Genomic DNA, 57,671 nt, shown 5'->3' with positions numbered 1-57,671 from the left:
GGGTAGACACCGGTGAGCGCGCGGAGGCGGTCCAGCCGGAGCGCGGCGAGCCCGGAGTGGGTGAGGGTACCGAGATCGCCCCCGGAGCCCTTGACCCACATCAGCTCGACGTCCTGGCCCGTGACGGGATCGGTCGCGGTGCCCTTGGCGGAGGTGTTTCCCCCCGCGTAGTTGGTATTGCGGGGGTCGGCACCGAGGCGATGCGAGCGCCCCAGGAGCGCGCCCGCCTCGGGGTGGGGTTCTGCGGTCATGTCGTCCTCTTTGTGTGGACCGGTCTCAGCGAGTTTCGGTGACGGCGGGAGGTGTGTCCCGCAGGGGGCGCTTGGGGCCAGTAGTGGTGGGGGACGGCGCCCAAGGGGTTCGGGGCGAAGCCCCCGCGTGTGCGGAGCGGCTTTCCGGGGTGTTCGGGCGACCCGCACGTTCGGGCGAAGCCCCGTCGGGTTCGGGGCGGAGCCCCAGAGGTGTGGGGTAGTGCCCCGGGGTTCGGGGCGGAGCCCCAGGGGGTGCGGGGCGCAGCCCCGGGTTCCGGGAGCCCGGGGGCTTGCCCCCGGATTCGGGAAGGGGCGGGGTGGGGGCAGGCCCGCCGCAGGCGCTACGCACCCCACCCCGCCTGCTCTCCCCCCACCCGCTCCGCCACGATCCGCTCCGCCCACCCCGAGGCCCGGTACGCCGCCATCGGGTCCGGGTCGATGCCCAGCTCCTCCCGGACCTCGGCCAGCAGCGGCCGTACGTCGGTGTTGTACGCGTCCATCAGCACCGCGTTGGCGCCGAGCACGTCGCCCTCGCGCTGCGCCGTGGCGAGGGCGTCGCGGTCGACCAGGAGGGCCTTGGCCGTGGCCTCCTGGACGTTCATCACCGAGCGGATGATCGCGGGGATCTTGGGCTCGATGTTGTGGCACTGGTCGAGCATGAAGGCGACCCCTGAGGTCAGCCCGCCGCCCCGGACCACCTCGTACATGATCCGGAAGAGCTGGAAGGGGTCGGCGGCGCCGACCATCAGGTCGTCGTCCGCGTAGAAGCGGGAGTTGAAGTCGAAGGCGCCGAGCTTCTTCTCGCGCAGCAGAAGGGCGACGATGAACTCGATGTTGGTGCCGGGCGCGTGGTGGCCGGTGTCCACGCAGACCTGGGCCTTGGGGCCCAGCTTGAGGCAGTGGGCGTAGGCGGTGCCCCAGTCCGGGACGTCCGTGGTGTAGAAGGCGGGCTCGAAGAACTTGTACTCCAGCAGCATCCGCCGGCCCTCGCCGAGGCGGTCGTAGACCGCGCTCAGCGCCTCGGCGAGGCGGTCCTGGCGGGCCGCGATGTCGTCCTGGCCGGGGTAGTTGGTGCCGTCGGAGAACCAGAGCTTGAGGTCGCGGGAGCCCGTGGCGTCCATGATGTCGACGCACTCCAGGAGGTGGCCCAGCGCCTTGCGGCGGACCGCCGGGTCGGGGTGGGTGACCGAGCCCAGCTTGTAGTCGTCGTCCTGGAAGACGTTGGAGTTGATGGCGCCCAGTTTCAGGCCGCGTTCCTCCGCGTACTTGGCGAGCGCCCCGTAGTCCTCGACCGTGTCCCAGGGGATGTGCAGGGCGACGGTGGGCGCCACACCGGTGAAGGCGTGCACCTGGGCGGCGTCGTCCAGCTTCTCCTGGGGGGAGCGCGGGACGCCGGGCTGGGCGAAGACCTTGAAGCGGGTTCCGGAGTTGCCGTACGCCCATGACGGCGTCTCGACCGCCTGGCTCTTGAGGGCCGCCTTCACGGCTGGAACGTCAGACATGAATCTCCTTCATGAAACGATTCAAGAAACCTAGCCGCGCGGTCGGCCACGCGTCAAGAAGTGGTGGGTCCCCGACCCCACGGCGAACACCGCGCAGCCGTCCGCCATGCGCAGCAGGCGGGCGCCGCGAGCGGTCACGTCCGCCGCGCGGCGTGCCGGGACCCAGATCTGGGCCGTGGTGTTGACGGGGATGGACACCGTGAGGGTGAAGTCCTCGCCCTGCGACCAGCGGGTGGTGACCGGGCCGTAGAGGGAGTCGTAGCGGCCCTCGGCGGAGCGCACCTCGCCGCCGGGACGGGGCCGGACGAGGATCTCGCGGAAGCCGGGGGCGGCCGGGGCGATCCCGGTGATGTTCTGGTACATCCACTCGCCGACCGAGCCGTAGGCGTAGTGGTTGAACGAGTTCATCCCGACGTCCTGGAAGCTCCCGTCCGGCTTGATCGAGTCCCAGCGCTCCCACATCGTGGTCGCGCCCCGGTCGATCTGGTACCCCCAGGAGGGGAATGTGCGCTGGTGGAGCAGGCGGTACGCGACGTCGGTGTGACCGGTCTCGGTGAGGGTCGGAAGCAGCCGCGGGGTGCCGAGGAAACCGGTGGACAGGTGCCAGTCGCGGTCCTTGATGAGGGTGACGAGGCGATCGGCCGCGGGTGTGCGGAGGCGGGCGGGGAGGAGGTCCATGGAGAGCGCCAGGACGTACGCGGTCTGGGTGTCGCCCTTGATCCTGCCGTCGGCGGACACGTACGCGCGGTTGAAGGCCGCCTTGATACGGGTCAGGAGGTCCTCGTACGGGGCCGGGTCCTCGCCCAGGACGTGTGCGGTGCGGGCGACGAGGTCGGTGGCGTGGGCGAAGTAGGCGGTGGCGATGACGTCCTTGGGGGTGTCCGCCTCGACGCTGAGCCAGTCGCCGTAACCCTCGGCGGGCCGCAGCAGGTCGGTGCTGTGCCGCTCCAGGTAAGTGATCCAGCGCCGCATGGCCGGCCAGTTCTCGCGCAGCACACCGGTGTCGCCGTACGCCTGGTAGAGGTTCCAGGGCACGGTCACCCCGGCGTCGCCCCAGCCCGCCACGCCGTTGCCGACGTCGCCGAGGTGGGGCGCCACATCGGGGAAGGAGCCCTCGTCGGTCTGGCCGTCGCGCAGGTCCTGGAGCCACTTGGTGAGGAAGCGGGCGGACTCCATGGTGTACGCGGCGGTGCTGGAGAACACGTTGATGTCGCCGGTCCAGCCGAGCCGTTCGTCCCGCGCCGGGGTGTCGGTGGGGATGGACAGGAAGTTGCCGCGCAGACCCCAGGTGATGTTGGAGTGCAACTGGTTGAGCATCGCCGAGTCGGTGTGGAACGACAGGGTGAACGGGGCGGCGGTGTGCATCACCCGGCCGGTGATCGCGTCGAGGGAGGGCTTTCCGGGGTAGCCCGTGACCTCGACGTAGCGGAAGCCGTGGAAGGTGAAGCGCGGCTCGTAGGTCTCCCGGCCGCCACCCTTGAGGGTGTAGGTGTCGACGGGGTGGGCGGTGCGCAGATTGGCCGTGTAGGCGGTGCCGTCCGGGCCCAGTACCTCGGCGTGGCGGATCCGGACCTTGTGGCCGGCCGGGCCGGAGACCGTGAGGCGGACGCTGCCGACCATGTTCTGGCCCAGGTCGAAGAGGTGGACACCGGGGGCGGGTTCGGTGACCTTGACGGGCTTGATCTCGCGTTCCACCCGGGTCGGGGCGTCGGTCTGGGCCACCACCTCGGCCGTGATGTCCGAGGCCGTGACGGCGGGCTGCCAGCCGGTGTCGTCGAAGCCCGGTGAGGTCCAGCCCGGGGTCTCCTTACGGGCGTCGTACTCCTCGCCCATCAGCAGGTCGGCGGTGAGCAGCGGGCCGGTGGCCGCGCGCCACTGCTGGTCGGTGGTGATGCGCTCGGTGCTGCCGTCGGTGTACGTGACCTCCAACTGGGCGAGCAGGGCGGGGTGGTCGCCGTACTGGGTCTGGCCGAACCAGGCGATGTTCCCGGCGTACCAGCCGGGGGCGAGGGTCACCCCGAGGGCGTTCGCCCCTCGACGGAGGGCGTCGGTGACGTCGTAGGTCTGGTACGCCACGCGCTTGCGGTAGTCGGTCCAGCCGGGCGCCAGTTGGTCGCGGCCCACACGGACACCGTTGAGGTGCGCTTCGTAGAGGCCCAGGGCCGTGGAGTAGAGCCGGGCGCGCGCCACGGGCTTGGTGAGCCGGAAGGTGCGGCGCAGCTGGGCGGGGGACTGGAGGGGGAGCACCGTGCCCCAGGGGCCGCCACCCCAGGGGGCCAGCTTCTTGGCGGTGGCCCAGCCGTTGTCGTCGTGGTCCGGGTCCGCCCACGTGGCGGGTGGTTCGGTGTCGGTCGTGCGCCAGGTGGCGTCCGTGTGGTGGTGGGTGGTGCCGTCCTCGGTGGTGAGCTCCAGGGTGGCGAGCAGCCCCGCCGGGCCCTTCTCGGCGTTGGTGGCCGCGATCGCCAGGGTGGCGGCGCCCTCGTCGAGGAATTCGGTGACGTCGACGGTGACCGGATGGCTCCATGCCTTGAGGACGCCCAGTGCCTCGCGGGTGGCGACCTCGGTGCCGTTCACATGGGCGGTGAAGCCGTCGTCGGCCGCCACCACCAGCCGGGCGCGGCGGACGGTGCCCGGGGCGTGCACGGAGGTGCGGAACCACCGGGTGGCCACCGGGGCCTCGGTGGCCGGATCCCCCTCGGGGAACCAGATCCAGGAGGCGCCCTCCAGGGACGGGGGCGTGGTCAGCGCGGCGGGCGCGGCGATCCAACGGGCCTGCCACTGACCGGAGTTCAGCAGCCCGGTCTCCCACCAGGCGGGGGCGGACCACGCGGAGGGGCGGCCGTGGCCGTCCCAGACCCGCACCGACCAGTGGTAGCGGGTGCGCGGGCGCAGGGCCGGGCCGTCGTAGGGGACCAGGACCGACTGGCGCGATGTCGTCCTGCCGCTGTCCCAGACGTCCGGCTCGCCGAGCCGGTCGGGGGAGGTGGCGACCCGGATGTGGTACGCGCTCTGGAGCTGGTCGCGGGCGTCCGAGTCGAGGATCCAGCTCAGCCGGGGGCGGGCGGTGTCGAGGCCGAGCGGGTGGGGCGCGTACTCCACCGTGGTGCTCCGGACCCGCAGCCCCGGGCCGGGGCGGTCCTCGGCGGCGGCGGACGGGGTGAGGGCGGGCAGACCCGTGAGGGCCGTACCGGTGGCAGCGGTGGTGGCGAGCAGGTCGCGTCTGCTGATCACGGGCTTCCTCCAGGGACGGCTGGATGGGAACGATCGATGAAAACGATTCAACCCAAGGCGCCTGGACCGTAGGGCCGAGACTCAGGGTGCGTCAAGGGGGTGGAAACGATGTGGGTATATCCCGTGCACACCCCCTTGACGGCCGCATAGGGCGCGGCTAGCTTCCCGGAATCCGGCATTGAAACATTTCATTTGTTGCCCCTGCGTACGCGTCAGGAGACTCCGTGAGCCAGCCTGCTTCGACCGGTGTGCCGGTCCTCGCCCTCGAGGGGGTGAACAAATCCTTCGGCGCCGTACGGGCCCTTCGGGACGTCTCGCTCGAGCTCTTCGCCGGTGAGGCCCATGCCCTGGCCGGTGAGAACGGGGCGGGCAAGTCGACGCTCATCAAGACCCTCGCCGGGGTGCACCGGCCCGACTCCGGCCGGGTGCTGCTGGACGGCGGGCCGGTGGTCTTCCACGGCCCCGCCGACGCCCGTGACGTCGGCATCGCCGTCATCTACCAGGAGCCGACGCTCTTCCCCGATCTGTCCATCGCCGAGAACATCTTCATGGGCCGTCAGCCCCTCCGGGCCCTCGGCCGGATCGACCACAAGGCCGTACGGACCTCCACCGCCGCCCTGATGACACGGCTCGGCGTCGAACTCGACCCGGACCGGCCCGCCAGGGGCCTGTCCATCGCCGACCAGCAGATCGTCGAGATCGCCAAGGCGCTCTCCTTCGACGCCCGGGTGCTGATCATGGATGAGCCGACGGCGGCGCTCACCGGGAGCGAGACCGCCCGGCTCTTCTCGGTCGTCGAGTCGCTGCGCGCCGAGGGCGCCGCCGTGCTGTTCATCTCGCACCGCCTGGAGGAGATCTTCGAGCTCTGCCAGCGGGTCACCACCCTGCGGGACGGCCGGTGGGTGGCCTCCGAGCCGCTGGCCGGACTCACCCAGGACGCCCTGGTCCGCCGCATGGTGGGCCGGGACCTGGCCGAGCTCTACCCCAAGCAGGACAGCCGGGTCGGCGAGACCGCGCTGTCGGTGCGCCGGCTGACCCGTGAGGGCGTCTTCCGGGACGTCTCCTTCGAGGTGCGGCGCGGTGAGATCGTCGCGCTCGCCGGGCTGGTCGGCGCCGGGCGCACCGAGGTCGCCCAGGCCGTCTTCGGCGTGGACCGGGCGGACGCGGGCGAGGTGCGGGTCGACGGGGCGGTGCTGCGGCCCGGTTCGCCGACCGCCGCCATGGACGCCGGGCTCGCGCTCGTCCCCGAGGACCGGCGCCAGCGGGGCCTGGTGATGGAGATGTCCATCGAGCGGAACATCGGGCTGACCGGCCTGGACCGGCTGGGCCGCGCGGGGCTGGTGCAACGGGCGCTGGAGCGCGGCCGCGCGGCCGACTGGGCGGTCCGGCTCCGGCTGAAGTACGGCAGCCTCACCGACCACGTCGGGGTGCTCTCCGGCGGCAATCAGCAGAAGGTCGTGCTCGCCAAGTGGCTGGCCACCGAGCCCACGGTGCTCATCGTCGACGAGCCCACGCGCGGGATCGACGTGGGCACCAAGGCCGAGGTGCACCGGCTGCTGTCGTCGCTGGCCGCCGACGGCCTCGCGGTGCTGATGATCTCCTCCGATCTGCCCGAGGTGCTGGGCATGGCCGACCGGGTCCTGGTGATGCACGAGGGCCGGCTGGTGGCCGAGATCCCGCGCGCCGAGGCCACCGAGGAGTCCGTGATGGCCGCCGCGACCGGGCTCACGGGTGGCGCCGAAGGCGCCGGTGTCACGAGCGCCACCGCAGAAGGGACCCGCACGTGAGCGTGACCATCGAGAAACCCGACAAATCCGCCGCCGCGCCGGAGTCGGCACGCTCGGCGCGCTCGCTCGTCGACGCCGTCTTCCGCGCGCGGGAGATCAGCATCGCCGGGGCCCTGGTGCTGCTGGTGCTGTTCACCTGGATCGCCGAACCGCGCTTCCTCGACGACCAGGGAATCAAGGACCTGCTGCTCAACGCCGCCATCCTGGTGCTGCTCGCGGTCGGGCAGTCGGTCGTGGTCATCACCCGTAACATCGATCTGTCGGTCGGCTCCGTGGTGGGTCTGTCCGCCTTCGCCTGCGGGAAGTTCGTCTCCGGCACCGACCACGGGGTGCTGACGGTCTTGGCTCTGGGCCTCCTCGTCGGCGCGGGCTGCGGCATCGTCAGCGGTGCGCTGGTGAGCTTCGGACGGGTGCCCGCGCTGGTGGTGACCCTCGGGATGCTCTACATCATCCAGGGCGTCGACTACTGGTGGGCGCAAGGGGAGCAGATCAACGCCGCCGACGTGCCGCAGTCCGTGCTGGACCTCGGCAGCGGCAGCGTGCTGGGCATCCCGTATCTCCCGCTGATCGCCTTCGTGGTGCTCGCCGGGACCGCGTACGTCCTGCGCACCTACCGCGGCGGCCGTGAGCTGTACGCCATCGGCTCCAGCCCGGAGGCCGCCCGGCTGGCCGGGGTGCCGATCCGGCGGCGGGTGCTGGCCGCGTATCTGTTCTCCGGCGCCGTCTCGGGCTTCGCGGGCGCGCTGTGGCTGGCCCGGTTCGGCACCGTCGTCGCCGACAACGCCCACGGCTGGGAACTCACCGTGGTCAGCGCGGTGGTGGTCGGTGGCGTCGCCATCGTCGGCGGCACCGGCACGGTGTGGGGCGCGGCGCTGGGCGCGCTGCTGCTCACCACCATCGGCAGCGCCCTGGCCGTGCTGAAGGTCGACTCCTTCTGGCAGGACGCCATCGCGGGTGCGCTGCTGCTGGCGGCCATCAGCGTGGACCGGATCGTACGGGTGCGCATGACCCGCGCGCTGAGGAAGAGGAGCGCACGATGAAGCTCAGGTGGGACACCGCCGTCGGGGTGCTGCTGGTGGCCGTCTTCCTCACCGGCCTCGGCACCACGGACGGCTTCGCCGGCCGCGACAACCTCGCCTTCGCCTTCAACGACATCGCCGAGGTGGCGCTGATGGCGCTGCCGATGACGCTGCTGGTGGTGGCCGGGCAGGTGGATCTGTCGGTGGCCTCGATGCTCGGCCTGTCCAGCGCGCTCACCGGCCAACTGTGGGACGCGGGCTGGGCGTTCGAGACGATCGTGCCGATCGTGCTGCTGGTCGGAGTGGCCGGCGGGCTGCTCAACGGCTGGCTGGTCACCCGGGTCGGGCTGCCCTCGCTGGCCGTCACCATCGGGACCCTCGCGCTCTACCGGGGGCTGGCCTCGGTGGTGCTCGGATCCAACGCCATCACCGACTTCCCCGAGACGTACGCCAAGTGGGCCGTGGACACCACCACCGTGCCCGGCACCTTCCTCACCTATCCGGTGACGCTGTTCATCGTGCTGGCCGCCGTCGCCGCCGTGGTGCTGCACGCCACGGGCGTCGGCCGGTCGCTGTTCGCCATCGGCGCCCAGGAGGACGCCGCCTACTTCGCGGGCATCCGCGTCAAACGCGTCAAGCTGCTGCTGTTCGTGGTCAGCGGGCTGATCTCGGCCTTCGCGGGGATCGTGTTCACCCTGCGGTACGGCAGCGCGCGGGCCGACAACGGCCAGGGCTTCGAGATGCTCGTCATCGCCTCCGTCCTGCTGGGCGGGGTCGACTTCGACGGCGGCAAGGGCACGCTGTTCGGCGCCGTCGCCGGGGTGCTGCTCATCGGCGTCCTGAAGAACCTGCTGACCCTCAACGACGTGGCCAACGAGGTCCAGGTGATCGTCACCGGGCTGCTGCTGGTGGCCTCCGTCCTCGCCCCCCGTCTGATCACCACCGTGAGCGCCTGGCGTCACCGGCGCGCCGCCGCCTCGACCAGCTGATCCACCCACGCACCGCGAAAGGTCTCCCACATGAACAGCTCTTCCGCGCGCCGCCGCGCCGTCGCCACCGCCGCCGCGGTCTGTGCCCTGGCCGTGGCTCTGGCCGGCTGCGGCGGCACCACCAAGAAGGACAACGACAACAGCGGCCCCGCCAAGACCGATGCCAAGGCCGACCCCGGTGCCCCCCTGAAGAAGGGCCTCAAGCTGGCCTTCCTGCCCAAGCAGATCAACAACCCCTACGAGAAGCTCATCGACAAGGCGGGGATCACGGCCGCCGGAGAGTTCGGCGGCAAGGGCAAGGAGGTCGGCCCGTCCGACGCCAGCGCCTCCTCCCAGGTGTCGTACATCAACACCCTGGTCCAGCAGCGCCAGGACGCCATCCTGATCGCGGCCAACGACCCCAACGCGGTGTGCGGCCCGCTCAAGCAGGCCATGAAGAAGGACATCAAGGTGGTGGCGTACGACTCCGACACCGCCCCGGCCTGCCGCCAGCTCTTCATCAACCAGGCCAGCTCCGAGGAGATCGGCCGCAGCCAGGTGCGGCACCTGGCCAAACAACTCGACTACAAGGGTCAGATCGCGATCCTCTCCGCCACCCAGAACGCCACCAACCAGAACACCTGGATCCGCTTCATGAAGGACGAGCTGAGCAAGCCCGCCTACAAGAACATGAAGCTGGTCAAGACGGTGTACGGGGACGACGACGACCAGAAGTCCTTCCAGGAGACCCAGGGCCTGCTCAAGGCGTACCCCAAGCTCAAGGGCATCATCGCGCCCACCACGGTCGGCATCGCCGCGGCCGCCCGCTACATCAGCGGCTCCTCGTACCACAAGGTGGTGCTGAACGGTCTCGGCACGCCCAACCAGATGCGCAAGTACGTCAAGGACGGCACCGTCGAGCAGTTCGCGCTCTGGGACCCCAAGAAGCTCGGCTACCTCGGTTCGTACGCGGCGGCCGCGCTCGCCTCCGGGCAGATCACCGGGGCCGAGGGCGAGAAGTTCAAGGCCGGGACGCTGGGCGAGTACACGGTCGGCAAGGACGGCGAGGTCATCCTCGGGCCGCCCACCGTCTTCGACAAGTCCAACATCGACAAGTACCACTTCTGAGGCGGTCGGCGATGCGGCGGGTGTGCTTTCTGCTGAAGGTCCGCCAGGACCGGATCGAGGAGTACCGCGAGCGGCACGCGGCCGTGTGGCCCGAGATGCGGGCGGCGCTCTCGGAGACCGGCTGGCACAACTACTCGCTCTTCCTGCGCGAGGACGGGCTGCTCGTGGGCTATCTGGAGACCGAGGACTTCGAGGCGGCCCAGGCCGCGATGGCCGCCACCGAGGTCAACGCCCGCTGGCAGGCCGAGATGGCGCCCTTCTTCGAGGCGCTCGACGGAGCGAAACCGGACGAGGCGATGAGGCCGCTGACGGAGGTCTTCCACCTCGCGTAGGCGCGGGACGCGGCGGAGCGGATGGCCCCCGGCCGGAGGCCGGGGCCCCCGGTCCTGCCGGGCCTAAGCAGGTCGAGCGCCCCGAAGGGGCGCGGGGAACTGCGCGACCAGCCACGACGGCGCCGCAGTCGGCCGACCACGCATGGCGACACTTCCAGTGGAGCGCTGAGCGCGGCCTCCGGCCTCGTCCGGCCCCAGGGGCCGGGGTGTCCCCCGGAATTCACGGGGTCCAGGGGCGGAGCCCTTGGTTCGGGAAGGGGCGGGGCGGGGACAGAAAGCTCGCTCCGCCCCCCCCACAAGCGCACCAGGAAAGGAACGGACATGAGACCACTGCCCATCGCCGTCCTGGCCACCGCCCTGCTAGCCGCCGCACCCCCGGGCGCGGGCGCGAACGCGGACACGAGCACAGGCGCGGGCTCCGCCGCCGCTCCCGGCCCGGCCGTGCGTCAGCTCGCCGACACCCAACTCGACGCCAAGGCCCTCTACTTCGTGTCGTACGACGGCCTGGTCAACAACAACGCCTTCCAGAAGAACGGACTGCTCACCTACAAGGGCTATCAGTACGCCGTCTGGTACACCGCCGACCGCAGCGCGGTCATCGGCCGCCGCGCCCTCACCCAGCCGAACTGGCAGACCGTCACCCTGCCGCACCGGCTCACCGCCGACGACTCCCACAACGTCATCTCCATGGGGATCTCGCGGACCGACGGCCGGCTGCACCTGAACATGGACTCCCACAGCAGCGGCTTCTTCTATGTGAAGTCGGTGGCCGGGCTGGTGGACGACCCCGCCGGACACCCCTGGACCACCGGCCAGTTCGGCGCCGTCCAGACCACCCTCGACGGCCTCGCGCTCACCTCCCAGTTCACCTACCCCCAGTTCATCGCCACCCCCGAGGGCCGACTTCAGCTCAGCTACCGCGTCGGCGTCTCCGGCAACGGCCGCAACGCGCTCGCCGAGTACGACGGCACCCAGTGGCGGGCCCTCGGCGAGTGGTCCTCCGCCACCGGCACCTACAGCAGCGAGCACGGCTCCAGCACCGCCCGCAACATGTACCTGCACGGCATCGACTACGGGCCCGACGGCCGGCTGCACGCCTTCTACACCTGGCGCGAGCAGAGCAACGCGGTGATGTGCGCGAGCGGCGGTCTCACCAACCACGACACCGGCTACGTCTACAGCTCCGACCGCGGCCGCACCTGGCGCACCGCGGCGGGCGCCGTCGTCGGCACCACCGGTGGCTCCGACACGGTGGCGGTCGGCGACGCCGGAACGGTGGTCGACCCCCTGGGCCCCGACCACTCGCTGATGAACCAGGAGAGCCAGGCCACCGACTCCACCGGAGCGCCCCACGCCCTGATCAGCTATGTCCCCGGCCGCTTCGGACAGTGCACCACCGACTACGTGGCCGACCGGACGAAAAACGGCCGCACCTTCCACGTCTTCAAGGACACGGCAGGCACCTGGAAGAAGACCGAGATCCCGGTGGCCCCCGGCTCCACCCAGCGCAGCCACCTGGTCTTCGACGCTTACGACAACGCCTACGCCGTGATGCCGTACGGCCGGATCGTGGCCGCGTCCAAGTCCTCGGGCTGGACGGACTGGAAGACCCTCTACGACGGCGGCGGGCTGAACGCCTTCGGCGAGGTCGTCGTGGACGACACCCGGCTCGCCCAGGACGGCGTCCTGTCGTTTCTGTACCAGCGGAAGTCCAGCGGCACCACACCCTCCGCCCTCCGCGTCGTCGACTTCGCCCTCCCCTCCTGACGATGGCACCAGGCGTGGGCATCAAGCAGGTGGCGCGCGAGGCCGGGGTCTCGGTCGGCACGGTCTCCAACGTCATCAACCGCCCGGAGTCGGTGTCCGAGGGGACCCGGGCCCGGGTGCTGTCCACCATCGAGCGCCTGGGTTACGTACGCCAGGAGTCCGCGCGCCAGTTGCGGGCCGGCCACAGCCGGATCATCGCGCTGCTGGTGCTGGACATGGCCAACCCGTTCTTCGTGGACGTCGCGCGGGGCGCGGAGCGTGCGGCGCGGGAGGCGGGTCTTGGGGTGATGGTGTGCAACAGCGCGCAGAGTCCGGAGGAGGAGGCCGACTACCTCGGGCTCTTCGCCGAGCAGCGGGTGCGCGGGGTGCTGATGACCCCGGCCGATATGACCGGGCGCAACCTCGCCTCCTTCCGGCGGCAGCCCATCCCCTTCGTCCTCGTCGACCGCGTGCTGCCCAGCGCCGAGGGGTGTTCGGTGTCGGTCGACGACGTCACCGGCGGTGAGCTCGCCGCCCGCCACCTCCTGGGCCTCGGCCATCGCGCCCTCGCCTATGTGAGCGGGCCGATGCGGCTGGCCCAGTGCCGCGACCGCCGCGAGGGCGCGCTGCGCGCCCTGCGCGAGCGGGGGCTCGGCGAGTCCGCGCTGCGCCATGTCGAGGTGGACCGGCTGGACGTGGCGTCCGGCCGGGACGCGGGGGCCCGGCTGCTGGGCATGTCCCCGCGCCCGACGGCGGTGTTCTGCGCCAATGACCTGCTGGCCCTCGGGGTGCTGCAGTCGCTGTACGGGGCCGGGGTGTCGGTGCCGGGGGAGGTGGCGCTGGTGGGGTACGACGACATCGAGTTCGCGGCGGCGGCCGCGGTGCCGCTGACGTCGGTGCGCCAGCCGGCGTTCCGGATGGGGCGTACGGCGGCCGAGCTGCTGATCGAGGAGACGGGGGAGCGGGCCGGGGACCACCGCCACCAGCGGATCGTCCTCCAGCCCGAGCTCGTCGTCCGCGGATCGAGCCTGGTGCGCTCCCGGGGCTGAGCCGGGGCCCGCGGCGGCCCGGTCCTGCCCGACCGGTCGAACAGCGCACTACGATGTTCCCGCGACCGCGGTGGGTCGCGGGAAGGCGGAGGCCCGGGTCGTGGGACGCATGGTGGGGATCAAGGACGTCGCGCGGCAGGCGGGAGTGTCGGTCGGCACCGTCTCGAACGTGATCAACCGGCCCGAGATGGTCGCCGAGGCCACGCGCGACCGGGTGCAGGCCGTGATCGAGCGCCTGGGCTACGTACGCCAGGAGTCCGCGCGCCAGCTGCGCGCCGGGCGCAGCCGGATCATCTCGCTGCTGGTGCTGGACATGGCGAACCCGTTCTTCGTGGACGTGGCGAGCGGTGCGGAGCGTGCGGCGCGGGAGGCGGGTCTTGGGGTGATGGTGTGCAACAGCGCGCAGAGTCCGGAGGAGGAGGCCGACTACCTCGGGCTCTTCGCCGAGCACCGGGTGCGCGGGGTGCTCGTCACCCCGGCCGATGTCACCGGCGCCAACCTGGAGGGCTTCCGGCGCCACGACATCCCGTTCGTCTTCGTGGACCGCGAGGTGCCCAGCGCCGACGGCTGCTCGGTGTCGGTCGACGACATCGAGGGCGGTGCGCTCGCCGGCCGCCATCTGATCGCCCAGGGCCACCGCTCCGTGGTCTACGTCAGCGGCCCGATGCTGCTCCCGCAGTGCCAGGACCGGTACACCGGGCTGCGGGGCGCGTTCGCGGAGGAGGGGCTGCCGGAGGAGGCGATGGTGCACATCGAGGCCGAGCGGCTGGACGTGGCCTCGGGCCGCGACGCGGGCGCCCGGCTGCTGGGGATCTCACCCCGGCCGACGGCGGTGTTCTGCGCCAACGACCTGCTGGCGCTGGGGGTGCTGCAGGCCCTCTTCGCGGCCGGGGTGTCGGTGCCGGGGGAGGTGGCGCTGGTGGGGTACGACGACATCGAGTTCGCGGCGGCGGCCGCGGTGCCGCTGACGTCGGTGCGCCAGCCGGCGTTCCGGATGGGGCGTACGGCGGCCGAGCTGCTGATCGAGGAGACCGGCGACGAGGCCGCCACCCACCAGCACCGGCGGATCGTGCTCCAGCCGGAGCTGGTGGTGCGGGACTCGACGTTCGCGTCCAGAGCGGGCGCTGGCTGACCCAGACGATGACGGCCACGCCACTCACACGGAACTGCCGTCAGCCGGCGGAGAAGTAATGGCCGTTGTCCAAATCGGCGAGCAGGCGCGCGGGGTGGACGAGACGCTCGAGCATGTCGCGGCCGGCCGGGGCATCTCGTTCCTGGCCCGTTCGGCGACGGTGTTCTACTCACATCCGGACATCAGTTACGTGCCCGTCCCGGATCTGGCGTCCGACCAGGTGTGCCTCGCGGTGGCGGCATCGCACACCTCGCCGGTGGTCGACGACTTCTTCACCGCGGCTCAGGCGGCGGCCGAGATCACGGCAGAATGTGGGAACTATGAAATGTGGCAGCTTGGAGGCGGTGCCGTTTCAAAGCACGATTGAGCGGCTCGGCTGACAACAGCAGCGCCAACAGAGGGTGCGCGGTGGTGCGCGACTCAAACGGAGCTGCACCCATCGGGAAGGGCCCCGGCCCCGAGCCGGGGCCCTTTCTGACGCCGGGGCCCTTCCCGACGCACGGGGCCCGGTCAGACCGGGGGCTTGACCGTGACGACGGGGACGGGGCTCTCCAGCAGCAGCCGCTGGCTCACACTGCCCAGCAGCGCCTTGCCCACCGGCGATCGCCGGCGGAGGCCGATGACGAGCCGGTCGACGTCCGGCCGGGCCTCGATCTCGTCCAGAACGGCGTCGACCGGGTCGCGGTCACCGGGACCGCTGCGTTCGACGACCGTGGTGTCCAGGTCTTCGGGCACCCCGGAGCGGTCCAGCGCCGACAGACGCAGATTGACCAGTACCAGATCGGTGCCCAGCAGCCGGGCCTCGGCGATTCCCGCGGCCAGCGCGTGGTCTCCCTCGCGGCCCTCGGCGATGGCGGTGATGACGGTCATGGTGGGTGGGCCCTTCTCTCGGGGCAGGGCGGGTCAGGAGTAGCGGGCGCGGAAGTCGTCTTCCAGCTCTTCCAGCGAGCGGCCCTTGGTCTCGGGAACACAGGTCGCGATGAAGACGATGGCCAGCACGCCGAAGGCGGCGAAGGCGAGGAAGGTGTTCGAGATTCCCATCGCCTTCACGACGGGCGGGAAGCCGAGCGCGACCAGGGCGTTCGCCATCCACAGCACGAAGATGCTGATCCCGATGGCCAGACTGCGGATCTTCAGCGGGAACATCTCGGAGAGGATCAGCCAGACCAGCGGACCGATGGTGGCCTGCATGGAGAAGACGAAGAGCACGACGAACACGAGGATGAACCACGCCTTGGCACCGCCCTCGGGCATCAGCATCGCGGAGAGCCCGACGAGCAGGTGGAAGGTGGTGGTCAGGGCGAACCCGCCGAGCAGCATGGTGCGTCGCTTGAGCTTGTTGATGACCGACACGCCCACCGCGATGCCGATGACGCTGAAGGCGCCGTTGAGGGTGTTCGCGATGATGGCGGAGTCGCCCGAGAACCCGGCGTCCCCGAGCAACTGCGTACCGTAGTACATGACGGAGTTGATGCCGGTGAACTGCTGGCAGATGCCGAGGCCCGCCCCGATCAGGATGAGCAGGCGCACCCATCGCACCCCGAGGTCCACCCGGCCCGCGGTCTTGGCGACCCGCTCCTCCTCGGCGAGCCGGTGGACCTCGGCCATTTCCGCTCGGGCCCGCTCGGGGGTGCGAACCTGGGACAGCACCGCGAGCGCCTCCTCGTCGCGGCCCTGGGAGACCAGCCAGCGCGGGCTCTCCGGCAGCCGCAGCATGCCGAGGAACAGCCCGATCGCCGGTAGGACGGCGACCAGGAGCATGAGCCGCCAGATGCCGTCCGTCTCGCCCCAGAGGTTGAAGATGACCGCGTTGATGACGAACGCGGCGAACTGGCCGGTCACGATCATCACCTCGTTGCGGGTGACGATGGAGCCGCGGCGTTCGACCGGGGCGATCTCGGCCAGGTAGACCGGGACCGTCGCCGAGGCACCGCCCACGGCGAGGCCGAGGATGAACCGGAAGAGGGCGAGGACCTGCCAGCTCGGTGACAGGACGCAGCCCAGGGTGCCGAGCATGAACACCAGGGACAGCAGCAGGATGTTGTGGCGGCGGCCGTGCCGGTCGGACAGGACCCCGCCGATCATGGCGCCGAAGGCGGCTCCGAAGACGAGGTTGCTGACGACGATTCCCTCGGTGAACGCGGTCAGCCCGAGGTCGGCGGTGAGCGGGTCGAGGGCACCGTTGACGACGCCGGTGTCATAGCCGAACAGCAGTCCGCCGAAGGTCACGATGACGGCGACCAGTCCGAGCCGTCGGGAATGGGGGCCTTTGGTGTCCGCGGGCAGTTCGATGGATGTCGGGTGGGCAGGGGTTCCGGTCATGGCTGGTGCTCCCCGACGCTGTCGGTCGTCAGGCCGATGTTCATCGTCGTGTCTCCTCGTGGAGGCGGCGGAAGGTGTGGTGGCGCCCCGACAGGTGCGGTTGTTTCCCGGTGTCGAGTGAGTGGCCGCCCAGCCAGCCACGATCGTGCGGCTGCGGAGAGCCTTTGTCTGTTTGTCAGTACAACTAGTACGTACAAGTGCTACGTACTATGGGAGCGGCGTGTGACGCATGTCAAGACATGAAGCGCGAGGAGGCAGGGATGGGGGATCCAGGGGGCACCGGCCCCTCGGGCGGGCCGGGAACCTCGGCGGGGCGCCTCAAACGACCGACCATGTCCGATGTCGCCGCGCGCGTCGGTGTCTCGCAGGCCCTGGTGTCACTGGTGTTCCGCAACCAGCCCGGCGCGAGCGCCGAGACGCGCCGGCGGGTGTTCCGGGCGGCCGAGGAACTCGGCTACCGCCCCGACACCGCCGCCCAGCTTCTGCGGCGCACCCGGAGCCGGCAGTTGGGCGTGCTGTTCACCATGCGCCATCCGTACGACGTGGGCATCGTCGAGGCCCTCTACCCCGCAGCCCAGAAGCACGGCTACACCCTCGTGCTCAATGCCATGGTCGCCACCCGCGGCGAGCGTCAGGCGATGGAGGAGCTGCTCGGACTGCGCAGTGAAGCCGTCATCACCATTGGCGCGACGTCCAGTTGGCAGCACCTGACCACGGGCGTCGGCCGGACCCCCATCGTGGAGATCAACCCGCGCACCAGGGCCGCCGGTGTGGACGTCGTACGGACCGCGGAGCACAAGGGGATACGCCAGGCCGTCGACCACCTCGTGGCACTGGGACACCGCGCCATCGCGCACATCGACGGCGGCGCCATGCCCGGCGCCGCCGAGAGGCGACGCGGCTACCGCGCCGCCATGCGCCGCCACGGACTCGCCGACCACATCCGGGTCCACCCCGGCGACTACACCGAGGAATCCGGCGCCCGCGCGGCCCGGGACCTGCTCGCGCGACCCGAACCGCCCACGGCGGTCATCGCCGGGAACGACCGCTGTGCGCACGGTCTGCTCGGCACGTTGCTGCGCGCGGGCGTCCGGGTGCCCGAGGACGTGTCCATCGTCGGCTACGACGACAGCCAACTCGCCCGGCTGTCCTTCATCGACCTGACCTCCGTACGGCAGGAGGCCGCCGAGGCGGCCGAACTCGCCGTCCGGGCGGCCGCCGAACGGCTCGACGAGGGGCGCACCGCCGACCGGGACATCGTCCTCGACCCCACCCTCGTGGTCCGGGGGAGCACCGGCCCGCCCCGCACCCGGTCAACGCCCGACGGCCACCTTCTCCGGTGACCGCTGGTCGACCGGCGGCGCCGGGCGCCGGTCGGCGTCCAGCAGTGCCTGGATCTCGTGTACGGCCGCACGGCCCGCCCGGTTGGCGCCGACCGTGCTGGCCGACGGCCCGTAGCCGACCAGATGCACCCGCGGATCACGGACCGCCCGGGTCCCCTCGACGGCGATTCCGCCACCCCGCTCACGCAGCCGCAGCGGGGCGAGATGGTCGATCGCGGCGCGGAAGCCGGTGGCCCAGAGGATCGTGTCCGCCTCGACATGACGTCCATCCGCCCAGGCCACCCCGTCCGGGGTGATCCGCTCGAACATCGGCAGCCGGTCGAGGATCCCCCTCTCCCGGGCACGCAGCATCGGCTCCGTCAGGGGCAGCCCGGTCACGGACACCACGCTCTGCGGCGGCAGCCCCCGCCGCACCCGCTCCTCGACCAGCGCCACCGCCGCCCGCCCCTGCACCTCGCCGAACGGCCCCTCGCGGAACACCGGCGGGCGCCGGGTCACCCAGGTGGTCCCGGCCGCCACCTCCGCTATCTCCAGTAGGTGCTGCACCCCGGAGGCACCGCCCCCGACGACGATCACCCGCCGCCCCGCGAACGCCTCGGGCCCGGGGTACTGCGCGGTGTGCAGTTGCCGCCCCCGGAAGGTCTCCTGCCCGGGGTAGCGGGGCCAGAACGGCCGGTCCCAGGTCCCGGTCGCGTTGATCAGCGCCCGCGCGGACCACGTCCCGGCCGAGGTCTCGACCAGCAGCCGGCCGTCGTCCCCGTCCCGTACGGCGTCGACGTGCACAGGGCGGACAACCCGCAGCTCGAAGGCGCGCTCGTAGCGTGCGAAGTAGGCCGGGATCACCTCGGACGAGGGTCGCTCGGGATCGGCGTCGTCGCTGGTCAGCCGCATGCCGGGCAGGTCGTACATCCCGTGCACCTTGCCGTACGTCAGCGAGGGCCACCGGAACTGCCACGCCCCGCCGGGCGCGGGCGCGTGGTCGAGCACCACGAAGTCCGTCCCGGGCTCGTACCCGGCCCGCCGCAGGTGGTAGGCCCCGGACAACCCCGCCTGCCCGGCACCGATGACCACGACGTCCACGCTGTTGTTCATGCTTCTACTAACTCTGCTCGGGTGCGGTCTCTTCCCGGTCCTCCAGCCGCCGCCCCCGGCTCTCCGCCACCCGCAGCGCGTCATGCAGCGCCTCGGCGAGCCGATGCCCCACGAAGCGGAGCTCACGGGCGCTGGCCCGGTGGTCCCGGAGCAGTGGTCGCGCGTGTCCAAGAAGGTCGGCCCCGGTGCGAAGCTGTACGGCCTCCATCTCGTCGGCCAGCCGGGAGAGGTAACTGGTGCCGGTGTCGTCGGTGACGAGGAAGCAGGGCTGCCCGTTCTGTCCGGGCCAGGGCAGCAGACGGGGGCGTGATGAAGGCATGAGGGCTCCGTGGCGTTCCGAGGTTCGGCTACCGCGAGTGATGGGGCGGTGGCGGAAACAGCTTCACGGCCGTAAGAGTTGCTGTGCAAGAGCGATTGAATTTCTCGCTTGAGATGGCATATGTGACCGAGTGGGCTGTTGTCAGAACAAAGCGGGTTTCCGGTGCCAGACTCGGAACTCGCACCACGGCATGGCAGGCTCAACCCACCGGGAGGCATACTCGTGGCAGCACCAACAGGACCCACAGTGCGTCGCATGCAACTCGGCTGGGAGCTCAAGCGGTTGAGAGACAAGGCCGGATTCACCCTGGCGGAGGCGGTGGACGGATTGACGTTCTCCCCTTCGAAGCTCCATCGCGTGGAGAACGGGCTGACCGGTCTCAAGACCACTGCGGAGCTGCGGACTCTGCTGGACCGCTACGGAGTCGAGGAAGAGGACGACGTGGATTTCCTGGTGGAGATCCACCGGGACTCGCTCAACCGGGGCTGGTGGTCGCTCTATCGCAGCGTCCTGCCGTCCGGCATGGGGATGTACATCGGGCTGGAGAGCGGCGCTCGAAGCATCCGGGCCTGGCAACCGAACGTGGTCCTCGGGTTGTTGCAGACCGAGCGATACGCCCGTGAGTTGTTTCAGGCGGCGAAGTCCATCGAGGAGACGACGACTGAGTTCGTCGAGCGACACATCCAGATCCGTATGGAACGTAAGAGGGCCCTGACTCGCAGGGAGGGCCCGCTGGAGCTCTGGGCCATCCAGGACGAAGCCTCGCTGCGCCGGGTGGTCGGGAACCCGGACGTGATGCGCGAGCAGTACGAGGAGATCATCAGGGTCGCTCAACTCGACAACGTGACTGTTCAGATCCTCCCGATGTCCACGCCCACTTACCGTCCAGGTTCCAACTTCACCCTCCTGGAGTTCGGTTCCCCGTTGCCGACGGTCGTGCAATCTGATGTCGCCGATGGGTCCGACATCAGCGACAAAGACACCACGATCTGGTCCTTCTCTCGCAGGTTCGAGGGCTTGCGCGCAGCGGCTCTCGCTCCTGGTGAGACACCAGCATTCCTACAACGACTAGCACGAGAGGTCTGACATGACCCACCGCATAGCGTCCGACACCGCGCCGGAACGCGCATGGTTCAAGTCCTCCTACAGTGAGGCGAACGGCACCGCGTGCGTGGAGATCGCTCACCTGCCCCACACCGCCCAGGTCGGCATCCGCGACTCCAAGGACAAGGGCGGCCCCGCCCTGGTCGTTCCAGCGCGGGCCTGGGCGGATTTCGTGGCCGCCGTTCGAAGGGCCTGATGGCTGCGCGGGCGGGTGCGCGAAAACCGTTCGCGGAACGCACCCGCCCCCAACTACCGTGTCCCGACGTGGACATTGACGATCCCAAGGACGTGGTCAGGCGCGGTTACGACGCGCTCTCCCGCCACTACGAGCAGTCCTACGCCACCGAAACCAAGTACCAGCCCTGGCTCGGCGCCCTTCAGGAGCGCATCCCGGCCACCGCCACCGTGCTGGACCTGGGGTGCGGCCATGGCGTACCGGTCGCCCGCGTGCTGGCCTCCGCGGGACACCGGGTGACCGGTGTCGACATCAGCGGGGTGCAGATCAGCCGGGCGCGGGAACTCGTGCCGGAGGCCGAGTTCCGCCAGGCCGATGCCACGGAAGTGGAGTTCCCGGCGGCCTCCTTCGACGCCGTGGTCTCCCTCTACGCCCTGATCCACATCCCCCTGGCCGAACAACCTCCGCTCCTCGCCAGGATCGCCACCTGGCTCCGGCCCGGCGGCTGGTTCCTGGCCACCACCGGGCACACCGCCTGGACCGGCACCGATGACAACTGGCTCGGCGGTGGCGCCACGATGTGGTGGAGCCACGCCGACGCCGCGACCTACCGGACGTGGCTCACCCAGGCCGGACTGACCGTCGAGGGAGAGGAATTCGCCCCCGAGGGCGACGGCGGCCACGCGCTGTTCTGGGCGCGGCGACCGTGACGTGTCCCGGGATCCCGTCTCAGTCGACGGGGCTGTCCCCATCGGACTTCTGCCAGGCGCAGCTACCGAGCGTGGCCCGGCCCTTCTCGACCAGCGGGTCGGCGATCCGGGCAGGTGGCATGGCGCTGTGGCCCCGGTAGCAGATGACCGTGCGGTCCGTGTGCCCGGCGAGGTCGACGAGGATCTGGTCCCAGTGCCGGTACTGCACATCGTGACCCGTGTCGGCGTAGCTGCGCACGGCCGGGTCGCCGGGCAGGTGCTGCTTCCAGATGTCGATCGTGCTGGGCGGAACGGTCGTGTCCTTCTTCCCGCTGTAGAGGATGACGGGAGCCGTCAGCTTCGACAGATCGGGGCCGGGCCGCTGGCAGTAGAGCTTCTGCTCATGCACCTGGGGTGCCGGGTCGGACTTCTGGCCGCGCTGGTTGTAGGTGCGGGCGCCGTCCTCGAAGGCGGTGTCGGCGAAGCCGGGGATGCGCTTGGTCGGGCTGTCGTCCGGGAGCGCCCACCAGACGCGGGGGTCGGCGATCTGCTTCTCCAGCGACTTCCCCAGCTCCTCGTCGGACATCGAGCAGTAGGGACGCTGGGGGCCGTACGGCGGCAGGGCGGCGGCCAGGTGCAGTGACGACACGCGGTCCGGGGCCAGGGACGCCAGCTCGGCGGCGTAGGGACCGCCGCCCGAGATGGCGATCACACTGACCTTGCGCACCCCGATACGGTCCAGTACCTCAAGCGCGTCCTTCGCGAAGTCCGCCTTCCCCAGGCTCTTGTCGAACTCCGTGTCCCCGAAGCCGTTGCGCTCGACCGATATCAGCCGCAGCCCGAGGGACTCCCGGGTGCTGCGCAGGAAGTCCGTCATATGGGCCACCCGTGCGCTGGTGCCGGTGCCTCCGAGGTAGAGCACCGGCTTTCCGTCCCGGGGGCCGTCCTCGATGTAGTGGGCGGTGCGCCCCGAGCCCAGTTTCAGCGCCCGGACCTCGGGGCCGAGCGAGTCGAAGTCGTCCTGGATGTGGACCCGATGGACATCGGTGGCGCGTGGCTCCCGTGGCGCGGTGGCCGTGGCGGTGGTGCTCACGGCTCCGGAGCCCGTGAGCAGGACGGTGGCGACGGCGGTGGCGGCGATCCCGGTGACGAGCGCTCTGGGCATGTATCTCTCCTGGTCGGAGGGGAAGGCGGGGTGATCGGGCAGGACGAACGCCACCTACCCCCTCTGATCCGGAAGACACCAGGCGGGGGCGACATCTGGGACCGTCTCACCCCGACCAGCGGCGCCGTATCGACGACCTGGACGCCGCGGCCGCCCCGCGCCGGATCCACGTGCCCGTGCTGATCCTCCGCGGCGTGTGCGACTACAAGGATCCGGCCATCGCACGGGAGTATCGAGACACCTTCCCGAACGCCGCCCTGCACACCATCGACGGGGCCGGACATGTCATCGAAGCCGACCGCCCCGCCGCCTACCGTGACGCGGTCACCGCCTTCCTCACCGGCCCGGCCGCCGTTTCGCGTTATAAGCCTGTCGCTCCAATAATCACGGATAACCATCCTGACTATTAGTGGCGACTATTTTCGGACGCCCCGGCGCCGGATCCGGCGGTCCATCCGCGAAATTCAGCCGAATTCACTTCCGGAAGCAACCTCCCGCGTTATCGTGAACATGTCAATTTCCTGTCGTACAGGGCCACGGGCGGCTGTGACATGGAGTGTTCGTTCGGGTCGCACCCGGACTCTTTAACATCGCTTTAACCGTGCTATGTTCGGACTTTATTCGTTCATGGCGCATTTCATTCCTAGGGAATTCCGGGTTTTCGAGGCTGGCATGCTGGTCCTGAAAAGTCGCTCAGGGAGAGGTTGAAGAATGCAGCATTCCTTCATCGCGGAGTTAGCCGCGCCGGGGCGCAAGGTGCCGGTACGGGCATGCGATCCGGAGGCGCACCCGGTGTGGCTGTTCGCCTCGATCGGCGAGTACCCGGTGTACGACGACGTCGCGTACGAAGTGATGATCAAGGACGAGCGCCGGATGAACCGGTATGCCGAAGCCGTCCGGCGCTACGCCCCCGGCCGGACGGTGCTCGACATCGGCACCGGAAAGGACGCGCTATGGGCGCTGGCCGCCGCCCGTGCCGGAGCGCGCCAAGTGTGGGCGGTGGAGGTCATCCCCCAGTCGGCGCGGATCGCCCGGAAGACCATCGAGGAGGCGGGCTTCGCCGACCGGATCACGGTGGTCGAGGGGCTGTCCACCGAGATCGAGCTCCCCGAGCCCGTCGACATGTGTGTCTCGGAGATCATCGGCACGCTCGGCGGCTCCGAGGGCGCGGGCTCGGTGCTGTGGGACGCGCGGAAGCGGCTGGTGAAGCCCGGCGGGATGTTCATCCCGCACCGCAGCGCCACCACCGCCGTCGCGCTGGACCTGGACAGCGCGGGTCGCGGTGAGCCGCCCGGCTTTCCGCCCTTCGTCTTCCGCTATGTGGAGGAGGTGTTCGCCTCGGTGGGCCGCCCCTTTGATCTGCGGGTGGTCCTGGAGGGGCTGCAGGACGATCCGACGGTGCGGGAGCGGTCGTATCTGTCCCGCCCGGTCGAGGTGGAGCCGCTGGAGTTCAACGGCGACCTGGACCCGGAGGGCATCGACGGCGCCGAGCTGACGTTCACACGAGCGGGCACCTTCTCCGGGCTCGCACTGGGCATGCGTCTGTGGGTGGCCGAGGACGATGAGCCGATCGACTCGCTGGTGCAGTCGAGCAGTTGGACCCCGGTGTACGCGCCGCTGTCGGAGGAGGGTCTGCCGGTGCGGCCGGGCGACCGGTTCGAGTTCGACTTCACCACGACGCTGAGCGACGACGGCGTGCACCCCGACTACGCGCTCACCGGCGAGTTGCACCGGGCCGGCGGCCCGACGGTGCCCCTGAGCTGGAGCTCGACCCACCACGCGGACGGCTTCCGTGCGACGCCCTTCTACCGCTCGCTGTTCCCCGGGCCAGAAGGGCCCTGACGCCACGCCATCGTCAGCCGCCCGCCACCTCGGCGGAGGCGACGGCTTCCCGCGTGGCAGCCGCTCGTCCACCGCGATCACTCCGCCGGTGTGGTGTCCGACCAGGTGGAACGTGTCCAGCCCGAGCCCGTCCACCAGGTCCTCGACCCGTCGGCGAACATCTCGACGCTCTGGTCGTGATGGCGGGCCCGCACCTCTGGTCGTACTTTGTACGGAACACCTTGGGGCGCCGTCAAGAGGCGTTCGGCGGGGCAGGCCCCTCGTTCGGAGCGTTCCGTCAGGCGGTACGGGGCGCTGGACGGATACGGGTACGCGAGGTCAGGGTCACCTCACGCGATACGCCGCCACGCACCGCGTTCCGTGTGACGGAACGAAAGTTGGCTCGTGGTGGGCGGCGCGTCTATACCGGAGGCCACATCGGGAGCGCCGGGCCCCGGCCCATGTTCTTCTCCAGGAGGTAGCCCGTGCCGAATGTTCCCGACCACGTCCCGACGGACTCCCTCCCCGGGGTCGTGGTCAAGGCCGCCGACGCGCTCGCGGGCGCGGCCCGCGACGGGATCGCCTGCGCGCCGGTGCGCACGCTCCTGGACGACGGCGACATCGAGGCCGCCTACGCGGTACAGCGGCTCAACCTGCGACGCGAAGAGGCCGCCGGCCGCCGGATCGTCGGCCGGAAGATCGGCTTGACGTCTCCGGCTGTCCAGCGCCAACTCGGCGTGGACCAGCCGGACTTCGGCGCGCTGTTCGCGGACACGGCCGTGCCGGAGGGTGGCGAGGTGCCCGCCGGGCGGCTGCTCCAGCCCAAGGTGGAGGCCGAGGTCGCGCTCGTACTCGGCAGCGATCTGCCACACCGCCACTGCACCGTCGTGGACCTGCTGCGCGCCACCGACTTCGCGCTGCCCGCGCTGGAGATCGTCGACAGTCGGGTGCGGGACTGGGACATCTCCATCGTGGACACCGTCGCCGACAACGCCTCCTGCGGGCTGTACGTCCTCGGCGCCTCCCCGGTGCCACTGTCCGGGCTCAACCTGCGCTCCGTACAGATGACCATGACGCGCAACGGCGAGCTGGCCTCCCACGGGACCGGCGCCGACTGCCTCGGCGGCCCCCTCAACGCGGCCGTCTGGCTGGCCTCGGCCCTCGCCGAGCGGGGCGACCCGCTGCGGGCCGGCGACCTCGTCCTGACCGGGGCACTGGGGCCGATGGTCCCGGCCGCCCCGGGCGATGTGTTCCACGCCCGTATCTCGAACCTGGGCACGGTAGGAGTCGGGTTCGCCGCGGAAGGAGACCACCGGTGAGCAGCGAGACCAACACCCGCACCAAAGTGGCCATCATCGGGTCCGGCAACATCGGCACCGACCTCCTGATCAAGGTGCTGCGGCTCTCCGACACCCTGGAGATCACCGCGATGGCCGGGATCGACCCCGCCTCCGACGGTCTGGCCCGCGCCCGCCGCCTGAAGGTGGCCACCACCCACGAGGGCGTGGACGGGCTGGTGGCGATGGACGAGTTCACCGACGTGGACCTCGTCTTCGACGCCACCTCCGCCGGTGCCCACAAGCGCCACGAGGAGGTGCTGCGCCCCCTCGGCCGCACCCTCGTCGACCTCACCCCGGCCGCCATCGGCCCCTATGTGGTGCCCCCGGTCAACGGCGACGCCCACCTCGACGCGCCCAACGTCAACATGGTCACCTGCGGTGGCCAGGCCACGATCCCGATCGTCGCCGCGGTGGGCGCGGTCGCCCCCGTCCACTACGGGGAGATCGTCGCCTCCATCTCCTCCCGCTCCGCGGGCCCCGGCACCCGCGCGAACATCGACGAGTTCACCGAGACCACCGCCGCCGCCATCGAGCGCGTCGGCGGCGCCGCCCGTGGCAAGGCCATCATCGTCCTCAACCCCGCCGAACCGCCGCTGATCATGCGCGACACCGTGCACTGCCTGGTCTCGGGCTGCGCCACCGAGGAGGTCACCGCCTCCGTCGAGGAGATGGTCGGCCGCGTCCAGGCGTATGTGCCCGGCTACCGCCTCAAGCAGAAGGTGCAGTTCGACCAGGTGGGGGCCGACGACCCGGTGTGCTCCCTGCTGCCCGCCGAGGCCGCGCACACCGACGCGGTGAAGGTCTCGGTCTTCCTCGAGGTCGAGGGAGCCGCCCACTACCTCCCGGCCTACGCCGGAAACCTCGACATCATGACCTCGGCCGCGCTGCGCACCGCGGAGCGCCTGGCCGCACACCGCTCCGGCGAGGAGGCCACACGATGACCACGACCGACGCCGGCGCGACCGCCGACACCCGGCCCGTCCCGCCCGCCCTGTACGTCCAGGACGTGACCCTGCGGGACGGCATGCACGCCATCCGCCACCGCTACACCGTCGAGCAGGCCCGCACCATCGCCGCCGCCCTGGACGCCGCCGGGGTGGCCGCCATCGAAATCGCCCACGGCGACGGCCTGTCCGGCTCCAGCATCACCTACGGAATCGGCGCCCACACCGACTGGGACTGGATCGAGGCCGTCGTCGGAGCCACCGGTGCGGCGATCCCCACCACCCTGCTGCTGCCGGGCATCGGCACGTTGCACGACCTGAAGCAGGCCCACGCGCTCGGCATCCGCTCCGTGCGCATCGCCACCCACTGCACCGAGGCCGACATCTCCGCCCAGCACATCTCCGCCGCCCGCGAGATGGGCATGGACGTGGCCGGGTTCCTGATGATGTCGCACATGGCGGAACCGGCCGAACTCGCCCGCCAGGCAAAGCTGATGGAGTCCTACGGCGCCCACTGTGTGTACGTCACCGACTCCGGCGGCCGGCTCACCATGGACGGTGTCCGCGACCGCTTCCGCGCCTACCGCGATGTGCTCGACCCGGGCACCGAACTCGGCATCCACGCCCACCACAACCTCGCCCTCGGCGTGGCCAACACCGTGGTGGCCGTGGAGAACGGCGTCACCCGCGTCGACGCCTCGCTCGCGGGCCAGGGTGCGGGGGCGGGCAACTGCCCGCTGGAGGCGTTCATCGCCGTCGCCGACCTGATGGGCTGGAAACACGGCTGCGACCTGTTCCCCCTCATGGACGCCGCCGACGACCTCGTACGGCCCCTCCAGGACCGCGAGGTCCGCGTCGACCGCGAGACCCTCACCCTCGGCTACGCGGGCGTGTACTCCAGCTTCCTGCGCCACGCCGAGGCCGCCGCGGTCCGCCACGGGCTGGACACCCGCGCCATCCTGGTCGAGGTCGGCCGCCGCGCGATGGTCGGCGGTCAGGAAGACATGATCACGGATATCGCGCTCGACCTGGCCGCCCGCCCGGACAACACCTCCTGACCGCCGCCCGATCGGCGGGACGCCTGTACGGTGTGGTGTACGACGGCGTCGGTGTCGCCGGTCCCGGGTGGTGTGCGAAGAGGAGAGTCTCAGTGGCGGGTCAGCGGTCGAGTGGGAGGACGCTCACCGCTGAGCGGATCATCGAGGTGGCCACCCGGATCTGCGACGAGGAGGACATCGACGTACTGACCATCCGGCGGCTCGCCGCGGATCTCGGCGTGGGCGCCATGACGCTCTACAGCTACTTCCGCGGCAAGGAGGAGATTCTCGACGGGATCGCCGACTACGTCATGGGGAACTTCCGGCTGCCCACCGCCGAGGAGACCTCGCCCGAGGCGGTCGTACGGGCCCTGGCGCTGGCCTTCCTCGAGATGATGCGGGAGCACCCCAGCATCGTGCGGCTCTTCTCCACCCGGGTGAGCACCGGCCCGCGGTCCATGCGGGGCGCGTTCGAGGCGGTCATCGGGAGGCTGCGCGAGGCGGGTTTCGCGGACCGGGACGCGGTGCGCGTCTACGGCCTGATCGTGCAGTACAGCCTGGGTTTCGCCAGCTATCAGGCGCCCCGTCCGTGGGGGAAGGCCGACCATCCCGAGGCCGAGGAGCTGCGGCGTCGGCGCAGGCACTTCTACGGGACGCTGCCGCGCGAGGACTTCCCCCACATGGTGGAGCTCGCCGAGGAGATGACCACGCTGCCCAGCGACGAGCAGTTCCTCTTCGGGCTCGACTGCCTCATCGACGGCGTACTGCGGCACACCGGCGACTGAGCCTCGCCCCGTCCGTAGCTCCGTATCCCGTCCGTCTCTCGGTTTCCGTACTGCGTGCTGTCAGCAGCCTTGACCTCATACAGCGAACGGTACATAGTACGACCCACTTGCCATCGCTGAGCCGACCTCGCCTCGGCCCGGTGTCCGGCGGTTCTTTCCCCTCCCCGCCCCTTCCCACAACCAGGGGTTTCGCCCCTGGACCCCGGACGCCCTTCGGGCGTGTCCTCAAGCTCCCCCAGCTACCGCTGGGAGGTGCCCCCTGGCGGGCTGAAATCAGCCCCTCCGGCGCTTGAGGAGCGGGGTCTGGGGCGGAGCCCCCACGCGGCGGAGCCGCACATCGTCAGGTGTCGGGAAGGGACGGGGAGGGGGAAGCACCGATATGCGGCTCCGCCGCGTGGCCCGCCGCAGGCGTACGCGTACCGCCGGACACGCCGCAGGCGTCCCGCGGCTTCCCCGTCCCCCATGGACCGTCCCTGAAGGACAAAGGACCCTCATGACAGCAACCGATGTTCGTGAACCCGGCCGGGACCAGGGCACCCGAGCGCTGGTCGCCGGCTGGATCGGCACCACGGTCGAGTACTACGACTTCTCCATCTACGGACTGGCCTCGTCCGTGGTGTTCGCCAAGCTCTTCTTCCCCACCTCGGACCCGGTGACGGGCACGCTGCTCTCGCTGTCGACCTTCGCCATCGGCTTCCTGGCCCGGCCGATCGGCGCGGTGGTGTTCGGCCACTTCGGCGACCGCCTGGGCCGGAAGTCCACGCTGGTGGCCACGTTGGGGCTGATGGGCATCGCCACCTTCGCGGTGGGCCTGCTGCCCACCTACCACCAGGTGGGGATCGCGGCGCCGATCCTGCTGATCGTCGCCAGGCTCGCCCAGGGGTTCTCCGTGGGTGGCGAATACGGCGGGGCGGTCCTGATGACCATCGAACACGCGGAGCGCGGGAAACGTGGCTTCCGGGGTTCGCTGATCAACACCGGAACCTCGGCCGGGCTGCTCCTGGCCAACCTCGTCTTCCTCGGGGTACTCCAACTCCCGGACGACCAGTTGCACTCATGGGGCTGGCGGATTCCGTTCCTGCTGAGCGCGGTGCTCGTCGGCGTGGGTCTGTTCGTGCGGCTCGGCCTCGCGGAGAGCCCCGAGTTCGAAGCGGTCAAGGCGCGGAACGCGGTGGACCGGCTGCCCGTGGTCGAGGTGTTCCGCGAGTGCGGCGGGCGGGTTGTGCTGATGGCCGCCGGGATTCTGAGCGCGGGGGTGGCCTTCACACTGGCGACCGTCTACAGCCTGGAATACGCCCGGACCGGGCTGCACCTGGACAAGGACACCATGATCGCCGTGCTGCTGCCGGCCACGCTCGTCATCATCGTCTGCGTGCCGCTCGCCGGGAAGCTGGCGGACCGGTTCGGAAACCGCACCGTCTTCCTCGCCGGGGCGGCCTCGCTGATCGTGCTGCCGTTCGCCTGGCTCGCGCTGCTCCAGACGCGGCAGTACGGGCTGATGCTGCTGGGCTTCACGCTGCTGTTCATCGGCTACTCCGTCAACTACGGCGTGGTCCCCGCGTACTTCTCGCAGGTCTTCCCGGCGCGGCTGAGGTTCACCGGCATGTCGATCGGCTTCACCTTCGGACTGATCGCCGGGAACGCGTTCTCGCCCGACATCGCCACCTATCTGCTGCACACCACCGGCGGGTGGGTGGGCATCGCGGTGTACATGGCGGCGATGTCGGTCGTCTCGGTGGTGGCCGGCCTGTTCCTGCGGGAGGTCGACGACACCACCGAGCCGCCCCGCGGCCCGGCTCCGCACGTGGCCGACAGCGACACCGCGCAGGTGCGCTGACCGCCGTACGACACGCCGTACCAAGCACTCACACCAAGCCCTCAGGAGGAGACCGTGAACGAGCAGAGCGGGATACGCGTCGGCGTCCGCATACCGCCGTGCGACCGGGTGGACCGGCTGGCCGGGACCGCCCGGCGGGCGGAGGAACTGGGCTTCGACCAGGTGTGGTTCCCCGACTCCCAGTTGCTGTGGCGGGATGTGTTCACGGCCCTGACCGCCGCCGCGCTGGGTACGGAACGGATCGGTCTGGGCAGCGCGGTCACCAACCTCGTCACCCGGCACCCGGCCGTCGTCGCCTCGGCCGCGCGCAGCGTCGCCGAGCTGGCCCCCGGCCGGTTCACCCTCGGCCTCGGCGTGGGCAACAGCTCGGTCGGCCCCATCGGCCTGCGCTCCAGTACGGGGGCCGAGTTGCGCGCCGGGATCGCCACGCTGCGGGCGCTGCTCCAGGGGCAGGAGTGGGACTTCCACGGCGTACGGTCCCGGCTCCGGGACCCGGATCCGGACGTACCGCTCCACGTGGCCGCCAGCGGTCCCCGGAACCTGCGGCTCGCCGGGGAGATCGCCGATGGTGTCATCCTGCTCAGCGGTGTCTCGCGGACGACGCTCGCCAGTGCCACCGCCCGGGTGCGGGAGGGCGCCGAGGCCGCGGGGCGCACCGCGGAGGCGATTCCGCTGACGGTCTCGGCGTTCTGCGCGGTGACCGACGACGTGGAGGCCGAAGCCCGGCTGCTCAAGCCGATCTGTGCGTCGATCGCCCAGAACGGCGGCGCGCCCTTCCTCGCCCTGGCCGGGATCGAACTGGACGTCCCGACGCGGGTGGAGGGGGTCTATCCGGACCTCGTACACGCCGAGGACTGGGACGCGGCCGTCGAGATCTGCTCGGCGTGGGTGAGCGACGAGGCGGCCCTGCGTTTCGCCCAGGAGTTCTGCCTCTTCGGAACCGCCAAGGAGATCGCCGAACGGCTCACCGCGCTGCACGCCGACGGGGTGACCGATGTGTTCCTCCAGCACGTCGGTTCCTACGACCCGCCCACCGAGCTGATCGAACGCGTCGGTTCCGCGGTGCTGCCCGCCCTGCGGCCGGACGTCAGCCGGTGAGCGTGCCGGAGCCGGAACCGCCGTCGGCCGCGACGATCAGATTGAGCACGGTGATGTGCTGACCGCAGTTCGGGCACTCGTGGCCGGTGCTGAGCGGGGGCACCGGCACCGGCACCGGCTGCCGGTGGTGCGTCCGGTCCGTGGTGTCCGCGGCGGCCGCGCCACGGCGGTGGGCCCGCCACCACCGGGTCTTGCATCTGGAGCCGCAGAACCTGCGCGTCGGGTTCCTGCTGGTCCAGGTGAACTCGGCGCCGCATTCGGCACACCGCCGGGCTGCGGTGTCCATGTAGCCTCCTCTGTCGGCTCGCGGTGAGACTGATTCCGCATCCATGCGCCCAGTAGATCGGTGCATGGGTTTCGGCACCGTAACGCCCTCGGTTGCTCACGCGTCATGCGCTTCTCGGCCGGTGCGAACCGGCCAGGTGCGATGAAACCTCGCCGAAACCCCCCGCTGTGGAGGATGAGCCCGCCGAAGACGAGGGCAGGTGAGGTGCGCACGATGTCCATCCCCGCGAACGGGCGGACGACCACCCGGCGAACGGGATTGTCACTCCCTCCCGATCTGCCGCTGTCCGAGTGGCGCCACCTCGGCCAGCAGATCCACGTCATCGCCGACTCCTCCGCGTGGTGGCTGGGCGATTGGCTCGTCTTCGGTCAGCAGCACTACCCCGACCGCTACCGCCAGGCGCTGAAGCAGACCTCGCTCGACTATCAGACGCTCCGCAACTACGCGTGGGTGGCACGCAAGTTCGAGCCGGACAGGCGGCGGGGCAAGCTGAGCTTTCAGCACCACGCGGAAGTGGCGGCCCTCCCCGAGGCCGAGCAGGAGGAGTGGCTGACCCGGGCCGAGGAGGGCGGCTGGACCCGCAATGCGTTACGCCGGCACATACGGATGCGGCGCCAGTCCCCGGAAGCCATACGGGACTCGGGGGTCGTTCAGGTGAGCGTGGTAGCCGAGCGCAGAATCCGCTGGGAGCGGGCGGCGGAGATGGCCGGGCTCGGGCTTATGGAGTGGATCACCCAGATGCTGGACGAGGCGGCCGACGACCCGGTCCCGCGCATTCCCGGCCCCGCCGCCGACCCGCCTGCCCTGGGGGCGTAAACAGCGCTCCGTAGAACCTCTAGCCAATGCTTTCCGTCCCGCCGGCGGGACGACGGCATGGATTCCGGAGCGGCATTCCCGTGATTCTCCCGATTCGGCGTTCGCTCATGCCCCGTGAAAGCATTTCATGCGCGCTCCAGGGCTCCCGGAAAGAACGCGAAGGCCAGGTGGGCGGCTAAAACGGAGCTGCATTCGCCTGCATTCGCCTCATGTGGCGCGCCTCGTCCCGCTGGTATCAGCAAGCACGTTCAGGACGCCATCGCTTCCGCTGGTGATCGCCCTATCCGAAACCATGAGTTCTAGTTGCGTAACCCCGGCGCGCCGCGCGCGGATACGGGGTGTCAAACCGCCTGACCGCTGTTAGAGTCTGCGTCGAAAGATTGAACGGCCTTTCGCGTTTTCGCGAAGTGGAGCAACGGGGGGTGGTCGATATTGATCGGCCACGATCGGCGATCTTCGAAGTGGTGTCCAACGCGTGCCTGCCACCCCCCGGATAGAAATTCCTTTCGAGGCGAGCTCGCCTTGGAGCGGGGGGTTGGCGATGTTCGATCAGCAACTTGAGGAAGTGGTCGTCGAAGTCGACATCGCGTCGATTTCGACGGCGGAATCACCGCGGAGTTCAGGGGAGGACCCGGAGCACATCCAAGCGCTGGCGGAGACGGAAGTCACGTTACCGCCCATCATCGTTCACCGGTCCACGATGCGGGTGGTCGACGGCGCCCACCGGCTGCGGGCCGCGGAGCTCCGCGGCGACGAGAAGATCAAGGTCACGTTCTTCGACGGCAGCAAGGCCGACGCGTTCGTCCTGGCCGTCGGCTCGAACATCACCCATGGCCTGCCGCTGTCGATGGCGGACCGGAAGTCCGCGGCCGCGCGCATCATCGTGTCGCATCCCCAGTGGTCGGACCGCATGATCGCGTCGGTCTCGGGCATCTCGGCGGGCACCGTCGCGGAGATCCGGCGGCGGACGTCGGCCGAGGACGCGGCCAGTGGCAGCCGTATCGGCCAGGACGGCCGGGTCCGTCCCATCAACAGCGCCGCGGGACGCGAACTGGCGAGCAGGCTGATCACGGCGAACCCGGGTCTGTCGCTGCGCCAGATCGCCCGGGCCGCGGGGATCTCCCCGGAGACCGCACGGGACGTCAGGAACCGTATGAGCAGGGGCGAGGACCCGTTGCCGAAGTCGCGCGGCGCGGCGAAGGCCGGGGGCCGGCGGACCGAGGCGCTGAGCCGGTCCACGGCGGGCGCGGCCACCGCCGAGGTGGTCCCGATGGCCGACCGCCTCGCGGCCGTGCACCGCCTCACCTCGGACCCCGCCCTGCGGTTCAACGAAACGGGGCGCAGGCTGCTCAGGCTACTCAACATCAACATGCTCAGCACGGAGGAATGGCAGGAAATCATCGCCAACGTGCCGCCGCACTGCAGCGGCATCGTGGCCAGCCTCGCCCGTGAATGTGCGGGGATGTGGGACGAGATCGCGGTCCGGGTGGACCTCCAGCTCGCCTAGGGGTGTCCGGCGGATCGTGCCGCCTGCGGCGGGCTGCTCCCCTCCCCGCCCCTTCCCGAAACCGGGGCTCCGCCCCAGACCCCGGACCGGGGCTCCGCCCCAGACCCCGGACCGGGGCTCCGCCCCAGACCCCGGACCGGGGCTCCGCCCCAGACCCCGGACCGGGGCTCTGCCTCAGATCGCGAAACCGGGGCGCTGCCCCAGATCCTGGTCCTGGGCGCTGCCCCAGGCCCCGGGCCGGGGCTTCGCCTCAGATCCCGGTCCGGAGCGCTGCCTCAGGCCCCGGAGCGGGGCGCTGCCCCAGACCCCGAAACCAGGGCTCCGCCCCAGATGGCGGTCCCGGTCCGGGGCTCTGCCCCAGATCCCGAAACTGGGCTTCGCCCCAGAGCCTGGAGCGGGGCTCTGTCCCAGATCCCAGACCGGGGCTCTGTCCCAAACTCCGGACCGCGGCTTCGCCCCAGGCCCGGGGCTCTGTCCCAGACTCCGGACCGCGGCTTCGCCCCAGGCCCCGAAACTGGGGTTTCGCCTCAGACTCCGGACGGGGCTCTGCGCCATACCCCGGGGCGGGGCTCTGCCCCATACCGCGGGGCCGGGGCTCGGTCCCTTCCCGCGGTAGCGAGATGCGGCTCCGCCGCGTGGCGGGCTCCGCTGCAGGCGCCGGGGTCCAGGGGCGGAGCCCTTGGTAACGGGAAGGGGCGGGGAGGGGAAAGGTCCCCCGGACACCCCGTAGTCCGGATACCCCACCGGGCCCGTCCAACCAGCGGGAATCTCTGGTTGGACAGCTCCGGCCGAACCCATACGTCGACACCGCGATCCGGCGGCGGCCGCGCTCACCGTACGGTGCGCAGGCTCCGGGCCTCGGTGACATCGGCGCAGCCTGCCAGCCCCAGGGACGTGCGCAGTTCGGCGGCCAGCAGCTCGAACACCCGCCGCACACCCGTCTCACCGGCCGCGGCCAGACCCCAGATCACCGGCCGCCCCACCAGCACCCCGGCCGCGCCGAGGGCCAGGGCCCTGAGGATGTCCGTACCGCTGCGGACACCGCCGTCGAGCAGCAGCTCGCAGCGGCCGCCGAGCACGGGCGCCAGCTCGGCCAGCGCGTCCAGGCTCGGCACGGCGCCGTCGAGCTGACGGCCGCCGTGGTTGGAGACCACCAGTGCGTCGACCCCGGACTCGGTGGCGCGCAGCGCGTCCTCCGGCGCCAGGATGCCCTTGAGCACCAGCGGCAGCCGCGTGTGCTCCCGCAGCCGGTCCACCGTGGCCCAGGTCAGCGCCGGGGAGAACGCCTCGCTGGTGTGCGCGGCCACGGCCGAGGCACCGGCGGGCCGGATGTGCGCAGTCCCGCCCGCTTCGATGTTGACGGCCCGCACCTCGGCCGGGAGCGTGAACCGATTGCGGATGTCCCGCAGCCGGCGGCCCATCCACGGCACGTCCACGGTGAGCACGAGCGCCTCGCAGCCCGCGTCCTCCGCCCGGCGGGCGAGCTCCAGCGTCCGGGCGCCGTCGCGCAGCCAGTACAGCTGGAACCAGACCGCCCCGCCGACCGCGGTGATGTGCTCGACCGGAACGCTGCTCAGTGTGGAGACCGCGAACGGCACCCCCGCGGCCTTCGCGGCCCGGGCAGTGGCCAGTTCACCGTCCTCGCTCACCAGCCGGTGATACGCCACCGGTGCCACCGCCAGCGGCAGCGCCGCCGGGCGGCCGAGCAGCGTGGCGTCCGTCGTGCACCGCGAGACGTCCCGCAGCACCCGGGGCACGAGGAAGGTGCGGTCGAACGCCGCGCGGTTGGCGGCCAGCGTCAGCTCGTCACCGCTGCCGCCCGCCACGAAGTCCCGGACGTCGGGCGGCAGGACGGCAGCGGCGGCGCGCTCGAGGTCGGCCAGGCATTCGGCGTCCGTCGGGCACTCGGCGTCCGCCAGGCGCTCGGCGTCCGCCCGGCGCTCGGTGTTCGTCGGGCACTCGGCGTCGGCCGCGGCGTCAGCATCTGCCCCGGCCGCACCGCGAACGGTGCGGTCAGCGCCGGAAGTCACGCTGGCCGGTCCTCTCCAACTCCACGGCCTCGTACAGCGCCTTGATGTTCGCGCTGCCGAAGGTCTGGGCGCCCTGCCGCTCGATGACCTCGTAGAAGAGGGTATGCCGCGGGTGGGTGGAGGCCGTGAAGATCTGGAACAGCTGCCCGTCGTGGTCCTCGTCCGCGAGCACCCCGGTGGCGCGCAGATCGGCCAGGCGCCGCGGGCTGAGGTCGATCCGCTCACCCAGCAGGTCGTAGTACGCGTCGGGCGTGGTGAGGAAGGTGACGCCGCGGTCGGACAGGGCGCGCACGGAGCCGACGGCGTCGTGGGAGGAGAAGGCCAGGTGCTGCACGCCCGAGCCCTGGTGGCTCTTCAGGAACTCGTCGATCTGCCCCGGCAGGGCCGTGTCGTCGGGCTCGATGAGCGTGAGGGTGACGGTGCCGGACGGGCTCTGCACGACCTTCGAGTGCATCGCCTGGGCGCCGACGACGATGTGCTCCGCGAAGACGTCACGGAAGCCCAGCGCCCGCTGGTAGTAGGCGACGGCCGGGCCGAGGCCGCCGCTGCCGAGACAGACCGCGATGTGGTCGATGTCGAGCAGGCCCACCTCCTCGGCCAGACCCATCTCCCCGGCCAGACCCACCTCGGCGCCCGGCCCGTCGAGCCGCTCCTGACTGTCCGTCGGCACGAAACCCGCGGGCAGCCCGGGGCCCGCGCCCGGCGCGCGCTGGACCAGGGTGTGGACCACGTCCCCGAAGCCGTGCACCGCGGCGGTGACGGACGGGCCGCCACCGGTGTGCCGGGCCGGTTGCCGGTGGACACCGGCGCCGTTCGCCACCGCCGTCTCGAAGGCCGCCCGTACATCGGCGGTGCGCAGCGCGATGTCCGCCACGCCGTCGCCGTGACCGAGCACGTACGCCGAGGCGGGGTGGCGGTCGGAGGTCGCCTGGGTGAGCACCAGCGTGATCCCCCCGTGCCGCAGCGCCAGGCTGCGGTGGTCCGCGGAACCGCCGCTGCCGACGATGTCGAACGCATACCGGTCGACCCACTGGAACGCGCTCGAATCCAGGTTCTCCACATACAACTCGACGTAGTCGATGGCGAGATCCGCGAGCGGCTCCGCGGCTTTCGATGAATTCCTCATGTTGGCCCCCCAGATGCGGAAGAAAACCGAGCCCGCAGAACTTTAGGCGGGCGTGCGCGCGTCCAGCCATCGGCGTCATTCCGGCAATTAACGGAACTCGTGGACGCCGGGCCTTTTCCATAAGCTGTGCCGTGTTTTGTGTTTCCGGGTCGCGGTCCTCTTGGACGGGTGATGTCTTGTGATGCGCACGATGGCTGTCATCGGCACCGGCCTCATCGGTACGTCGGTCGCGCTCGCCGCCACCGGGCAGGGCGTGTCGGTGTATCTCTCCGACCGGAGCCGGGCCGCCGCCAGGACCGCCGCCGCACTCGGCGCGGGCCGGGCGGAGGACCCGCCGGAGCCGGTCGACCTGGCCGTGCTCGCGGTGCCGCCGAGCCGGATCGCCGAGGTGCTCATCACGGCCCAGGAACGCGGTCTGGCCCGCGCCTACACCGATGTGGCGAGCGTGAAGGACGGCCCGGAGCGGGCCGTGCTCGCCCGCGCCCCCGAGCCCTCCCGCTACGTCGGCGGCCATCCGCTGGCCGGACGGGAGCGGTCGGGGCCGCTGGCGGCGCGGGCCGAGCTGTTCCGGGGCCGCCCCTGGGCGTTGACGCCGCACCGGCTGACCTCGCGTGCCGCCCTCGACCGGGGCCTGGAGCTGGCCGAGTTGTGCGGCGCCGCCCCGGTGGTCATGCGCAGCCGGGAGCATGACGAGGTGGTGGCGCTGACCTCGCACGTTCCGCATCTGCTGGCCAGCGTGATGGCGGCCCGGCTGCGCGACGGCCCGGCCGGGGTGCCGCTGCTGGCCGGGCAGGGGCTGCGCGATGTGACCCGGATCGCCGCCGGGGACCCCCGGCTGTGGAGCGACATCCTGCGGTCCAACGCGGCCGCCATGGCCGGGGTGGTGAAGGAGCTACGGGCGGATCTGGCCCGGGTGGCGGCGGCGCTCGACGTGCTCGCCGAGGAAGACGTGCTCGCCGAGGAAGACGTACTCGCGGAGGACGATGTGTTCGCCGAGGGAGACGTATTAGCCGTGCAAGATGTACTCGCCGAGGGCGACGACGGAGGCCATGACCAGGGCGTACGGACCCTGGAAGATCTGCTGTCCCGGGGCGTCGCCGGGCTCGCGGGGCTGCCGCGCCCTGGTGCCGGTCCGCCCGCGGCCGAGGCGGGCTTACGGATCCTGGTCCCCGACCGCCCGGGAGAGCTGGCCCGGCTGCTGGGCGCCGTCGCGGCGCTCGGCATCGCGGTGGACGACGTCGCCGTGGAGGCCGTGGAGGCCGCGGAGGAGAGCGGGCTGCGGGTGCGCGTGCCCGTTCCCACGGCCGACGCCGAGCGGATCGGTGCCAAGCTGGGCGCCGATGGATGGGAGCGGGCACCGGCTGAATCGGTGCCCGCGGGATAGCGCTCCACAAGGCCGCCGACAAGCCCGTCCAAGCGCGCGGTTCGCGCAATTGGACGCGTTGTCGAAAGGCCGACGGGCGTGTGATGCTGAAGCATCCGAGTCGCTCACATTCAGCCGCGCTCGTTCAGCCACACTCGTTCAGCCACTCTCGTTGATCCGCTCCCATGGAAGTCGCATTCATTCAAGCCGCTCTCATGCGAGCCGCCCTCATTCATTTGCCGCCCGGGGGAATTCATGGCAGGAACCACCGTCGCCGCGCAGATCCGTCCACGGGACCATCTGGACATGGCAGAGCTGCACGGCAGCGTTTCCGAGCCGGTGCTGGACACGATGAACTTCCTCAATGAGGTGACCCATCGCTATCCGGACGCGATTTCCTTCGCCCCGGGCCGGCCGTACGACGGCTTCTTCGACACCGAGCAGGTCTTCACCCACATCCGCCGCTACCTGGACCACCTGGCGGAGCAGGGGAGTTCACCGGCCGACATCCGCACCGCGCTGTACCAGTACGGGCCGACCGCCGGACAGATCCGCCAGATCATCGCCGACTCGCTCCGCGCGGACGAGGACACCGAGGTGCCGCCCGAGTCCATCGTGGTGACCGTCGGAGCCCAGGAGGCCATGCTGCTGGTGCTGCGCGCGCTCATCGCCGGTCCCGACGACGTCCTGCTGGTCTCCAGCCCCTGCTATGTGGGGATCACCGGCGCGGCCCGGCTGCTGGACGTGGCCGTGCGCCCGGTGGAGGAGCGCGAGGACGGGTTCCACGCCGCCGATCTGGAGGCCGCGGTGGTGGCGGAGCGGGCGCGCGGCCGCCGCCCCCGCGCGTTCTACGTGGTGCCCGACCACTCCAACCCGTCCGGGAACACGATGGGGCCGAAGGCCCGGGAGGAGCTGCTGGAGCTCGCCGAGCGCCATGACTTCCTGGTGCTGGAGGACAGCCCGTACCGGCAGGTGAGCCCCGGCACCCCGCTGCCGACGCTGAAGTCCCGGGACCGGGCCCGCCGCGTGGTGCACCTGGGCTCATACTCCAAGACGGTCTTCCCCGGCGCCCGGGTCGGGTTCGTCGTGGCCGACCAGCGGGTCCGGGACGGCGCGGGCGGTGAGCGGCTGCTGGCCGACGAACTCGCCAAGATCAAGAGCATGGTGACGGTCAACACCTCGTCGCTGAGCCAGGCCGCCGTGGCGGGCGCGCTGCTCGGCGCCCGGGGCCGGCTGTCGGAGCTGAACGCCGAGGCCGCCGCATACTACGGCGAGGCGATGCGGGAGATGCTGCGGCGGCTGGACGCCCGGCTGCCCGCCGCCCGCCGGGAGGCGCTCGGGGTGCGCTGGAACGAGCCCAGCGGCGGCTTCTTCCTCACCATGCGGGTCCCGTTCCGGGTGGACAACACCGTACTGACCACATCCGCACAGGACTTCGGCGTGATCTGGACGCCGATGGCGCACTTCTACCCCGGCACCGGCGGCCACCACGGCATCCGGCTGTCCATCAGCTATCTGACGCCCGCCGAGATCGACGAGGGCACGGCGAGGCTCGCGCGCTTCATCGAGGCGCACAGCGCGTCGCACAGCGCGCCGCAGGGCGCGTCACACAGCGCGCCGCATAACGCGTCACACAGCGCGTCGCACAGCACCAGCGGATCCCAGTGAGAAAGGGGAGGCACGTGTCCGGACTGAGTCGCAGTCGCCGGCCCCGGAGCAAGCCGCGTATGTGGGGGTGGACCTTCCGATGATCCTGGCAGCCGAATCACGGCCCCGCGCCCTCGGCGTGGGGACGGCGGTGACATCCACGTCGTACACCCAGCAGGAGGTGCTCGACGCCTTCGGGATCACCGACCCCAAGATCCGTTCGGTCTTCCTCAACAGCGCCATCGACCGCCGCCACCTGACACTCCCGCCGCCGGACGGCAAGGGCGGCCGCGTCCCCGAACCGCAGGGCGACCTGCTCGACAAGCACAAGGCCAAGGCCATCGAGATGGGCGCCGAGGCGCTGCGCGCCTGCCTCAAGCGGGCGGGTGCCGAGCTGGCCGAGCTGCGCCACCTGTGCTGTGTGACCTCCACCGGACTGCTCACCCCGGGGCTGAGCGCCCTGCTCATCAAGGAGCTCGGCATCGACCGGCACTGCGGCCGCTCCGACATCGTGGGCATGGGCTGCAACGCCGGGCTGAACGCCCTGGGCGTGGTCGCGGGCTGGGCCGCCGCCCACCCCGGCGAACTCGCCGTCGTGCTCTGCGCCGAAGCCTGCTCCGCCGCGTACGCGATCGACTCCACGATGCGCACCGCCGTCGTCAACAGCCTCTTCGGCGACGGCGCGAGCGCGATCGCGCTCCGCTCAGGACCGGACGGCGTGGCCGGCCCCGAGGGGCCGCGGATCCTCAAGTTCGCGAGCTGCGTCATCCCGGACGCCTCCGACGCCATGCGCTACGACTGGGACCGCGAGCAGGGCCGCTTCAGCTTCTACCTGGATCCGCAGATCCCCTATGTGGTCGGCGCCCACGCCGAACTGGTCGTGGACCGGCTGCTGGCGGACACCGGGCTGCGCCGCAGCGACATCTCCCACTGGCTGGTGCACTCGGGCGGCAAGAAGGTCATCGACGCCGTCGTCGTCAACCTGGGGCTCACCCGGTACGACGTCCGGCACACCGTCGGTGTGCTGCGCGACTACGGCAACGTGTCCAGCGGCTCGTTCCTGTTCTCCTACGAACGGCTCCTGGACGAGGGGGTCGCCAAACCGGGTGAGTACGGCGTGCTGATGACCATGGGGCCCGGCTCCACGATCGAGACGGCGCTGGTCCAGTGGTGAGCGCGGGGGGTGTCATGGAAGAAATACTGACCTTGGCGATCGACGGGGCGGAGCCGCCGACCGCCGCGACCGTGCACGCCGTACAGGCCGTGTGCGACAAGGCCGAGGACCGCCCCGGCTGCGGAGTCGTCGCCGTACAGGTCGGCGGCGCCCCGGCGGGGGGCTGGACCGGCGAACTCGATGTGATGCGCGTCAGCAAGTGGGAGCGGACACTGCGCCGCCTGGAGCGGCTGCCGCGGGCCACCGTCGCGGTGGCCTCGGGCGACTGCGGCGGCGCGGCCCTGGACGCCTTCCTCGCCTGCGACATCCGGGTGGTCACCCCGGGCACCCGGCTGCTCGTCCACGGCGACACCACGGCGACCTGGCCCGGCATGGCCGGCTACCGGCTCGTCCAGCTCGCGGGATCCGCGCGGGTCCGCCGGGCGCTGCTGTTCGGCGTGCCCATCGAGGCCCCCGAGGCGCTCGCGCTCGGCGTGGCCGACGAGCTGGCCGAGGACCCGGCCGACGCGGTCGCGGCCGCCGCCGGGCTGGTCAGCGGGCTGGCCGGGAAGGAGGTCGCGATCCGCAGGCAACTGCTCTTCGACGCCGCGACGACCAGCTTCGAGGACGCCCTCGGCCCCCATCTGGCGGCCTGCGACCGGGTGTTGCGGCGGCCCGAGGTGGAGGCGTCATGACCGTTCCGCTCTGGCCGGAGCTGCGGCGGGCGGCCCACCGCGTCGACGAACTGGTGGCGAAACTGCCCGACCCCGGCGCCCGGGGACCTGAGGAGCGGGCCGAGCTCGCCGCGGCCAAGGACACCGCCCGAGCGCTGCGGACGCGTTATCTGCACACCCACGTCGACGCCGTGTACGACCACCTCACCAGCGGCGGCGCCGACGAGCTCCGCATCGCCGAACTCGTCGGCGCCGCCGCGGACGCCTTCCCCGCGCTGCTGCCCACGGCCGGGCAGCTCGCGGCCGACCGCGCCCGGCGGCAGGCGGACAAGGAGGGGTACGAGATCGATCAGGGCATCTTCCTGCGCGCCGTGCTGGGCTCGCCCCGGTCCGGGCCGCATCTGCTCGACGCGATGCTCCGGCCGACACCGCGGGCGCTGCGGCTGCTGCCGGAGTTCACCAGGACCGGGGTCCTGGAGACGACGTCCGTACGGATGGAGCGGCGCGACGGCGCGGCGTATCTGACGATGTGCCGGGGCGACTGCCTGAACGCCGAGGACGAGCAGCAGGTCGACGACATGGAGACCGCCGTCGACCTCGCGCTGCTCGACCCGGAGGTGAGGGTCGGGGTGGTGCGCGGCGGCCCGATGAGCCATCCCCGCTACCGGGGCCGGCGGGTGTTCAGCGCGGGCATCAACCTCAAGAGCCTGCACGCCGGGGCCATCTCGCTGGTCGGCTTTCTGCTCCGCCGCGAGCTGGGCTATCTCCACAAGCTGGTCAGGGGAGTGCGTACCGACACCGCGCCCTGGCACTCCCCGACGGTCGAAAAGCCGTGGGTCGCGGCCGTCGAGACGTTCGCCATCGGCGGCGGCACCCAGTTGCTGCTCGTCTTCGACCATGTGCTCGCCGCGTCGGACGCCTACCTCAGCCTGCCCGCGGCCCGGGAGGGCATCGTGCCGGGGGCCGCGAACTTCCGGCTCGGCCGGCACACCGGACCCCGGATCTCCCGGCAGATGATCCTGCGGGGCCGCCGGATCCGGGCCACCGAACCCGACGCCCGGCTGCTGATCGACGAGGTGGTCGAGCCGGAGGAGATGGACACGGCCGTGGCCGGCGCCGTGGAGCGGCTCGGCGGCCCGGCGGTCGTGCCCAACCGGCGGATGCTGGGCCGGGCCGAGGAGCCGGTCGAGGAGTTCCGCCGCTATATGGCCGAGTTCGCGCTGCAGCAGGCCCTGCGCCTGTACGGCGAGGACGTCATCGGCAAGGTCGGCCGGTTCGCGGGGCAGGACGCGTGACCGCGGCCGCGCCCCGGTGCGCGGCCGAGAAGAGCAATGAACAACGCCACGTAGGGGGAAGCAATGAGCATTGAGGATCGTGAGCAGTACGACGTCGTGGTGGTCGGGGGCGGTCCCGGTGGTTCGACACTGGCCGCGCTCGTCGCCATGCGGGGCCACCGGGTCCTGATACTGGAGAAGGAGACGTTTCCGCGGTATCAGATCGGCGAGTCGCTGCTGCCGTCCACGATCCACGGCGTCTGCCGGATGACCGGGGTGGCGGACAAGCTGGCCGCGGTCGGGTTCACCCCGAAGAAGGGCGGCACGTTCCGCTGGGGTGCCAACGCCGAGCCGTGGACGTTCTCCTTCTCGGTGTCCCCGAAGATCGCGGGGGCCACCTCGCACGCGTACCAGGTCGAGCGCTCGAAGTTCGACACCATCCTGCTGGAACACGCGGTGGAGAAGGGCGCGGAGGTCCGCTTCCGGGCGTCGGTCTCCGATGTGCTCGAGGACGGCGACCGGGTCACCGGCGTGCGGTACACCGACGCGAGCGGCACCGAGCACGAGGTGCACGCCACCTACGTCGTGGACGCGTCCGGCAACGGCAGCCGGCTGCACAAGCGGGTGGGCGGTACCCGGGAGTACTCGCAGTTCTTCCGCAGCCTCGCGCTGTTCGGCTATTTCGAGGGTGGCAAGCGGCTGCCCGCCCCCAACTCGGGCAACATCCTGTCCGTGGCGTTCGAGAGCGGCTGGTTCTGGTACATCCCGCTCGCCCCGGACCTCACCAGCGTCGGCGCGGTCGTCCGGCGGGAGAACGCCGACAAGATCCAGGGCGATCCGGAGCGGGCCCTGCTGGCGCTCATCGACGAATGCCCGCTCATCAAGGAGTATCTGTCGGACGCCCCCCGGGTGACCGAGGGCCAGTACGGCCAGCTGCGGGTGCGCAAGGACTACTCGTACCACCAGACCACGTTCTGGCGGCCCGGCCTCGTGCTCATCGGCGACGCCGCCTGCTTCGTCGACCCGGTCTTCTCCTCCGGCGTCCACCTGGCCACCTACAGTGCCCTGCTGGCTGCCCGCTCGATCAGCAGCAGCCTGGCCGGGATCGTCTCGGAGGAGGCGGCGTTCACCGAGTTCGAGGCCCGCTACCGCCGGGAGTACGGCGTCTTCTACGAGTTCCTGATGTCCTTCTACGACATGCACGTGGACGAGAACTCCTACTTCTGGTCGGCGAAGAAGGTCACCCGCAACCAGCACACCGAGCTGGAGTCGTTCGTCGAGCTGGTGGCGGGCGTGTCGTCCTCGGAGTTCGACCTCGACGGGGCCGAGTCGGCCGCGCTGCGCATGAAGTCCAAGTCGGCCGAGTTCGTCTCCGCCATCGACGAGATGTCCGCGGACGCCGAGGGGAACATGACGCCGCTGTTCCGCTCCTCCGCGGTGCGCCAGGCGATGCAGGAGGGCGCTCAGGTGCAGAGCCGGGCGTTCCTCGGCGAGGACCTCGGCCCCGATGTGCCGATGTTCCCCGGCGGGCTCGTCACCTCCGACGACGGCATGCTCTGGCAGCCGGGGCCGGCCTGACGATGCCTGTCGTCCGGATCAACGGGATCCAGCTGAACTACGAGGAGCACGGAACGGGGGACCCGGTCGTCATGGTGACCGGCACCGGGGCCCCCGGCCGGATGTGGCGCACCCACCAGGTGCCCGCGCTCAAGGCGGCCGGCTTCAAGGTGATCACCGTGGACAACCGCGGGATCCCGCCGAGCGATCCCTGCGCCGAGGGATTCACCCTCGACGACATGGCGGCGGACATCGCGGGCCTCATCGAGCACCTCGGCGCGGGCCCGTGCCGGGTCGTGGGCTTCTCCCTGGGCGGCATCATCGTCCAGGAGCTGCTCCTGGCCCGGCCCGAACTCGTCCGGTCGGCCGTGCTGATGGCGACCAGCGGCCGGGCCGACACCTTCGCCACCGCCCAGGCGATCGCGGAGATGGACCTGGCCGATAGCGGGGTGAAGCTGCCGCCCCGCTACGCCGCCTATGTCAACGCGCTGCAGAGCCTGTCCCCGCAGACGCTGGCCGATGAACAGCGGCTGCGCGACTGGCTGGACATCTTCGAGATCTCCGCCGTCGACCTGGCCTCGGTCCGCGGCCAGCTCGGCCTGCAGCTGATTCCCAACCGGCTGCCGGCGTACGCGGCCATCCGCTGCCCGTGCCTGGTCCTGGGCTTCGAGCACGACCTGATCGTACGGCCGCAGCTCACCCGGGAGGTCGCCGACGCCATCCCCGGCGCCCGCTACACCGAGGTCCCCGGCTGCGGGCACTACGGCTATCTGGAGAAGCCGGCCGCCGTGAACGCCGCGCTCGTCGACTTCTTCACCGCTCCGCTCGCCGCTGGGGTGGCGGTCCCGGGCGGTGGGCCGGTGGCGGTTCCTGCCGGTGGGCCGGTGGCGGTCCCGGCCGGTGGGCCAGTGGCGGTCGCGGCTGGTGGGCCGGCGGGTGCGGAAAGCCGATCGTGAAGACGAGGCCCCCCTCCGGGCGGGCCTCCACGGCGAGCGTGGCGTCGTGCGCCACCGCGATGGCCTGCACGATCGACAGCCCAAGTCCCAAGCCGTCCTTGTTGGTCCGCGGGTCGCCGAGCCGCTGGAACGGCTGGAACATCTGGTCCAGCGCGCTCGGCGGCACCACCGGACCGGAGTTGGCCACGGTCAGGACCGCCCGGCCGGGCTCGTCCGCCGTGGCCACCTCCACCCAGCCGTACGGCTCGTTGTGCCGCAGCGCGTTGTCCACCAGGTTGATGACCAGCCGTTCGGCCAGCGGCCGGTGGCCCGCCGCGACCGTGGCCGCCGGCGCACAGCGCAGCGTGACTCGCCGCTGCTCCGCGTCCGTCCGGCGGGCCGCCACGACCTCCCGCACCAGCCGGTCCAGGTCGAACGGCCGCCGCACCTCGATCCCCGCGTGGCTACGGGCCAGGGTCAGCAGCGCCTCGATCATGCGCTCCTGCTGGGCGCCCGCGGCGAGGATCCGTTCGTGCGCCGTGCGCAGGGACGCCACGTCCGCGTCGGGATCCGACAGGGCGAGCTGCCCCAGCGTCCGCTGCCGGGCGAGCGGAGTGCGCAGCTCGTGCGAGGCGTTGGCGACGAACCGGCGCTGTGCCTCGAACGATGTCTCCAGCCGGCCGAGCAGACCGTCGAACGTGTCGCCCAGCTCCTTGAGTTCATCGCTCGGGCCCTCGAGGGCGAGGCGCTGGTGCAGGCTGGTCGCCGAGATCTCCCGGGCGGCGGCGATGACCGTACGCAGCGGGCGCAGTATCCGCCCCGAGACCACCCAGCCCAGCGCGATCGAGATGACCGACATCAGCCCGAGCGCGATCGCGGACTGCACCAGCAGGTCGTGCAGCACGGCGTCCCGCTGCAGTTCCATGATCTCCCGCGCCGCGGCGGGAAGGACGTCGCGGGTGCTCTCCCCGATGCGCCCCCGCGGCGGTGGCACCGGCGGAGAGTGGCCGTCGGTCCCGCCCGCCCGCGGCCCACCGCCGTCCGGCGCGGGCTGCCCGCCGGACAGCGAACCGCCGCCTGAGCCCAGCACCAGCAGATACGTGATCGTCAGCAGCGCGGCCCCGGAGAGCAGGAACAGCGCCCCGTACAGCAGGGTCAGCTTCAGCCGGACCGTACGCCGGGGCAGGGCTGGGTGCGCGAGCCGGGCGGTGAGCCGGAACAGCGGAGACATGAGCCGGGGCAGCGGAGACATCGGCGGCCTCAGATCCGGTAGCCGCGCTTGGCGACGGTCTCGATCACCGGCGGATCGCCCAGCTTGGCCCGCAGCCTGCTGATGGTGATCTTCACGGCGCTGGTGAACGGATCGGCCGCCTCGTCCCACACCCGCTCCAGCAGTTCCTCCGCCGAGACCGCCCGCCCCTTGGCCGACAGCAGCAGCTCCAGCACGCCGAACTCCTTCGGCGCCAGCTCCAGCGGCCGGCCCGCCCGGGCGGCCTTGCGGCGCGCCGTGTCCACCACCAGGTCGCCGTGGTGCACCACCGGCGGCACGGCCGGATGCGCCCGCCGCGCCAGCGCGCCGATCCGGGCGATCAGCACCGGGAAGTCGAACGGCTTCGCGAGATAGTCGTCGGCCCCCAGATTGAGCCCGTCGACCAGATCCTCCGCCGAGGCCGCCGCGGTCAGCATCAAGACCCTGCTGCGGCAGCCGGACGCGATCAGCTCGGAGCAGATCTCGTCGCCGTGCATCCCGGGCAGATCCCGGTCCAGCACGATCACGTCGTAATCGCTGAGCAGCGCCCGCTCAAGACCGCTCTCTCCGTCGAACGCCACATCGACGGCCATCTGCGCCCGCCGTAAGCCGACGGCCACCGCCTGCGCCATTTCCTGGTCGTCCTCCACCACGAGCACGCGCACCCGCTCCCCCTCCTCGGTCTGTCCAACCGGCCCTGCTCGGCCCTGCCCCCTGGACAACGGGATCCAGAATGCCCCGGCTCCGGTTTCCGCGGGGTTTCACCCGTTGTCCAAGTGCAGAGAATACGCGGTTGGACGCCACTTCAATAGTCGACCTTGCCGCTCCCGATGGGCCCTCGTTACCTTGAATTCCGGCCCGCTCCCGGGAAGTTGGAAGGAGTGAAGATGACCAATCCGTTCGACGACGAAAACGGTTCCTTTCTGGTCCTGCTGAACGACGAGGGCCAGTATTCGCTGTGGCCCGCCTTTGCCGAGGTACCGGCCGGCTGGCGCGTCGTATTCGGCGAGGACGCCCGCAAGAACTGCCTGGACTACATCGAGGAGAACTGGCGCGACATGCGCCCCAAGAGCCTCATCGACCAGCTCACATAGGTCGGAACGACCCAAGCCGAGGAGAGCGTCGTGTCCATAGGCGGCCCAGGGCCGATGATGATTCGCGCGGTGGGCCCCGACCCATCCGTGACCAAGCAGAAAATAAAAGCCGGGACCGCGAAACGGATAGTTCCGTATACCCGGCCGTACCGCGTCAGCATCTGTCTGCTGCTGCTCATGACCGTGGCGAACGCCGCCATTGTGGTGGCCGTCCCCATCCTCTTCAAATACCTCATCGACAACGGCATCGCCGAACATGATTCCGATGTCGTCGTGGGTATCGCCGTGGCGGTCGGCGGACTGGCGGTCCTCGGCGCGCTGCTGGGGTTCGGCGAGGCGTGGTACTCGGCCCGGGTCAGTGAGGGGCTCGTCTACGAGCTGCGCACCGAGGTCTTCGACCATGTGCAGCGCCAGCCACTGGCGTTCTTCACCCGGGCCCAGACCGGTGCCCTGGTCAGCCGGCTCAACGCGGACGTGGTCGGGGCCCAGCAGGCCCTGACCTCCCTGCTGTCCACGGTCGTCTCGGCCGCGTTCACCCTGCTGTTCGTCCTCGTCACGATGTTCTACCTGTCCTGGGTGATCACCTTGATCTCCCTGGTCGTGCTGCCCTTCTTCATCCTCCCCGGCAAGGTCGTCGGGCGCCGGCTGCAGCGGCTCATGCGCTCCCAGATGGAGCAGAACGCCGAAATGGGCGCGTTGATGAACGAGCGCTTCAACGTGACCGGCGCGCTGCTGGCCAAGCTGTACGGCCGGCCGAGCCGGGAGCTGCGCCAGTTCACCAAGCTGGCCGGCAGGGTCCGCGACCTCGGCGTGCTGACCGCCGTCAACGGCAAGCTGCTCTTCCTGTCGATGGTCCTCCTCAGCGCGCTCGCCACCGCCGTGGTCTACGGCGTCGGCGGCCGCCTCGTCATCGACGACGCCTTCGAGATCGGCACCCTGGTGGCCCTGGCCACGCTGCTCACCCGGCTCTTCGGCCCGATCAACCAGCTCTCCAGCGCCCAGGCCAACGTGGTCACCGCGCTCGTCAGCTTCGACCGGCTCTTCGAGATCCTCGACCTCAAGCCGCTCATCTCCGAGAAGCCCGACGCGATCGCGCTGCCCCGCGACGGCGCGCCCGAAATCGTCTTCGACGGTGTCTCGTTCTCGTACCCGGCCGCCGCGGACGTCTCGCTCGCCTCCCTCGAATCGATCGCCTTGCCGCGGCCGGAGCGCGCCAGGAACGACTGGACCCTGCGCGACCTGAGCTTCCGGCTGCCCGCCGGGAAGCTCACCGCCCTCGTCGGCCCCTCCGGCGCCGGCAAGACCACCATCACCCATCTCGTACCCCGGCTGTACGACCCCGGCGAGGGCACCGTCAGCATCGACGGGCACGACCTCCGGGACCTCACGCTGGAGTCCCTCTACGACACCATCGGCGTCGTCACCCAGGACGCCTACCTCTTCCACGCCACCATCGGCGACAACCTCCGCTACGCCCGCCCGGAGGCCACCGAGCAGGAGATGATCGACGCCTGCGAGGCCGCCCAGATCCGGGGCCTGATCGAGTCCCTGCCCGACGGCTTCGACACCGTCGTCGGCGACCGCGGCTACCGGCTCTCCGGCGGCGAGAAACAGCGCATCGCCATGGCGCGGCTGCTGCTCAAGGCGCCCCCGGTCGTCGTCCTCGACGAGGCCACGGCGCACCTCGACTCCGAGTCCGAGGCCGCGCTGCAACGGGCGCTGGAGACCGCGCTCGCGGGGCGCACCTCGCTGGTGATCGCCCACCGGCTGTCCACGATCCGCGACGCCGACCAGATCCTCGTGATCGACCGCGGCCGGGTGCGGGAGAGCGGCACCCATGAGGAACTCCTCGCCCTGGGTGGGCTCTACGCGGAGCTGTACCGCACGCAGTTCGCGGGGCGTGGCGGGCCGGGTGGGCAGGCGGCTCCGCCCCATGGGCGTGGGCCGGTGCCGCCTCAGGGACATGGGCCGGTGGGCAATGGTCATGCGCCGGGGCCCCATGGTCATGCGCCGGTCGGGCCTCCCCGTGGGCCGTATCCGGCGGGTCCGGGGGCCGGCCCGTTCCCGGGGCCGGGACCTCATCCGGGCATGCGGGCGATGCCCGGCGGCCCGCCACCCGGCCACGGCTGAGCACGGCCGAGCACGGCCGAGCACGGAGCTCCGACCACCGCCGTCGCGTAGATCCGACCACCGCCATCGCGGCGTACCGCAGCAGAGGGAGACATCCATGCATGGCACGACCGAATCCTGGCGACCGCTGGGCGAGTTGTTCGACGCCCAGGTGGCCGGCTCGCCGGACGCGGTGGCGGTGATCGGGGCGGACGGTCTGGAGTGGTCGTACGCCGAGCTGGGGGCGCGGGCGGACCGGGTGGCCGGGGCGCTGGCCGCGCGCGGGGTCCGGCGCGGGGACCTCGTGGCGGTGGTGCTGGACCGGTCCGCCGAACTGGTGGCGGTGTGGCTGGGCGTGGTGAAGGCCGGGGCGGGGTTCGTTCCGGTCGACCCGGCGTATCCGGCCGAGCGGATCGGATGGATGGTCGAGGACGCCGGGCCGGTGCTCGCCGTGTGCTCGCAGGAGACGCGGGCGTTGGTCCCGGACGGGGTGGAGAGCCTGGTCTGGGATCCGGCCGCGGAGGGTGAATCGGCACCCGCGGTGTCCGTGGGTGCCGATGACGTGGCGTATGTGATCTACACATCGGGCTCGACGGGCCGTCCGAAGGGCGTGCTCGTGACCCATCGCGGCATCGGCAACCTGGCGGCCGCGCAGATCGACCGGTTCGCGGTGGGCGCCGACGCGCGGGTGTTGCAGCTGGCGTCGCTGAGCTTCGACGCCGCGGTCTCCGAGATCTGCATGGCGTTGCTCTCGGGCGCCGCGCTGGTGATGGCGGACGCGGACAGGTTGCCGCCGCATGGGTCGTTGAGCGAGACGGCGGCCGAGTACGGCGTCACACACGCGACCGTCCCGCCGTCGGTGCTGGCCACGGTGGAGGAGCTGCCGGAGAGCCTGCGGACGCTGGTGGTGGCGGGTGAGGTGTGCCCGCCGGGGCTGGCGGAGCGGTGGGCCCCTGGACGGCGGATGATCAATGCGTACGGCCCGACCGAGGTCACCGTATGCGCCACGATGAGCGCGCCGCTGGAGCCGTCCGGGCCGGTGCCGATCGGCGGGCCGATCGCCAACACACGGGTGTTCGTGCTGGACGAGCGCCTGCGGCCGGTCCCCGAGGGGGTGCCGGGCGAGCTGTACGTCGCGGGGCCGGGGCTCGCGCGAGGCTATCTGCGCCGCCCGGGGCCGACGGCGGAACGGTTCGTGGCCTGCCCGTTCACGGACGGGCGGATGTACCGCACCGGCGACCTCGCCCGGCGGACCGCTGACGGTGAGCTGGTCTTCGGTGGCCGGGCCGATGAGCAGGTGAAGGTGCGTGGCTTCCGGGTGGAGCCGGGTGAGATCGAGGCCGTTCTCGCCGGGCACCGGAGTGTCGGCCACGTGGTTGTTGTCGTACGGGAGGACCGCCCCGGGGACCGGCGGCTGGTCGCCTACGTCGTTCCTGATGGGGAGGTGGATACCGCCGGGCTGCGGGAGTACGTGGCCGAGCGGCTGCCGGAGTACATGGTGCCCACCGCGGTCGTCGCCCTGGATGCCCTGCCGGTCACCGTCAACGGCAAGCTGGACCGCGCCGCCCTCCCCGCCCCCGACTTCACCGACGCGGCGGAGGGCCGCGGTCCACGGACGCCCACCGAGGAGCTGCTCTGCCGGCTCTATGGCGAGATCCTCGGCCTGGAGCGGGTCAGCGCGGAGGCGTCCTTCTTCGAGCTCGGCGGCGACTCGATTCTGACCATGCTGCTGGTGTCGGTGGCCCGGCGCGCCGGACTGGTGATCGCCCCGTACCAGGTGTTCGAGCTCGCCACCCCGGCCCGCCTCGCCGACGTCGCCGAACCGCTGGACGAGAGCGCCGCGACAGGTGACCGGGCACGGGGCGCCGGGCAGGTGCCACTCTCCCCGGCCATGCACGAACTGCTGGACCGAGAGGGAGTTCAGGGGCCCTCGAGACCCGAGAGGGCTGAGGGTTTCCGGTCGGCCGTGCTGGACGTCCCGGCCGGGCCGCACCTGGGCGACATCGCCCGTGCGCTGCAGGCCGTCGTCGATCGCCACGACCTGCTGCGGGCCCGGCTCGAGACCACCCCGGAGCGGCGGCTGACCGTACCCCCGGCGGGGTCGGTGTCCGTCCGGCCGTGGACGCGGCAGGTGGCGACGGCGGGTATGGACGCCGATCGCTTCCAGCGACTGCTCGCCGCCGAGTCGGCGGAGGCCGGGCGGCGGCTGGACCGGCGGGCCGGGGTGATGGCCCAGGCCGTGTGGTGCGACAACGGGCCGGACGCGCCGGGGCGGCTGCTCGTCGTCGCGGACCGGCTGGTGGTCGATGCGACGTCCTGGCGGATCCTGCTGGAGGACGTGGCCGCCGCGGTCGCGGGGCGGGAGACGGCGGCCGTCCCGACGTCGTTCCGCCACTGGACGCGGGCCCTGGCCGCGCAGGCCGACAGCGCCCGGCGGCGTGCGGAGCTGCCCGCGTGGACCGAACTCCTCGCCGCCGGTGACCCGTTGCTCACCACCCGTCCCGCCGACCCGGCCCGCGACGCGAACGTCCCGCCGCGGCGCGCCTCCGTGCGCGTCCCGGCCGACACCACGGCGGCGGTGCTGACCGCCCTGCCGGACGCGTTCCACACCGGCGCCGAGACCGTTCTGCTGACCGGGCTGACCGCGGCCCTCGCCGATTGGCGCGACGGCCAGGACCGAACCGGTGGATTCCTCGTGGACGTGGCGGTGCCGGACCACGGACGGGGCGCCCTGGGCGGCGCCGCCGATCTCTCCCGCACCGTGGGCTCGTTCGCCCACCGCCACCCCGTACGGCTCGACACCGGGGCCCTCGACCTGGCGGAGATCCGCCGCGGCGGCCCCGCCGCGGGCCGGGCCATGAAGCAGATCAAGGAACGGCTGCGGGCCGTCCCCGGCGATGGACTCGGCTACGGCCTGCTGCGCCACCTCAACCCCGACACCGCCGCCACGCTCACCGCCCTGCCCACCCCGCAAATCGGCTTCACCGCCCCGGGCGACGACGACCGGCCGCCCACCCACCCGCTTGAAGCGGCGGCCCGCGTCGAGGGAGCCGAACTGGTCCTCAGCCTGGACTGGCCGGAGCCCCTCCTCACCGAACCGGCCGCCCGGCGCCTGCTCGACGTATGGGCGGAGATGCTGTCCGGCCTCGCCGCGCACTCCGGCGGCGGCCACACGCCGTCCGACTTCCCGTTGCTGGCACTCGACCAGGCCCAGATCGAGGAGCTGGAGGCCGAGGCGGCGGGCGGCGTGGTCGACGTACTGCCGCTGTCCCCGCTCCAGGAGGGCCTGCTCTTCCACGCGATGTTCGACGAGCGGGAGCGGGACATCTATGTGGAGCAGAAGGTCCTGGAGCTGGAAGGGCCCCTGGATGTACGGGCGTTGCGCGCCACCTGGCAGGCGCTGGTCGAGCGGCACGGCAGCCTGCGCACCGGCTTCCGCCGCCTGGTCGGCGTGGACGAACCCGTCCAGGTGATCGCCCGCCAGGTCACCCTGCCCTGGCGCGAGGTGGACCTGTCGCATCTCGGCACCGAGGCGGCGCGGGACCGGGCGGACCGGCTGGAGAGCGCGGAGCGGGACCGCCGCTTCGACCTCGCGGCCCCGCCGCTGGCGCGGATCCTGCTGGTGAAGACCGGCCCCGACCGTCACCGCATGGTCGTGACCCTGCATCACATCGTGCTCGACGGCTGGTCGCTGCGGATCCTCATCCGCGAGCTGTGGGCCGGCTACGCGGCCGGCGGCGACACCCGCGAGCTGGCGCCGACCACGCCCTACGGCGAGTATCTGGCCTGGCTGCGCCGCCAGGACCGGGAGGCGGCGCGCGCCGCCTGGCAGCGGGCGCTCGACGGCGTGTCCGAGCCGACGACGGTCGCCGCTCTCGACCCGAACGCCGAACCCGTCCTCACTCACAAGGTCCTCGCCGAGACCGGCGACCATCTGGCCGGTGCGCTGCGAGAGCTCGCCCGCGCCCACGGCGTCACGCTGAACACCGTCCTCCAGGTGGCCTGGGCCCAGGTCGTCGGCAAGCTCACCGGCCGGAGCGATGTGGTGTTCGGCGCCGCGGTGGCCGGACGTCCGCCGGAGCTGGCGGGGATGGCGGACATGCTGGGGCTGTTCATCAACACGATCCCCGTACGGGTCCGGCTGCGCCCTGCCGACTCCATCGCCCACTTGCTCACCGTGGTGCAGGCCCAGCAGTCGGCGCTGCTCGATCACCAGCACCTCGGCCTCAAGGAGATCCAGCGCCTGGCCGGACCGGGCGCCACCTTCGACACCCTGATGGCCTTCGAGAACTTCCACGCGGGCGAAACCGGACCGGCCGCCCCCTTGCGGCTGACCGCCGGCACGACCCGGATGGCGACGACCTTCCCGCTGACGCTGGGGGTGGACCCGGCGGACGAGCTGACGTTCTGGCTGGACTACCGCCCGGACGCGTTCGACGAGGACGCCGCCCGTGGCGTGGTACGGCGGCTGGTGCGGGTGCTGGAGCAGATGGCGGCGGCCCCGGCGCGGCGGGTGAGTGAGATCGAGCTGCTGGGGCGCGGCGAGCGGGCGCGGGTGGTGGAGGAGTGGAACGCCACTGATCGGGTGGTGCCGGTGGGGCCGTTGGGTGAGTTGTTCGACGAGCGGGCGGCTGTCTCTCCGGATGCGGTGGCGGTGGTGGGTGTGGGTGGTGAGGAGTGGTCGTACGCGGAGTTGAGGGAGCGGTCGGATGGGGTGGCGGGTGTGTTGGCCGCGCGGGGTGTGGGGCGGGGTGACGTGGTTGCGGTGGTGTTGGAGCGGTCGGTCGATGTGGTGGCGGTGTTGTTGGGGGTGGTGAAGGCGGGGGCGGGGTTCGTTCCGGTGGATCCGGCGTATCCGGTGGAGCGGATCGGGTGGATGGTCGGGGATGCGGGGGCGGTGCTGGTGGTGTGCTCGGAGGGGACTCGGGGGTTGGTTCCGGCTGGGGTGGAGTGTGTGGTGTGGGGTTCGTCGGATGTGGTGGCGGAGTGTGTGCCTGGGGTGTCGGTGGGTGTCGATGATGTGGCGTATGTGATTTATACGTCGGGTTCGACGGGCCGTCCGAAGGGTGTGGTGGTGACGCATCGTGGCCTGGGGAATCTGGCGGCTGCGCAGATCGAGCGGTTCGCGGTGGGTGCTGATGCGCGGGTGTTGCAGTTGGCGTCGTTGAGTTTCGACGCGGCGGTGTCCGAGATGTGTATGGCGTTGTTGTCGGGTGCTGCGCTGGTGGTGGTGGGTGCGGACTGGTTGCCGCCGGAGCGGTCGTTGGGTGAGGTGGTGGCGGAGTTCGGTGTTACGCATGTGACGGTGCCGCCGTCGGTGTTGGCGGCGGTGGAGGGGTTGCCGGAGAGTCTGGGGACGCTGGTGGTGGCGGGTGAGGTGTGCCCGCCGGGGCTGGTGGAGCGGTGGGCCCCTGGACGGCGGATGATCAATGCGTACGGCCCGACCGAGGTCACCGTGTGCGCGACGATGAGTGGGCCGCTGGAACCGTCCGGCCCGGCGCCGATCGGTGGGCCGATCGCCAACACACGGGTGTTCGTGCTGGACGAGTTCCTGCGGCCCGTGCCCGAGGGTGTGGCGGGCGAGCTGTATGTCGCGGGTCCGGGGCTCGCGCGTGGCTATCTCGGCCGTCCCGGGCTGACCGCGGAACGCTTCGTGGCGTGTCCGTTCACGGGTGGCCGGATGTACCGCACAGGTGACCTCGCCACATGGACGGCCGATGGTGCTCTGGTCTTCGGTGGGCGTGCGGACGACCAGGTCAAGGTGCGTGGCTTCCGTGTCGAGCCGGGTGAGATCGAGGCCGTTCTCGCTGGACACCGGAGTGTCGGCCAGGTGGCCGTTGTCGTCCGGGAGGACCGCCCCGGGGACCGGCGGCTGGTCGCCTACGTCGTTCCCGATGGGGAGGTGGATACCGCCGGGCTGCGGGAGTACGTGGCCGAGCGGCTGCCGGACCACATGGTTCCCGCCGCGGTCGTCGCCCTGGATGCCCTGCCGGTCACGGTGAACGGCAAGCTGGACCGCCCCGCCCTCCCCGCCCCCGACTTCTCCGACGCCACCGGGCGCGGCCCCGCCACGCCGACCGAGGAGATCCTCTGCGGCCTGTACTGCGAGGTTCTCGGGCTCGAACGGGTCGGCGCCGAGGTGTCGTTCTTCACCATCGGTGGCGACTCGATCCTCGCCATGAAGCTCATCGCCCGGATCGGCGCCGTCCTCGACACCGAGCTCAACATCGGCGAGCTGTTCGCCGCCCCCACCGTGGCCGGAGTCGCCCGCCTCGTCGCTGCGGCGGGAGGTACGACCGCCCGGGCCGCGCTGACGCCCCGGCCGAGGCCGGAGGCGCTGCCGCTGTCGTACGCCCAGCGGCGCATGTGGTTCCTCAACCAGCTCGAGGAGACCAACCCGGGAGCCGGAGCGGTCTACAACCTGCCGCTGGCCCTGCGACTCTCCGGCGACCTGGATGTCATCGCGCTGGAGGCGGCCCTCGGCGATGTCGCCGACCGGCACGAGAGCCTGCGCACGGTCTTTCCCGAGACCGATGGCGAGCCGCGCCAGCGGGTGCTGGAAGGCGAGGCGGGCCGACCGCGGCTGGCCGTCGTGGAGACCAGCGAGGAACTCCTCGCGGCCGAGCTCGGGTCGCATGCGGACCGTGGCTTTGATGTGACCGTCGATCTGCCGTGGCGGGCGCGGCTGTTGAAGACGGGGCCCTCGGAGTATGTGCTGCTGATCGTCGCGCATCACATCGCCGTGGACGGCTGGTCGATGGGCGTGCTGGCGCGGGACCTGGGGGCGGCGTATGCGGCTCGCCGGGCGGGCGGCGCGCCGGGGTGGGAGCCGCTGCCGGTGCAGTACGCGGACTATGCGCTGTGGCAGCGCGAGGTGCTGGGTGACCCCGAGGACCCGGACAGCGTGATCAGCGGCCAACTCGGGTACTGGCGTGCGGCACTGGCCGGTGCGCCCCAGGAGCTCGCACTGCCGACCGACCGGCCGCGGCCGGCGGTGTCCTCCTTCCGCGGTGGCGAAGTGCCGATCCAGATCGGCGCGGAGACCCATGCCCGGCTGCTGGACGTGGCTCGCCGTGGTCGCGCCACCATGTTCATGGTGGTGCACGCCGCACTCTCCGTGCTGCTCGGCCGGGTGGGTGCGGGCGACGACATCCCGATAGGCGTGCCGATCGCGGGCCGTGGCGACCCGGCGCTGGACGACCTGGCCGGGTTCTTCGTCAACACCCTCGTCCTCCGCGCAGATCTGAGCAGGGACCCGTCCTTCACGGAGCTGCTGGCCCAGGTGCGGGAGACCGATCTGGCCGCGTACGCGCATCAGGACGTGCCGTTCGAGCGGCTGGTCGAGGATCTGAACCCGTCGCGCTCGCTCTCCCACAACCCGCTGTTCCAGGTCCTGCTGGCCCTGCGGAGCGTACCGGCGCCGCGATGGGGTCTGCCGGGGCTGCGGGTCCGGCGGATACCGGCGGCCGCCCAGGTCCCGGCGCGCTTCGATCTGTCGCTGGACCTGGCCGAGCACCGTGATGGTGCGGGGGTGCCGGCGGGGTTGGGTGGGGCGTTGCTGTTCGCGGTGGATTTGTTTGATGAGGGTACGGCGCGGGGGTTGGTGGAGCGGTTGGTGCGGGTGTTGGAGGCGGT

The 57,671-nt window shown here is 71.2% G+C and carries 45 protein-coding genes and 1 pseudogene (2 of these 46 cut by a window edge); 33 read left to right on the top strand and 13 right to left on the bottom strand.

Annotated elements, in window-relative coordinates:
• The 3 genes from ACZ6TD_RS09300 to ACZ6TD_RS09290 all read right to left on the bottom strand — a co-directional run.
• A protein-coding gene (locus ACZ6TD_RS09300) for a bifunctional aldolase/short-chain dehydrogenase (protein ID WP_471352469.1) crosses the window boundary here: on the bottom strand, positions 1–251 show its 5' portion. The gene continues 1,789 nt to the left of window position 1, outside the view; 251 of the gene's 2,040 nt are visible here — the first part of the coding sequence; the start codon lies at positions 249–251; its stop codon lies beyond the left edge, outside the window.
• A 341-nt stretch (positions 252–592) separates the two neighbouring features.
• Positions 593–1,753: an L-rhamnose isomerase gene (gene rhaI / locus ACZ6TD_RS09295; RefSeq protein ID WP_471352466.1), complete on the bottom strand. Its 1,161-nt coding sequence runs from the start codon at positions 1,751–1,753 to the stop codon at positions 593–595.
• A gap of 30 nt (positions 1,754–1,783) precedes the next feature.
• Positions 1,784–4,984 (bottom strand): alpha-L-rhamnosidase, encoded by a 3,201-nt coding sequence (locus ACZ6TD_RS09290; protein ID WP_471352464.1) that lies wholly within the window; start codon positions 4,982–4,984, stop codon positions 1,784–1,786.
• 224 nt (positions 4,985–5,208) lie between these two features.
• Here ACZ6TD_RS09290 and ACZ6TD_RS09285 point away from each other — a divergent pair, with 224 nt between their 5' ends.
• From ACZ6TD_RS09285 to ACZ6TD_RS09245, 9 genes are all read left to right on the top strand, one after another.
• Positions 5,209–6,771: a sugar ABC transporter ATP-binding protein gene (locus ACZ6TD_RS09285; protein ID WP_471352462.1), complete on the top strand. Its 1,563-nt coding sequence runs from the start codon at positions 5,209–5,211 to the stop codon at positions 6,769–6,771.
• On the top strand, positions 6,768–7,811 hold the full coding sequence (locus ACZ6TD_RS09280) for an ABC transporter permease (RefSeq protein ID WP_471352461.1): 1,044 nt from the start codon (positions 6,768–6,770) through the stop codon (positions 7,809–7,811). Before ACZ6TD_RS09285 ends, ACZ6TD_RS09280 begins: the two co-directional genes overlap by 4 nt.
• The gene (locus ACZ6TD_RS09275) at positions 7,808–8,779 is read left to right on the top strand and encodes an ABC transporter permease (RefSeq protein WP_471352459.1); all 972 of its coding nucleotides are present in this window, start codon (positions 7,808–7,810) and stop codon (positions 8,777–8,779) included. Before ACZ6TD_RS09280 ends, ACZ6TD_RS09275 begins: the two co-directional genes overlap by 4 nt.
• A gap of 30 nt (positions 8,780–8,809) precedes the next feature.
• On the top strand, positions 8,810–9,886 hold the full coding sequence (rhaS, locus tag ACZ6TD_RS09270; protein ID WP_471352457.1) for a rhamnose ABC transporter substrate-binding protein: 1,077 nt from the start codon (positions 8,810–8,812) through the stop codon (positions 9,884–9,886).
• A gap of 11 nt (positions 9,887–9,897) precedes the next feature.
• Positions 9,898–10,218 carry an L-rhamnose mutarotase gene (locus ACZ6TD_RS09265; protein WP_471352455.1) on the top strand — a complete coding sequence of 107 codons (321 nt, stop codon included), beginning with the start codon at positions 9,898–9,900 and terminating at the stop codon, positions 10,216–10,218.
• Positions 10,219–10,539: 321 nt separating this feature from the next.
• Positions 10,540–11,985 (top strand): BNR repeat-containing protein, encoded by a 1,446-nt coding sequence (locus ACZ6TD_RS09260; RefSeq protein ID WP_471352453.1) that lies wholly within the window; start codon positions 10,540–10,542, stop codon positions 11,983–11,985.
• Positions 11,986–11,987: 2 nt separating this feature from the next.
• Positions 11,988–13,013, top strand: coding sequence for a LacI family DNA-binding transcriptional regulator (locus ACZ6TD_RS09255; protein WP_471352452.1), 1,026 nt, complete (start codon positions 11,988–11,990; stop codon positions 13,011–13,013).
• A gap of 109 nt (positions 13,014–13,122) precedes the next feature.
• Positions 13,123–14,145: a LacI family DNA-binding transcriptional regulator gene (locus ACZ6TD_RS09250; protein ID WP_471357580.1), complete on the top strand. Its 1,023-nt coding sequence runs from the start codon at positions 13,123–13,125 to the stop codon at positions 14,143–14,145.
• A gap of 58 nt (positions 14,146–14,203) precedes the next feature.
• Positions 14,204–14,512, top strand: coding sequence for a hypothetical protein (locus tag ACZ6TD_RS09245; RefSeq protein WP_471352450.1), 309 nt, complete (start codon positions 14,204–14,206; stop codon positions 14,510–14,512).
• A 143-nt stretch (positions 14,513–14,655) separates the two neighbouring features.
• On the opposite strand, the gene ACZ6TD_RS09240 is transcribed toward ACZ6TD_RS09245, so the two are convergent.
• Together ACZ6TD_RS09240 and ACZ6TD_RS09235 are read right to left on the bottom strand one after the other, a co-directional pair.
• Complete coding sequence (locus tag ACZ6TD_RS09240) at positions 14,656–15,015, bottom strand: universal stress protein (RefSeq protein WP_471352448.1); 360 nt, start codon at positions 15,013–15,015, stop codon at positions 14,656–14,658.
• Between the two features lie 33 nt (positions 15,016–15,048).
• Positions 15,049–16,608, bottom strand: a complete 1,560-nt coding sequence (locus ACZ6TD_RS09235) for a sugar porter family MFS transporter (protein ID WP_471352446.1) — start codon at positions 16,606–16,608, stop codon at positions 15,049–15,051.
• Positions 16,609–16,799: 191 nt separating this feature from the next.
• Here ACZ6TD_RS09235 and ACZ6TD_RS09230 point away from each other — a divergent pair, with 191 nt between their 5' ends.
• Entirely contained in the window at positions 16,800–17,810 is a 1,011-nt protein-coding gene (locus ACZ6TD_RS09230; protein ID WP_471352444.1) for a LacI family DNA-binding transcriptional regulator, read from the top strand.
• Here ACZ6TD_RS09230 and ACZ6TD_RS09225 read toward each other — a convergent pair.
• Both ACZ6TD_RS09225 and ACZ6TD_RS09220 read right to left on the bottom strand, forming a co-directional pair.
• Positions 17,781–18,902 (bottom strand): NAD(P)-binding domain-containing protein, encoded by a 1,122-nt coding sequence (locus ACZ6TD_RS09225; protein ID WP_471352442.1) that lies wholly within the window; start codon positions 18,900–18,902, stop codon positions 17,781–17,783. The genes ACZ6TD_RS09230 and ACZ6TD_RS09225 overlap by 30 nt on opposite strands.
• A gap of 7 nt (positions 18,903–18,909) precedes the next feature.
• On the bottom strand, positions 18,910–19,221 hold the full coding sequence (locus ACZ6TD_RS09220; RefSeq protein ID WP_191068478.1) for a hypothetical protein: 312 nt from the start codon (positions 19,219–19,221) through the stop codon (positions 18,910–18,912).
• 255 nt (positions 19,222–19,476) lie between these two features.
• On the opposite strand from ACZ6TD_RS09220, the gene ACZ6TD_RS09215 reads away from it, so the two are divergent.
• The 3 genes from ACZ6TD_RS09215 to ACZ6TD_RS09205 all read left to right on the top strand — a co-directional run bounded on the left by ACZ6TD_RS09215 (position 19,477) and on the right by ACZ6TD_RS09205 (position 21,210).
• Entirely contained in the window at positions 19,477–20,307 is an 831-nt protein-coding gene (locus ACZ6TD_RS09215; RefSeq protein ID WP_471352440.1) for a helix-turn-helix domain-containing protein, read from the top strand.
• 1 nt (position 20,308) lies between these two features.
• Entirely contained in the window at positions 20,309–20,521 is a 213-nt protein-coding gene (locus ACZ6TD_RS09210) for a DUF397 domain-containing protein (protein ID WP_471352438.1), read from the top strand.
• 68 nt (positions 20,522–20,589) lie between these two features.
• On the top strand, positions 20,590–21,210 hold the full coding sequence (locus ACZ6TD_RS09205) for a class I SAM-dependent methyltransferase (RefSeq protein WP_471352436.1): 621 nt from the start codon (positions 20,590–20,592) through the stop codon (positions 21,208–21,210).
• A 19-nt stretch (positions 21,211–21,229) separates the two neighbouring features.
• Here the strand turns inward: ACZ6TD_RS09205 and ACZ6TD_RS09200 are convergent, their stop codons facing one another.
• Entirely contained in the window at positions 21,230–22,354 is a 1,125-nt protein-coding gene (locus ACZ6TD_RS09200) for an alpha/beta fold hydrolase (protein ID WP_471352434.1), read from the bottom strand.
• 176 nt (positions 22,355–22,530) lie between these two features.
• Between ACZ6TD_RS09200 and ACZ6TD_RS09195 the strand changes: the two genes are divergently transcribed.
• The 8 genes from ACZ6TD_RS09195 (at position 22,531) to ACZ6TD_RS09160 (ending at position 31,216) form a co-directional block, all read left to right on the top strand.
• Positions 22,531–22,764, top strand: a complete 234-nt coding sequence (locus ACZ6TD_RS09195) for an alpha/beta fold hydrolase (protein WP_471352432.1) — start codon at positions 22,531–22,533, stop codon at positions 22,762–22,764.
• Between the two features lie 301 nt (positions 22,765–23,065).
• Positions 23,066–24,196: a 50S ribosomal protein L11 methyltransferase gene (locus ACZ6TD_RS09190; protein ID WP_471352431.1), complete on the top strand. Its 1,131-nt coding sequence runs from the start codon at positions 23,066–23,068 to the stop codon at positions 24,194–24,196.
• A 464-nt stretch (positions 24,197–24,660) separates the two neighbouring features.
• Positions 24,661–25,494 carry a 2-keto-4-pentenoate hydratase gene (gene mhpD, locus ACZ6TD_RS09185; RefSeq protein WP_471352429.1) on the top strand — a complete coding sequence of 278 codons (834 nt, stop codon included), beginning with the start codon at positions 24,661–24,663 and terminating at the stop codon, positions 25,492–25,494.
• A complete protein-coding gene (locus ACZ6TD_RS09180; RefSeq protein ID WP_471352427.1) occupies positions 25,491–26,456 on the top strand; it encodes an acetaldehyde dehydrogenase (acetylating) in 966 nt (321 codons plus the stop codon). Before mhpD ends, ACZ6TD_RS09180 begins: the two co-directional genes overlap by 4 nt.
• Positions 26,453–27,517: a 4-hydroxy-2-oxovalerate aldolase gene (gene dmpG / locus ACZ6TD_RS09175; RefSeq protein WP_471352425.1), complete on the top strand. Its 1,065-nt coding sequence runs from the start codon at positions 26,453–26,455 to the stop codon at positions 27,515–27,517. Before ACZ6TD_RS09180 ends, dmpG begins: the two co-directional genes overlap by 4 nt.
• 92 nt (positions 27,518–27,609) lie before the next feature.
• A complete protein-coding gene (locus ACZ6TD_RS09170; protein WP_471352423.1) occupies positions 27,610–28,281 on the top strand; it encodes a TetR/AcrR family transcriptional regulator in 672 nt (223 codons plus the stop codon).
• 493 nt (positions 28,282–28,774) lie between these two features.
• Positions 28,775–30,118 carry an MFS transporter gene (locus ACZ6TD_RS09165; protein ID WP_471352422.1) on the top strand — a complete coding sequence of 448 codons (1,344 nt, stop codon included), beginning with the start codon at positions 28,775–28,777 and terminating at the stop codon, positions 30,116–30,118.
• A gap of 54 nt (positions 30,119–30,172) precedes the next feature.
• Positions 30,173–31,216, top strand: coding sequence for an LLM class flavin-dependent oxidoreductase (locus ACZ6TD_RS09160; protein WP_471352420.1), 1,044 nt, complete (start codon positions 30,173–30,175; stop codon positions 31,214–31,216).
• Here ACZ6TD_RS09160 and ACZ6TD_RS09155 read toward each other — a convergent pair.
• Positions 31,206–31,502, bottom strand: coding sequence for a DNA gyrase inhibitor YacG (locus tag ACZ6TD_RS09155; protein ID WP_471352418.1), 297 nt, complete (start codon positions 31,500–31,502; stop codon positions 31,206–31,208). The two genes, ACZ6TD_RS09160 and ACZ6TD_RS09155, sit on opposite strands and share 11 nt — an antisense overlap.
• A gap of 213 nt (positions 31,503–31,715) precedes the next feature.
• Here ACZ6TD_RS09155 and ACZ6TD_RS09150 point away from each other — a divergent pair, with 213 nt between their 5' ends.
• Both ACZ6TD_RS09150 and ACZ6TD_RS09145 read left to right on the top strand, forming a co-directional pair.
• On the top strand, positions 31,716–32,318 hold the full coding sequence (locus tag ACZ6TD_RS09150) for an LmbU family transcriptional regulator (RefSeq protein ID WP_471352416.1): 603 nt from the start codon (positions 31,716–31,718) through the stop codon (positions 32,316–32,318).
• Between the two features lie 541 nt (positions 32,319–32,859).
• Positions 32,860–33,825 carry a ParB/RepB/Spo0J family partition protein gene (locus ACZ6TD_RS09145; protein WP_471352414.1) on the top strand — a complete coding sequence of 322 codons (966 nt, stop codon included), beginning with the start codon at positions 32,860–32,862 and terminating at the stop codon, positions 33,823–33,825.
• 830 nt (positions 33,826–34,655) lie between these two features.
• Here the strand turns inward: ACZ6TD_RS09145 and ACZ6TD_RS09140 are convergent.
• Positions 34,656–35,855, bottom strand: coding sequence for an alpha-hydroxy acid oxidase (locus ACZ6TD_RS09140; RefSeq protein ID WP_471352412.1), 1,200 nt, complete (start codon positions 35,853–35,855; stop codon positions 34,656–34,658).
• The gene (hppD, locus tag ACZ6TD_RS09135) at positions 35,839–36,981 is read right to left on the bottom strand and encodes a 4-hydroxyphenylpyruvate dioxygenase (RefSeq protein WP_471352410.1); all 1,143 of its coding nucleotides are present in this window, start codon (positions 36,979–36,981) and stop codon (positions 35,839–35,841) included. The genes ACZ6TD_RS09140 and hppD overlap by 17 nt, the downstream gene beginning before the upstream one ends.
• Before the next feature lie 190 nt (positions 36,982–37,171).
• On the opposite strand from hppD, the gene ACZ6TD_RS09130 reads away from it, so the two are divergent.
• The 7 genes from ACZ6TD_RS09130 to ACZ6TD_RS09100 all read left to right on the top strand — a co-directional run bounded on the left by ACZ6TD_RS09130 (position 37,172) and on the right by ACZ6TD_RS09100 (position 45,605).
• On the top strand, positions 37,172–38,365 hold the full coding sequence (locus tag ACZ6TD_RS09130; RefSeq protein WP_471352408.1) for a prephenate dehydrogenase: 1,194 nt from the start codon (positions 37,172–37,174) through the stop codon (positions 38,363–38,365).
• A 234-nt stretch (positions 38,366–38,599) separates the two neighbouring features.
• Complete coding sequence (locus ACZ6TD_RS09125) at positions 38,600–40,012, top strand: aminotransferase-like domain-containing protein (RefSeq protein ID WP_471352406.1); 1,413 nt, start codon at positions 38,600–38,602, stop codon at positions 40,010–40,012.
• Positions 40,013–40,091: 79 nt separating this feature from the next.
• The gene (gene dpgA, locus ACZ6TD_RS09120; protein WP_471352405.1) at positions 40,092–41,165 is read left to right on the top strand and encodes a 3,5-dihydroxyphenylacetyl-CoA synthase DpgA; all 1,074 of its coding nucleotides are present in this window, start codon (positions 40,092–40,094) and stop codon (positions 41,163–41,165) included.
• A 14-nt stretch (positions 41,166–41,179) separates the two neighbouring features.
• Positions 41,180–41,839: an enoyl-CoA-hydratase DpgB gene (dpgB, locus tag ACZ6TD_RS09115; protein WP_471352403.1), complete on the top strand. Its 660-nt coding sequence runs from the start codon at positions 41,180–41,182 to the stop codon at positions 41,837–41,839.
• On the top strand, positions 41,836–43,113 hold the full coding sequence (gene dpgC / locus ACZ6TD_RS09110; protein ID WP_471352401.1) for a (3,5-dihydroxyphenyl)acetyl-CoA 1,2-dioxygenase DpgC: 1,278 nt from the start codon (positions 41,836–41,838) through the stop codon (positions 43,111–43,113). Before dpgB ends, dpgC begins: the two co-directional genes overlap by 4 nt.
• Positions 43,114–43,176: 63 nt before the next feature.
• Positions 43,177–44,670 carry a tryptophan 7-halogenase gene (locus tag ACZ6TD_RS09105; RefSeq protein WP_471352399.1) on the top strand — a complete coding sequence of 498 codons (1,494 nt, stop codon included), beginning with the start codon at positions 43,177–43,179 and terminating at the stop codon, positions 44,668–44,670.
• A 2-nt stretch (positions 44,671–44,672) separates the two neighbouring features.
• Positions 44,673–45,605, top strand: coding sequence for an alpha/beta fold hydrolase (locus ACZ6TD_RS09100; RefSeq protein ID WP_471352396.1), 933 nt, complete (start codon positions 44,673–44,675; stop codon positions 45,603–45,605).
• Positions 45,606–45,645: 40 nt separating this feature from the next.
• Here ACZ6TD_RS09100 and ACZ6TD_RS09095 read toward each other — a convergent pair.
• Positions 45,646–46,443 (bottom strand): annotated as a pseudogene (locus ACZ6TD_RS09095) (sensor histidine kinase); the annotation flags it as partial.
• A 401-nt stretch (positions 46,444–46,844) separates the two neighbouring features.
• Positions 46,845–47,498, bottom strand: a complete 654-nt coding sequence (locus tag ACZ6TD_RS09090; RefSeq protein ID WP_201856766.1) for a response regulator transcription factor — start codon at positions 47,496–47,498, stop codon at positions 46,845–46,847.
• A 222-nt stretch (positions 47,499–47,720) separates the two neighbouring features.
• Between ACZ6TD_RS09090 and ACZ6TD_RS09085 the strand changes: the two genes are divergently transcribed.
• The 3 genes from ACZ6TD_RS09085 to ACZ6TD_RS09075 all read left to right on the top strand — a co-directional run.
• Complete coding sequence (locus ACZ6TD_RS09085; protein ID WP_020866836.1) at positions 47,721–47,927, top strand: MbtH family protein; 207 nt, start codon at positions 47,721–47,723, stop codon at positions 47,925–47,927.
• 54 nt (positions 47,928–47,981) lie between these two features.
• Positions 47,982–50,057, top strand: a complete 2,076-nt coding sequence (locus ACZ6TD_RS09080) for an ABC transporter ATP-binding protein (RefSeq protein WP_471357578.1) — start codon at positions 47,982–47,984, stop codon at positions 50,055–50,057.
• Between the two features lie 97 nt (positions 50,058–50,154).
• Positions 50,155–57,671, top strand: the 5' portion of a protein-coding gene (locus tag ACZ6TD_RS09075) for an amino acid adenylation domain-containing protein (protein ID WP_471352393.1). The gene runs 3,334 nt beyond the window's last position; only the first 7,517 of its 10,851 coding nucleotides appear in the window; its start codon is at positions 50,155–50,157; its stop codon lies off the right edge, out of view.

It is taken from the genome of Streptomyces yongxingensis (assembly GCF_055597465.1).
The sequence above is the reverse complement of the archived record's forward strand: the minus strand, read 5'-3'. Positions and strand labels throughout refer to the sequence as shown.

What these genes read in the sequence shown, in the direction of transcription:
- ACZ6TD_RS09200 (WP_471352434.1), bottom strand. Translation starts at nt 22,354, where the DNA reads ATGCCCAGAGCGCTCGTCACCGGGATCGCCGCCACCGCCGTCGCCACC.
- ACZ6TD_RS09080 (WP_471357578.1), top strand. Translation starts at nt 47,982, where the DNA reads ATGATGATTCGCGCGGTGGGCCCCGACCCATCCGTGACCAAGCAGAAA.
- ACZ6TD_RS09275 (WP_471352459.1), top strand. Translation starts at nt 7,808, where the DNA reads ATGAAGCTCAGGTGGGACACCGCCGTCGGGGTGCTGCTGGTGGCCGTC.
- dpgA (WP_471352405.1), top strand. Translation starts at nt 40,092, where the DNA reads ATGATCCTGGCAGCCGAATCACGGCCCCGCGCCCTCGGCGTGGGGACG.
- dpgC (WP_471352401.1), top strand. Translation starts at nt 41,836, where the DNA reads ATGACCGTTCCGCTCTGGCCGGAGCTGCGGCGGGCGGCCCACCGCGTC.
- hppD (WP_471352410.1), bottom strand. Translation starts at nt 36,981, where the DNA reads ATGAGGAATTCATCGAAAGCCGCGGAGCCGCTCGCGGATCTCGCCATC.
- ACZ6TD_RS09100 (WP_471352396.1), top strand. Translation starts at nt 44,673, where the DNA reads ATGCCTGTCGTCCGGATCAACGGGATCCAGCTGAACTACGAGGAGCAC.
- ACZ6TD_RS09265 (WP_471352455.1), top strand. Translation starts at nt 9,898, where the DNA reads ATGCGGCGGGTGTGCTTTCTGCTGAAGGTCCGCCAGGACCGGATCGAG.
- ACZ6TD_RS09260 (WP_471352453.1), top strand. Translation starts at nt 10,540, where the DNA reads ATGAGACCACTGCCCATCGCCGTCCTGGCCACCGCCCTGCTAGCCGCC.
- ACZ6TD_RS09215 (WP_471352440.1), top strand. Translation starts at nt 19,477, where the DNA reads ATGCAACTCGGCTGGGAGCTCAAGCGGTTGAGAGACAAGGCCGGATTC.
- ACZ6TD_RS09165 (WP_471352422.1), top strand. Translation starts at nt 28,775, where the DNA reads ATGACAGCAACCGATGTTCGTGAACCCGGCCGGGACCAGGGCACCCGA.
- ACZ6TD_RS09240 (WP_471352448.1), bottom strand. Translation starts at nt 15,015, where the DNA reads ATGACCGTCATCACCGCCATCGCCGAGGGCCGCGAGGGAGACCACGCG.
- ACZ6TD_RS09105 (WP_471352399.1), top strand. Translation starts at nt 43,177, where the DNA reads ATGAGCATTGAGGATCGTGAGCAGTACGACGTCGTGGTGGTCGGGGGC.
- ACZ6TD_RS09245 (WP_471352450.1), top strand. Translation starts at nt 14,204, where the DNA reads ATGGCCGTTGTCCAAATCGGCGAGCAGGCGCGCGGGGTGGACGAGACG.
- ACZ6TD_RS09150 (WP_471352416.1), top strand. Translation starts at nt 31,716, where the DNA reads ATGTCCATCCCCGCGAACGGGCGGACGACCACCCGGCGAACGGGATTG.
- ACZ6TD_RS09155 (WP_471352418.1), bottom strand. Translation starts at nt 31,502, where the DNA reads ATGGACACCGCAGCCCGGCGGTGTGCCGAATGCGGCGCCGAGTTCACC.
- ACZ6TD_RS09250 (WP_471357580.1), top strand. Translation starts at nt 13,123, where the DNA reads ATGGTGGGGATCAAGGACGTCGCGCGGCAGGCGGGAGTGTCGGTCGGC.
- ACZ6TD_RS09225 (WP_471352442.1), bottom strand. Translation starts at nt 18,902, where the DNA reads ATGAACAACAGCGTGGACGTCGTGGTCATCGGTGCCGGGCAGGCGGGG.
- dpgB (WP_471352403.1), top strand. Translation starts at nt 41,180, where the DNA reads ATGGAAGAAATACTGACCTTGGCGATCGACGGGGCGGAGCCGCCGACC.
- ACZ6TD_RS09210 (WP_471352438.1), top strand. Translation starts at nt 20,309, where the DNA reads ATGACCCACCGCATAGCGTCCGACACCGCGCCGGAACGCGCATGGTTC.
- rhaS (WP_471352457.1), top strand. Translation starts at nt 8,810, where the DNA reads ATGAACAGCTCTTCCGCGCGCCGCCGCGCCGTCGCCACCGCCGCCGCG.
- ACZ6TD_RS09255 (WP_471352452.1), top strand. Translation starts at nt 11,988, where the DNA reads ATGGCACCAGGCGTGGGCATCAAGCAGGTGGCGCGCGAGGCCGGGGTC.
- ACZ6TD_RS09230 (WP_471352444.1), top strand. Translation starts at nt 16,800, where the DNA reads ATGTCCGATGTCGCCGCGCGCGTCGGTGTCTCGCAGGCCCTGGTGTCA.
- rhaI (WP_471352466.1), bottom strand. Translation starts at nt 1,753, where the DNA reads ATGTCTGACGTTCCAGCCGTGAAGGCGGCCCTCAAGAGCCAGGCGGTC.
- ACZ6TD_RS09220 (WP_191068478.1), bottom strand. Translation starts at nt 19,221, where the DNA reads ATGCCTTCATCACGCCCCCGTCTGCTGCCCTGGCCCGGACAGAACGGG.
- ACZ6TD_RS09085 (WP_020866836.1), top strand. Translation starts at nt 47,721, where the DNA reads ATGACCAATCCGTTCGACGACGAAAACGGTTCCTTTCTGGTCCTGCTG.
- ACZ6TD_RS09190 (WP_471352431.1), top strand. Translation starts at nt 23,066, where the DNA reads ATGCAGCATTCCTTCATCGCGGAGTTAGCCGCGCCGGGGCGCAAGGTG.
- ACZ6TD_RS09145 (WP_471352414.1), top strand. Translation starts at nt 32,860, where the DNA reads ATGTTCGATCAGCAACTTGAGGAAGTGGTCGTCGAAGTCGACATCGCG.
- ACZ6TD_RS09130 (WP_471352408.1), top strand. Translation starts at nt 37,172, where the DNA reads ATGGCTGTCATCGGCACCGGCCTCATCGGTACGTCGGTCGCGCTCGCC.
- dmpG (WP_471352425.1), top strand. Translation starts at nt 26,453, where the DNA reads ATGACCACGACCGACGCCGGCGCGACCGCCGACACCCGGCCCGTCCCG.
- ACZ6TD_RS09125 (WP_471352406.1), top strand. Translation starts at nt 38,600, where the DNA reads ATGGCAGGAACCACCGTCGCCGCGCAGATCCGTCCACGGGACCATCTG.